Genomic DNA, 56,947 nt, shown 5'->3' on the forward strand with positions numbered 1-56,947 from the left:
CATCAATTGATGTGGCCTTTTTGTATCACCTATTGATCATCTATTAATAGTAATTTAGACTTCTATACATCTATTTGTGCAGTGTCACATATACAAGGTTTTCCATGTTTGACTTACCAAAACTCGATTTAAAAAATAAAGTATCTGAACAAGAATGGCAGCTTCGTGTTGATTTAGCTGCATGTTACCGTTTAGTAGAGCACTTTCGGTGGGGGGATTTAATTTATACCCACCTATCGGCACGCTTACCGGACACAGATCACTATTTAGTTAATGCATTTGGTCTTAGTTTTGATGAAGTGACGGCATCAAACCTTGTAAAGGTCGATTTAGCTGGCAATATTCTTGATGACACGCCATTTAAAATTAATCCGGCTGGTTTCACTATTCACAGCGCTATTCATGAAGTTCGTGATGACGCTCACTGTGTTATTCATTTACACACAAAAGAAACCATTGCCGTTGCAACGCAAGAAAAAGGCCTATTGCCACTTAGCCAATACTCAATGTTCTCATTGCCATCATTGTCTTATCATGGCTACGAAGGGTTAGCGGTAAACAGTGATGAGAAAAAGCGTCTACAAGATGATTTAGGCACCACTAATCACATGTTATTGGTTAATCACGGTGGCTTAACTGTTGGCCCAACGGTGGGGGATGCCTTTATGCGCTTTTATGATTTGCAGCGCGCCTGTGAAATTCAATTGGCTATTCAAGCCAGTGGTCAAACGGCAATCCCGGTACCACAACCTATTATCGATAATATTTATAATCAAGCGAATGTCGTGCATAGCGGCAGCACCGGTGGTCAGTTAGCTTGGCCAGCCATGTTGCGTAAAGCTTATCGTCTTGATCCTAGTTTTGCTCAGTAAGGAGTAACCATGAAAGTTAATCGCGTCGAAGTGTTCGATATTCATTGTCCAGACAGACCTGCTTGGACACCTGTTTTTGTGCGTATTCACACCGATGAAGGTATTAGCGGTGTGGGTGAAGCGGGTCTGGCTTATGATTTAGGTCATAGTGCAGCTGCGGCAATGATCAAAGAAATGGCTGATGCCTTTTTAATTGGTCATGACCCATTTCAAACAGAAAAACTGTGGTCACGAATGCTGCGCGAAAGCTTTTGGGGTTTAGGTGGCGGTCCTGTTGTGTATGCAGCAATGAGCGCCATTGATACTGCACTTTGGGATATTAAAGGTAAAGCATTAGGCTTGCCTGTTTACCAACTATTAGGTGGTAAAGTTAACGATAAGCTACGTACTTATGCATCACAATTACAGTTTGACTGGGACAGCGAATTTAAAGCGCTTGTTCACCCAGAAGAATACGCAGAAGCAGCGCTTAAGGCGATGGCTGAAGGGTATGACGCGGTAAAAGTTGACCCAATCCAGTACGATAAAAACGGCAATACTTATTACGATCGCACTAACATTATTTCTCGTGCAGAAATGAAATTATATCGTGCGCGTATGCAGGCTATTCGTGAAGCAGTCGGTGACGAAGTTGACATTATTTTTGAGTGTCACAGTTTACCAGGCGCAACATCAGCAATTCAAATTGGTGAAATTGCTGAAGAGTTCGATTGTATGTATTACGAAGAGCCTGTGAATTACTTAAATCATTCATTACACGCAAAAGTTGCTGACAAAGTAGCGGTGCCAATTGCAGGTGGTGAACGTTTGTATAACCGCTGGGGGGTGCGTCCATACTTAGAAGATCAAAGTATTGATGTGCTACAGCCAGACTTAGGCCTGTGTGGTGGTTTCACTGAAACTAAGAAAGTGTGTGATTATGCTGATATCTTTGATGTGCGTATTCAAGCTCACGTGTGTGGTGGCCCTGTAGCAACTGCAGCTTCGTTACACTTAGAAACTGCGATTCCTAACTTCTTAATTCACGAACATCACACCTACGCGATTAAGAAATGGAACCGTGAATTGTGTATTCAAGATCCACAACCTAAAAATGGTTTCTTCCAAGTATCAGAAGAGCCAGGTATCGGTATTGAATTAAATGATGAAGTCGTTATGCGATCTCAACGTGTTGAGATTAAGTAATATTCACCAACATATTATAAAAAAGCCCGCAAGGGCTTTTTTTATATCTACTTTTTAGCTTTGAATTAATCAACTGGTTTGCATTTCACCAAAGGAAGAGGCTCGGTCGCTTTACTATCTAAATGGCGCACAAAGCATATTTGGTTTTTAATAAGTAGCTCAAAGCGCTCTGGCATTGACAGTTGCTTGCCCATTATAAGGTTACCTTGCCCATCCATTACATTCATACTGTCAGTGACAAGCACACTGGTATTCATAAAAGCATCATCAGCAACAGCAATTGGCTTGCTGTGCATCAACCTTGCGATGCCTTGCGCTATTAGTTCACTTTGCGGCTCAGTAAGCCGTGCATGTTGCAATTTAGGTGTAGGCTCTTGGCTTTGAGCACTACAGCCTAGTAAGGTCAAAAGCATTAATAAGCTAGCTAATTGAACTCTCATGATTTGCTCCTATTGCTTCAATATTTTACTTTGTTGAAGCAAGGTTGAAGTTCGTATATCACGTACTTGCGGCGTATCGTTATAAGTAGCAGGTGCAAAGCCTTGCTCACTGACTGTTGAAGTAGCTACTGGACAGCGTCCATTCTCTCGATAGCTAAGTGCAGCACTGAGCATTGCTTCATTTTCATCGCCTAGTTGGTGAGTGAAATCATCAGCAATTGCACAGCCTGGGATTTTTACAGGTTGAAATTCACTATCGTTGCTGTTTTGTGGTGAAAAACCATCAGCATACTCACCAAACCCTTTATTATTGACGCCAGTAAATTGAATACTGAAGTATGTGGTATCGCAATTATCAGTTGGATAAAAACCATAGGGTTTACCGCAAGTTGTTTCGCCTATTTGAATTACTTCTATATTAGCGCCCCTAAGGCCATTGATCACAGCTTCACTTGCTGAGCAGGTGCTGTCTGTTGTCAGCACGAAGACTCGCTCTAAATTTAGAGATGGTAACGAAGTACCAGGCGTAATCGCAGGATTGTCTGCAAAACCTAAAAACTCATTAGTAAACTGAACAGGCTCTAAGCGCTCCCCAGTAATAGGGTTAAAAGTTGGGTGTTGATCATTAAAAATAGTCTGTTCAAATATTTTGCCACTGGTATTACTCTCGCCTGCCACCATATAAGCAACCTGACTTGCCATTTGAAGGAATCCGCCTGGGTTGTAACGCATATCAATAATTAAATCTTTTACATTACTTGCTGCTAAGCTGTTAAATGCGTCGTACAGAGGTTTTTCTGCAACTGCATTATGGCGATTAAACTGGAAATAACCCACTTCACCATCCGCAAATGTTTTAACGTTACTAACTGCTTGGCCAGTAATAGTTTGTGCAGTCATGCTCACTTCACGAATTTCACTGGTATTTATATCTCGAAATACAAATGAAGTAACTTTGCCGGACTCAGATGGAAATAGGCCTGCATTCAATATATCAACCTCTGCTTGGGTCGTTGCATTTACAAAGTCGACACCATCCACTTCGATTACTTCTAATCCTCTGCCAAGATTCAAGTTTGATGCAGGAGAGTTTGGCTCAGTATAGGAAATAATGCCTTGGCGGGGGGCGCCCGCACTTATCAATCTAAGTTTGAAACCATAACCAAAAGATTGCCCTGATTGGCTTTGAGCTTGCCATTCAGCTGTGGGTAAACTACTGTGGAAATTATCTTTTTTAGCACCTGAATCTGTAGTGTTTTCAGTTTTTAATAAAGCGAAATAATTTAATACCCCTTCAGTTAGCGCAGGGTCTCGATCAACTATTTCGTCATACCACAGATAAGTTTCATGACTCCAAGCTCGTAACCAATGCTTCTCATTGAGTGCTTGGCATTGTTGATCAAATTTGCTTGATGGCTCAAATACACCTTGAGTCCAAGTGATGTCTTCACTAGCAATTACGTCTGAATCTGAACTGCCGGAACCACCGCAACCAACTAAAATCAGCGAGCAAATAAAGGTACTACTTGCCATAGGTTTTTTTAAAGCATTAAACATAAAACAGAGTTCCAGATAAATTAACTTATTTGAATATAGCTAGTTTTTAAGCAATTAGATAGATTTCGTAGGCGTTTTTATAGCTAAGTTGATGCCATAAACTCGGCAGCGAGCACAGTGAGTGATAGTGTTGCCAGCAGTTTTCGTAACTGGTATTTATTTGGCATACAGGAAAGTTACTGGCAAACATAACGCGATGCTCACCAAAGTACTTAACTAAATTATTAACCAGCCATAGGTGTTTGTTTGTGGCAATTTGTGTGAACTCCAACCCTGAGAACTTTATCGCGATATTATCGCAGCGGCTGAGTTTAATGATTGCTTCAAGCCATCTTTGCTCATCACTAATAAAGCCTAAATGATTAATCACCACTCGTAGTGATGGTAGTGCTGTGCAATACTTAATAAGCTGCTCAGTTATCTGTATGTTTTCAATTTCAAACTGTGCTTCAAAGTGTAAGTTTTCGGCTGCGAGAAAGGCTAGATTATCTAGGCAGTGGGGAGTTAATAAGCGCCTAGCTTCATCACCTTCTGTTATATCGCGAATACCAACTAAAGATGGATGTTCTAACTTATTGAGTGACGCTTCAAATTGCTTGGGAGATACGTCAATCGGGCTGTAGCTGATTGCGCGATACGGAATGTCGTCTAAATGCGTTGCAAGCCAATTGAGCTCATTAATTGGTGCTTGATTATCAAAGCCAGCTTCAATATGCACCAAGGCTTCTAGTTGAAATGGACAAGCAGCTTTAAGTTCAGAAGCGACAATTTGCTTTTTAATTTTATCTAGATTTGGCCAAGCGGGGGGATTACTACCTTGTAGCCAAGTGTATTGACCCTCAGTGAGGTTAAAAAAGTGCACATGAGGGTCAATAATTTTGTCGCTCATTGCGTGGTGTATCCACCATCAATACTTTGTAAGCTGCCAGTGATAAAGCTCGCTTCTGGGCTTATTAAAAAATTAACCAAAGCAGCAATTTCTTCGGGTTGCCCTAAACGGCCTAACGGCTGCAGCGCGGCTTCTTCAGCAACAATCTCTGCTTTATCTGCACCACTGCGCTGACAGTAGGCATCAATCGCATTATGAAACAGTGGTGTTTCTATCGTACCCGGACAAACCGCATTAGCACGAATGTTAAACGCGGCATAATCCAGTGCAGTCGTTTTTGCCATTGAAGCCAGTGCATGCTTGGTCAGGTTATAAGCAAACGAGTTTGGTTTGCCGATAATTGCCTGATCAGAGGCAACCACTACAATACTGCCTCCTTGCTGACTTTTCATGCTAGGTAATACAGCTTGAATTGCGGCATAGGCACCTTTCACATTGAGCGCAAATAGGGCATCAAACGTTGCTTCGTCGGTATTTTCAATGTTGGCACTTAAATGACGACCTGCATTAGAAATTAAAGCATCGACACGACCCTCTTCTGCAACAATATCGGCGATAGTCGACTTCACTTGCTGAGTATTACTGACATCACAGTGGCGATAATTGCCCTCTGATGGGGTAATATCTAAGTTATAAACTGTGTAGGCTTCACGTTCTAAACGCTCGACTATCGCTTTGCCAATACCTTTACTGCCACCGGTGACAATTGCAACGTTTGTCATTATTTACCCTTAGTGGCTGTGGCCACAACCGCCTTCACCGTGCACGTGGCCGTGAGATAATTCTTCAGCTGTCGCTTGGCGAACATTAATTACTTCAACGTCAAATGTCAGCGTTTTACCTGCAAATGGATGGTTTAAGTCACAATCTGCATTGAAACGACCTACTTTAACGATAGTTACTTGGTGACGACCTTGATTTGAATGAACGATAGCAGTCATACCTGGCTTCCACACTTTTGTGTTGCCTTGTAAGTGCTTAAGTGGAATACGTTGAATTAGGTTATCAACGCGTTCGCCGTAAGATTCGCTAGGCTCAAGTGTTACGCTAAAATTATCGCCAGCCGCTTTACCTTCAAGGGCTTTCTCAAGACCAGGAAGCATGCCTTCAGTACCATGGATATATGAAAGTGGCTCGCCATCTTTACTTGATTCGATTTGCTCGCCTGCTTCACTAAGTGTGTAGTGAAACTCAACTGCTGCGTCTTTACTGATCTGCATGTTATTTCTCTTTAGAATTTAAATATAGGCACTGATTTTACGCTAACCACAAGTGCTGAGCAATCAAGGCTTTTTCAATGAGCTTTCAATCCCTGACAGCATGGTTTCACTTGCTGGCACTTGTGGTTCAGTTGGCTTAGCTTGAGGTAAGTGCAATGTTAAAATAGTACCGGGTTTTAAAATGCTGGTAGCGCTGAGCTTATTCCACGTTGCGACGTCTTTATGAGGCACGTCGTATAGCTGACTAATACTCCAAATTGAGTCTCCAGGTTTAACCTGATAGTCGATAGCGATTGTAGAAATGACTTCTTCATGTTGCTCAAGGTAGGGACTGATATTGTAATCAACCAATAATGATTCCGGCATGGTTTGTGGTTGTGATAAGCGCAATTGTTCACCTACCTTAATCAAATTTGTTGTTTTATCGTTGAGAGTTTTTAGATCTTTTACAGACATTTTAAAACGCCTTGAAATACTGTAAAGGGTATCGTCTTTTTGTACTGTGTATTCTCCAGCAAAATTGTTGCGAAACAGTTTGCTTTGTAACAGCGTACGGCGCTCTATTGGCAGAAGTAAAGTATGTGGGCCATTCGGGGAACTTTGGTTTTTTAAATACCCTGGATTTAATTTATGGAGCTGATTATGGCCGATGCCAGATAAATTAGCGATCACTGAAAAATCAAATTGTTGGCCTACATCAAACTCTGTGGTGAGTGCTTTATTCGCTAATTTCGGGCGTTTTAAACCTTTTTCTGGGTGCTTTAGTAAATAGCTAAGCGCCAAAAGTTTAGGAATATATTCAGCGGTTTCTTTTGGTAACGATAACGACCAATAATCAGTTTTCTTGCCAAGCTTTTTATTTTTTTCGATCGCTTTTTTAACGCGTCCTTCACCACTGTTATAGGCGGCAAGGGCATGCAGCCAATCACCATCAAAGCGTTTATGTAAGTAACTTAAATAAGCTAATGCGGCATCGGTTGAAGCAAGTATGTCTTGGCGGCCGTCATACCATTGGTCGCTTTGCACACCAAAATGATAGGCTGTCGCGCCGACTAGCTGCCAAACACCTACCGCTTGCTCTGATGATCGTATTGTTGGTCTAAAATCACTTTCAACAAAGGGTAATAAGGCCAATTCCATCGGTAGCTTTTGTTGTTCGATACGTGTGACGATATGATACAAATAAGGTGCCGCACGTTTATTTACTTTAATTAGGTAATTGGGTTGTTTTAAATACCATTTTACTCGTGCAGATGTATGTTTATTGGTTTGAAATACCAGCGTTAAATTGTTGGCGATATGCTGCCACAGATCTTTCGCGCGAGGCTTTGCTAGTGGAATATTATTGACTGCTATGGGCGCAGCAATAGGGCGAGGTTCGACAGCCGTTGAATCGACAAACTCACTAGGTGCTTGTTGGGTTGTTAAATCGGGCTCGTAATGGCTAAAAATCTCCGGCCTTGCCCGTTGCTGTTCTGTTTCTTGCTGAGTTACTTGGCATCCTTGTAAGCCAATAAACAAGCTCAGCAAAAGTAAATATTTCAAACTTACTTGAGCCATATAATAAAATCCTTTTACTATTTTAGCCCTATTTTGACAATTTGCTTTGTTTAAGTCCAGCTTCTAAAAACATAGAAAACGCTCTTTCACCCACTTCATCTAGCTGGTATTGCTGTTTTATCTCAGTAGGAAAAAGCGGAATTAATTCACTAACGGGCTTATCTGGTGAGGAGTTTGTCATCTCTTGAATGGTTTTTAAAAACCTTAAAGGGAGTGCAAGTTCAGCAGGTGTCAGTGGCTTACCGTGACCCGGTAAAATAGTTGTCAGTGTGGTATTTTTTTGAATATCTTGCAGCGCACTTATCCAGCTAGAAAACGAGCCATGTCCTGGGTAGGGTAAGCTGTCGACTATATCGCCACCCAATAGCACGCGACCTTGATCGGCACTAAGGGTCAGATCACCCTTAGTATGCGCTTGGTAGGGTGTAATAACGATGGGGTAGTTACCAAGGTCTAGCTGTGTTGATTCAGTAATGCTAATAGCTGGTGGGTTCAGGGTGAGCTCTCGCCAGCGAAATAAGCGTTTTTTAGCAAGTTCTAGTTTGTCGCGCCAAACTGCTTGCTGATCTTTAGGTTGATTGGCAAGGCGTTGATAGCTCAGTTCAATGCTTTTTTCATAACCATCTAATTTATCAGTCAATGCTTGCTGCATTGCAGCAAACTCAGTCGCTACTTGCTGATGTACGATGAGCTTAGCTTCAGGGAACTCAGCCTGTAGAACGGCCAAGCCTAGTAGATGATCATCATGATAATGACTCGCCACTAAATAACATAATGGTGTTTTTAAGCGTTTTTTTAGCTGCTCTGCGAGCTTTTCTACTTCGGCAAAGTTACCACTGGCATCAAACATTAAGGCACATTCTTTACCCTCTATCAGCACTTGATTCGAATCGTAAAAACGCAGCTTATTTTGTTGTTGTAGAAATTGGATTTCGGGAGTGATGCTATGCCAGCTAACGCTTGCTTTGGCGCTATAACTTACGAAAAGACAGATTAAAAAAGCACAAAATCGCATGGTGTTTCGCTCGAATAGGTGTCAGTGCTGTTGATTGTAAACAAAAAAAGCGCCAGATGCGCTTTTTTCTAAATACTAAGGTGTTGGCTGAGCTTATCTATTAAGCTGTCATGTTGTTGCTCTTGTTCTGCTTGTTGCGATTTTACTTCAAGCAATTCATGACTTAGATGTAATGCTGCCATCAGCAACGCTTTTTGGTCATTGCGAACCGATGAGCGTTGTTTCATTTGCTCCACTAAGTCATTCAAATTTTGTGCAGCAGCAACTAGGGCATGCTCTTGCCCAGGAGGGCAAGAAAACTCATGTTCTTTACCTAGTAGCTCTACGGTGACCCGCTGACTTTGTGGGCTGCTCATTAGCTAGCCTGTTGAACGCTTTGTAATTTCTCAAGCAGGCCAGTCAATGTGCTGCTTGTATCTTTTTGTTTTTCTTCGTTTTCGAGTACTTCTAGTTGCAGAGTTTCGTTCTCATCTAAAAGCTTAGCGGTTTGTTCTTGTAAGCTTTTAACTTCACTTTCAAGCTCGCTGTTGCGAAGGATTAATTTGTCGATCAGTTGTTCGAGTTGGGAAAGAGTTTCGTTATTCATAAATGCGCTCATAAAACTGTGATTATTGTCATGCAAATGTAAAGGAAAGTGTCTTGATATGCCAGCATTTACGGCCGTTTTAGGGGATTTTTATTTATTATTAAGGTGTAATTCAGCGTAGCGGCTTTTTTATTCATTTATGATTCACCAAAGCGCCAGATGCTAGGATCATTTTCTGTTTATCATGTACAATATGGCAATTCATTTTTAATGCAGTTTTGCATTTGGCGATTTATAAATATGCTTAGTTATCGACACTCCTTTCATGCAGGTAACCCTGCTGATGTACTAAAACATCTTGTTCTAGCTGAAGTTCTTAAGTACCAAACAATTAAGGACAAACCACTTGATTATGTGGACACCCACTCAGGTGCTGGCTTTTTTGAACTTGCAGGCAGTGATGCACAAAAAACACAAGAGTATTTAGATGGGATTGCTAAGCTTTGGCAGCACAACAGTGAGCATGATGCACTTAATGAGTATATTGAGCTGGTTAAATCATTTAATTCAAATGGTAATTTAGATTTTTACCCAGGTTCGCCAAAAATTGCAGAGCACTTTTTACGTCGCCAAGATAACGGTTGGTTCTTTGAGTTGCATCCACGTGACTTACAGTTACTGCAAGACAACATGAAAGGTAAGCGCTCTATCCGCGTACGTGGTGAAAACGGCTTTCAAGGCTTAATAGGTTTATTACCACCAGCATCACGTCGAGCTTGCGTGCTTATTGACCCTCCTTACGAAATAAAAAACGATTACGATACGGTCGTTAATACTCTTGTTAAGGCGCATAAACGCTTTGCTACGGGGACGTACATGATTTGGTATCCGGTTGTAGACCGTGAACGAATTGACAGAATGGAGGCGGGTTTAATCGCATCGGGTATGCGTAACATTCAGCTTTTCGAGCTTGCAACAGAGGCCGATACCGACGTTCATGGTATGACTGCATCGGGTATGATAGTGATCAACCCGCCATGGAAATTAAAGCAAACGATGGATGCTGTATTACCAGAACTTGTTTCCATACTAAGCGATAGCAGTGGTTTTTATCGCAGTGAACAATTAGTTGAAGAGTAATTTCTTCAAAACAAAAACGCCCAGCAATTGCTGGGCGTTGTTAATTTAACTGTTGTTAATTCATATAAGTCGCTGCGAAGGTCGCAAGTGGCTCATCACTATCATCTAACAAGGTTAACTGCTCACCATTGATTGAGTACTTAGCCGTGGCTGCAAGTGCTGCCGACATGGCCGCTTCAATATCCATTTGTGATACACACATTTTTTTGGTGCTTGCTAATGGCTTGAATGTGAGCGCCTGCTCGTTAACCTCGTAACTACCTGAGAAGTTATTACAACCTAAGTGACCATTGGTTGAACCATCGTCTTTAAACTGTACGAAAGGTTCTTTATTTTCAACGGTGATAGCCTCACCACTGATGGTAACTGCTTTCCAATAGGTATTGGTCAAAGTCACGTCTGGCTTTTTCGCTGATACTTTAGTCACCGTTACCTTGTACAGATCGCCAGTGGCATCTTCGGCAAATGGATTATTGTGAGTGGTGCTGATGTAAAGTAATTTACCTTGATTCTCAATGCGTGCACTTACACTGTAGCGGTGACGGTCAGCAATTTTGCTTTCGTCATATTCAAGTGCTACATCATATGGTGGTGCACCATCTAATTGGATTTCTTGTTCGCTAATTACTTCAGCCTTGACATCCATTTTAGAAACATCAGCGAGCTGTACTTTTAATACTGAACCCGGAGGTAGCATACTACGATCTAAATAGGTGATTTGAGTATTCAGGGTTTTCATTGATGATTGCTCAGCTTGTGGTGCACTAGAGTCTTCACCACAGCCTGTTAAAACCAAGCTGCTCCCTAAGATCATTAAACTGCATAGAGAAGCGCGTTTGAAAGATGAAAAGGTATCCGAAGCCATGATTATTTTCCTTGCGTTTAGGGTTATGCATCATATTTAATTGCCTAGCATAAAGTTCGCTGTCTTAATCATAGCTTAATTAACAAAAAATGGGCACTAAGCCCATTTTCGTAATAACGAATCGCTTTAAGAACATAAAGCGCATAAGAATAAACGTTATTTTTTCACGTATTTGGTAAGAATAACAATACGTTGACCATCAACACGGCCTTCAATGTGTTCTGGGTTGCTCGTTAAGCCAATGTTTCTTACTGCTGTGCCACGCTTAGCAACAAGGCTGCTGCCTTTCACATCAAGATCTTTAATAAGTGTCACTGTATCACCCGCCTGCAGCACAACACCATTACTGTCGATGTGTTTAATGTCGTCATCTTCAGCTAGCGCTGTTTGCGCCCATTTTAATGTGTCTTCTTCAAGATAAATCATATCGAGTGCATCTTGTGCCCAGCCGTTATCAGTAGCTAAGCGTTTCAGCATGCGGTAAGCGACAACTTGTACCGCTGGAGTTTGACTCCACATACTGTCATTCAAACAGTGCCAATGGTTTGCAATTAAATCAGCATTGTTTTCGATTTGATCTTTACAAGTTTGGCAGACATAAATGCATTTATCAGAATGAGCCTCTGTAACAGGCGGCACTTCGTATACAGATAGGTTATCTGTAGCGGCACAAAGTTCACATTGGTTATTACTGCGTTCGATTAGGGCTTGTTCAATGCTCATAGGAGGCTCTTTTAAGTTTACAAGGTAAGAAAAACAGCGCGCATTATAGCAAAAGAGGGACTGAAGCGGAATATCCCTAGTTATTATAGGGGTATAGTTTTTGTGTATTTATTGATTATGGCATCTAAGCTGCCAGAATTTTTAAGTTCTTTGATTGCTGCATTTATTTTTGGTAACAATGATTGATGTTCACTGCGCAGGCGAATTTTTAGGTTGCCTAGCGATTGTAATGCGCCAAAACTGATATCAGCATCAAATTGCTCAGCCCAATATAATGCTGGCAGTTTATCTATTATGACGACCTCAATTCGGTGTATTTTTAGTGCCTGAATGAGTTGTTGTTCAGAGTGAAAATCAACCCGTTTAAAGCGGTTATCGTCATAATAGTAATAGCCTAAAACAGTCCCTACGGGTTGATTACGAATACTGTTGAGTTGCTGCCATTGAGCCACCGAGCTTTTTAAACTCACGAGATACTCCTCAACTGCAAACAGGGTGTCTGAGTAACTAAATTTTCGGTTTTGTTTTTCTGTCTGGCTCAGCCACTCGGGGCTTATGACATCAAAATCAATATTCCCTTGGTGAAGGTATTTGACGGTTCGTTTTGCAGGAAGCTCGACATGCTTTACTTGAACATCAGCAAGCTGCATAACTTGCTTGATCAGTTCGGGGAGGATCCCTGGATTGCTTTTGTCATCAATATAATAAGGATAGTAGTTCCCAGAGCCGGTTACATTATATTTCAGTACAGGCTGCTGCTCAGCCAAAACTGCTTGAGTAAGAAAAAGTAACAGTAAGAAAATCGAGTTAGAGAAGCGCAATGGTCTGATTGAATTCGTTTTCATGTACCTAGTTTGGTTGGGTTTTTGTTTTTTAGCAAGGCAAACATCTTTCACTATACTTATAACAATAGTAATGTGGAGTTAGCCACATTTTAGTGAGAAGTTGAATGTCAGAATTAAGTATGGAAGGTAATAAAAGTCAGAGCATGACTCAGTATATAGCCCGGCAGCCAATATTTAATGCTGATAGAAGTTTATATGCTTACGAATTATTGTATAGAGAATCGAGCGATAATGTCTTTCCGGTAGGAACGAGTGATGGCCAAGCAACGGGGCGGCTGTTTTTTAACGCGTTAATGTTGATGGGACTCGAGAAGCTAACAGGTTTTCAACCTGCGTTTATCAATCTATCGACTGACGCTATTTTGGATGACTTTCCTAAGCTGTTGCAGCCACGCAGTGCGGTTATCGAAATAGTGGAGCGGGCTACTAGCATTCCAAAAGTAGTGAACCGCGTTAAACAATTAAAACAAGAAGGCTATTTGTTCGCGCTTGATGATTATGATGGCACAGAGAAATGGCAAGATATTTTGCCTTTGATGGATTTTATTAAGCTTGAAGTTACGCAGCCGATTATCAAAACCAACATGATGATCAAAAAGCTTAAACGCAGCTTCCCAGAAACCACTATCATAGTGGAACGCATTGAAAATTATGAAGACTTTCAACAACTAAAAGCAGCAGGTTGCGACCTGTTTCAGGGCTACTTTTTTGCTAAGCCGGAGCTTTTGAGTTTTGGTAATGTTGAACCATCAAAAATTGCTGTGCTTGAATTACTTAACTGTACTGCGCAAACAGATTTAAATTTTGATGCAATTCAACAACGTGTTGCTAAAGATATTGGCCTTACTGCACGCATTTTAAAATTAGTTAATGCGCGTATAAGTAATAGCCGGCAAACAATTCGTTCGATTTCACAAGCGGTTATTTACCTTGGTGAAGATGCGATTAGACAATTTGTGCGGGTATTAGCGCTAAGCGAATTAGGCAATGACAAACCGCAAGAGCTAACTAAACTTGGTTTAACAAGAGCTAAATTTATTGCTTTGATGCTTGAACCCGGCGGTAAAGACCTAGCTGAACAAGGCTATTTAGTCGGCTTACTCTCTGTTTTAGACGCTATTTTAGATATGGAGCTTAATATCATTGCCAAAGAGTTTTCATTGGGTAGTGAGCTTTCGAGTGCACTGTTAAACTTTAATGGCATGCAAGGGGCGAGCTTACAACTTGCTAAAGCAATGGAAGAAGAGCAGTGGCACACAGCCCTTGAACTACTCAAGATGATCCGCCCAGCCTCAAAAATGGATGTGGTTTTTCAAGCTATGTATGATGCCCGCGCATACGCAGATGAAGTATTCGCAAGCTTATCATCGGTTACAGACTAGGAGCGCAGAGTTCGTTATGATGCAGACTCTGAGTATTAAAAAGGTTTGTAACTAATGCGTGTTGTTTTTCCTATACTGGCTATTTTAATTGCCTTAGTGTTACTTATTCCCGGTGTAACCCAGCCAGTGCTCACCCTTGAAGGAAAAATTGATAAATCTAAGCTTGCCAAAACAGGTATTGAAATGATTGCCGATGAAGGCGATCGCAATACCCGTAGCGTGTTAATGATGGCATCAAGCATGCTGGGGCTTGATAAGCTTGAAGGAGAAATCGATGCCTACAAAAAAACACGCAGCATTTGGGGTACCGTGAATGAGCTTGCTAATAACAAAAACTACCTTGTTGCCGTGCTTGTAGCAGTGTTCTCGATTGTCATTCCCACCTTAAAACTCCTGATGCAATTGCTTTATTGTTTCTTACCAGTGAATAGGTTTAAGTATTTGCTCGGTCAACTCATACAAGGCCTAAGTAAATGGAGCATGGTCGATGTGTTTGTGATTGCATTGATCGTGTCTTATTTAGCAGGTAATGCCGATGGGCAAATGGGCGAGTTGATAAAAATGCATGCTGAATTGGGTGATGGATTTTGGTATTTTACAGGTTATTGCTTGTTTGCTATTGCTGCCAGCAGTAGCATAAAAATAGATAAACCCTTGTCGAGTTCGTAAATTTCGGGCTACAATTTGGGCACTTAATTTTTAAGGTATGATGATGACGCGACTTTCAAGCTACTTATTGATAGCTATGATGCTGCTCACTTTTGTGGGTCAGTCAGTTGCGTCTGTTGCTATGGTATGTGATATGCCACATGCCAGCATGCAAATGGATCATCATGCTAATATGAATGCTGACAGCGACATGAGTGATATGGATTGTTGCCATGAAGACGTAATGGATAACAGCGATTGTGCGTGTCCGTTCAATGCCTGTACAGCTCACTCACTCCTGCCGTTAAATGATTTAGTTGTTAAATCAATTAAGCAATCAGAAAAAGTCACCATGTTAGGCGCCAGCCAGCTTAGTTTTCACGTCAGTTCTTTATATCGTCCACCTATTACTGCTTAAGCAGGATAGGTCTGTCTAAAATTCAGTAAAACGCTGAAATACACCTCATTCTGCACCCAAAATCTATTGTTTTTTAACCGTTTTTAAGATTTTTGGAGCATGTGATGATTCACAGCAAATTGATTAAGTCGCTTTCTCTAGGCGCAGTATTGATAACCTCAAGTTTAGTGAAAGCAGAGCCGTTGGCACTCAATCAGGTGATTGATTATGCATTGACTCACGAGCCTTGGTTACAGGCAAATAAATACCAGCAACAGGCGATAGAAGCGCAAAGCATTGCGGCAGGTACCTTGCCAGACCCTGTGTTAACCGTTGGACTCATGAACTTACCAACCGATGGCTTTGCCTTTGACCAAGAGGGTATGACGCAATTCAAAGTGGGCTTGTCACAACAATTTAGCCGAGGTGATAGTCTTGCCTTACAGCAACAAGCTTTAAAGCAATCGGCTGAGCAATACCCTTGGCTTAGAGCAGACCGCCAAGCACAGGTTAAAGCTATTGTTAGCGAAGCATGGCTAAATGCCTATCGCGCACAAAAAAGCATTCAACTGATCAACCAAGATAAAGCCTTATTTAATCAACTTATTGATATTACAGAAGCAAGCTATGCCAATACACTTGGTGCGACTCGCCAGCAGGATATTATTCGCGCCCAGCTAGAGCTGACTCGGCTTGAAGATAAGCTGGTGATGTTAGAGCAACAGTTTGATAGTGCCAAAAAGCGACTAGCTCAATGGCTACCTATTGAAATGCTAAACGGTGCAGTGAGCGATGAAAATACCAAGGTGGCCGCAGTAATGCCTTATCAAGAGCTTGCACCATCGGGGGTGACTGAAGTGCTGATGAATCATCCGGCAATTATCGCTATTGATCATGCTATGCGTGCCAAAAACACCCAAGTGCAAGTGGCGAAAGAAGCGTATAAGCCGCAATTTGGTATGAACCTAGGCTATGGCTATCGTGATGATACCCCGATGGGTGACTCTCGCGCTGATTTATTCTCTATTGGGGTGAGTATTGATTTACCGCTGTTTACTGATAACCTTCAAGATCAACAAGTTAATGCCGCAATAGCTAATGCCGAGGCGGTAAAAACCAACAAGCTTATTACTCTACAGAAACTGCAAGGTCAGTATTTTAAAGAGCTTAGCCAACTAAGCCGACTTGCTCAGCGCAAAGCACTGTATCAACAGCAGCTATTACCGCAAATGGCAGAGCAAGCTGAGGCGACGTTAAATGCTTACACCAATGATGATGGTGACTTTTCAGAAGTGATGCGTGCTCGCATTAGCGAACTTAACGCAAAAATTGATGCGCTGAATATCGAAATTGATAAACAAATAACCCTCGCTCGCCTTAATTATTACGCAGCAGCAAAAGATAACCAAATAAATGCAGCACAAAGCCAAGGAGCTAGCAATGAATAACACAGTGAAATTAGTTATCGCTTTGGCGGTAGGTGCAGCATTGGCAACGGCTGTAAATAAATTGGCTGAGCCAGAGCATGCACAAATGCCAAGCGTTGAGAAAAAGCCGCTATATTGGGTGGCGCCCATGGACAGTAATTACCGCCGTGATGAACCGGGTTTATCACCAATGGGTATGGAATTAGTGCCCGTTTATGAGGAGCAAAGTAGCGCTGAAGACAGCCCGGGTACTGTGAGGATCTCACCTGCAGTCGTTAATAACTTAGGGGTAAGAACAGCACCCGTAAGGTTTAAATCATTACAAACGACGGTTGATACGGTTGGTTATGTGCAATACGACCAAGACCAACTCGTGCATATTCACCCTCGTGTCGAAGGGTGGATAGAAACCTTATATGTAAAAGCCGCTGGTGACCAAGTGAAGCAAGGCGAGCCACTTTATACCTTATATTCTCCACAGCTAGTGAATGCGCAAGAAGAGCTACTGCTTGCCCTAAAACGTAACAATGCGGTGCTTATACGTGCGGCAAAAGCACGCTTAGCCTCACTGAATGTTTCTGACGATTTTATTGTGCGATTAGAGCAAAGCCAAAAGGTCAGACAGAACATTACCTTTTATGCCAAGCAAAGTGGCGTATTGGATGAGCTAAATATCCGCGAAGGTTTCTTTGTGAAACCAGGCACAACCATGATGAGTATTGCTCACCTAGAAGAGGTTTGGGTTGAGGCTGAAGTTTTTGAGCGCCAAGCAGGGCTTATTCATAAAGGCTTGCCAGTGACGATGAGCTTAGACTACTTACCGGGCAAACGCTGGCAAGGCAATGTCGATTATATTTATCCAACCCTTGATGAGAAAAACCGTACCCTGCGCGTGCGTTTACGCTTTGCTAACCAAGATGGCTTATTAAAACCGAATATGTTTGCTGAAGTGAGCATTACTACTAAGCCAACTGAGCCGCAATTAGTGATAGCCAAAGAAGCGGTGATCCGCACCGGTAGCCAAGACCGTGTCGTGATTGATTTAGGTGAAGGGCGCTTTAAGTCAGTGGCTGTGACGCTAGGCCGTAGTGATAATCATGATGTCGAAATTTTATCAGGCTTATTGAAAGACGATATCGTTGTGGTTTCAGCGCAGTTCTTAATAGATTCCGAATCAAGTAAGAGTTCTGACTTTATGCGTATGCAAGAACCAGATAGCGAGAGCGCAATGGTGAATGGCGTGATCAACAGCATTGATCGCGAAGCCCGTACTGCCGTGATTAGTCGCGAAGCCATCCCTAAGTGGGGGCGCGGGGCTGCAACTATGGAATTTCATTTTTCGCCGCGCATCGATATGTCTAGTTTGCAAAGCGATGATGAAGTGCATTTTACCTTTAAATTGGTGGACGGCGAGTTTGTGATTTTTGACATCATGACCATGAGCCACCCTATGCAAGGAGAAATGCAATGATAGCTGCCGTGATCCGTTGGTCAGTCGGTAATCGCTTCTTTGTATTACTGCTGTCTTTAATGTTGGCAGGTTTTGGGATGTTTTCTTTAAAGAATACCCCAGTTGATGCCTTGCCTGACTTATCTGATATACAGGTTATTGTAAAAACATCTTACCCAGGACAAGCGCCACAAGTGGTGCAAGACCAAGTAACGTTTCCTATCACTACAGCCATGTTGTCGGTGCCGGGTGCTGAAACGGTAAGGGGTTTTTCGTTTTTTGGTGACTCTTATGTATACGTTATTTTTAATGAAGACACCGACCTTTACTGGGCCCGTAGTCGAGTACAAGAATATTTGAGTCAAGTAAGTGCTCGCTTACCGGATTCAGCGAGGCCTGAACTTGGCCCTGATGCAACAGGGGTAGGCTGGATTTACTTGTATGCGCTGGTGGATAAAACCGGTAAGCATGATATTAGCCAGCTACGAAGCCTGCAAGATTGGTTTTTAAAGTTTGAGCTGCAAACGGTGCCGGGCGTATCAGAAGTAGCGTCTGTTGGTGGTATGGTTAAGCAGTATCAGGTTAATGTCGACCCCGATAAATTGCGTGCTTATGGTATTCCGCTAAGTTTAATTCAAACAGCAATTAAGCAAGGTAACCAAGAGCGCGGTGCCTCAGTGGTCGAAATGGCAGAAGCCGAATACATGGTATCAAGCACAGGTTATATTAAAAGTGTCGCCGATTTAGAGGCCATTCCGCTGGGTACTAATGCCAATGGCACGCCACTGCAATTACGTGATGTGGCTGATATAAAACTTGGGCCGCAAATGCGCCGTGGTATTGCCGAACTAAACGGTGAGGGCGAAGTAACTGGTGGTGTAGTGGTGATGCGTTTTGGAGAAAACGCCGAAGCAACCATCAAACTAGTAAAAGAAAAGCTAGAGTCGCTCAAAAAAGGTCTGCCTGAGGGCGTTGAAATCATCCCTGTGTACGACCGTTCAAACCTTATTACCCAAGCGCTTGATAACTTAAGCTCAAAGCTAATTGAAGAATTAATTGTCGTGGCCTTAGTGTGTGTAGTGTTTTTATTCCATATACGCTCATCGATCGTAGCCATTATCACGTTGCCAATGGGTATTTTAACGGCTTTTGTGGTGATGTATTGGCAAGGTATAAACGCCAATATCATGTCGCTTGGCGGGATAGCGATTGCCATTGGTGCAATGACAGATGGCGCTATCGTGATGATAGAAAATATGCATAAGCATATGGAGAAAACCCCACTGACCGATGAAAATCGTTGGCAAGTAGTGATGGACTCAGCCGCAGAAGTCGGGCCCGCGTTATTCTTTAGTTTATTGATTATCACTGTCAGCTTTATGCCGGTGTTTATTCTTGAAGCACAAGAAGGACGCATGTTCTCGCCTCTGGCTTACACAAAGACTTATGCGATGGCAGCTTCGGCTGGTTTAGCGATTACACTTGTGCCGGTATTAATGGGCTACTTTATCCGCGGTAAGGTTATTTCGGAGCAGAAAAACCCTGTAAACCGCTTATTGGTGGCAGCCTATAAACCCTTGTTAAATGCAGTATTAAAAGCGCCGAAAACAACATTGCTACTGGCCTTAGTGTTGGCTGTTATCGGCTTTTATCCGGTTAATAAAATTGGTAGCGAGTTTATTCCTCCTCTTGATGAGGGCGACTTAATGTATATGCCTACTACGTACCCAGGTATTTCAATTGGTAAGGCCCGTGAAATCTTACAACAGACCGATAAGCTAATTGCCAGTGTTCCAGAAGTTGAGTCGGTGTTTGGTAAGGTTGGTCGTGCGGATACTGCCACAGATCCGGCTCCACTCACCATGATCGAAACCTTTATTCAGTTAAAGCCAAAGTCACAGTGGCGCGAGGGCATGACAACCGAGAAACTGAAAAAAGAGCTCGATAACCTGGTTAAGTTCCCAGGGCTTACCAATGCGTGGGTTATGCCGATCAAAACGCGAATCGACATGCTGGCGACTGGTATTAAAACCCCTGTGGGGATTAAAGTAGCAGGGCCAAAGCTGAGTGAAATTCAAAAAATCGGTGAGCAAATTGAAGTCATCTTAAAAGATTTACCGGGCACAGCTTCGGTGTACTCAGAGCGGGTTGCCGGTGGTCGCTACATCAAAGTCGATATCAACCGTGAGAAGGCAGCGCGTTATGGTTTGAACATTGCTGATGTGCAACAGGTAGTTGCCACCGCTATTGGTGGTATGAATGTGACTGAAACGGTTGAAGGGCAAGAGCGGTACCCAGTTAACTTGCGTTACCCGCAAGATTATCGTGACTCGCCAGAAGAGCTTAAGTTGTTACCGATTGTGACGCCAAACGGACAGCGTATCGCATTGGCTGATGTTGCCCATGTCTTCATCGAAGATGGCCCACCGGGTATTAAAAGTGAAAATGCACGTATTAATGGCTGGAGCTTAATCGACATTGAAGGCAGTGATATCGGCAGTTATGTTGAGCGTGCGCAACAAGCGCTGCATGAGCAACTTGAGCTACCTGCCGGTTATTCAATTACGTGGGCGGGGCAATATGAATATATGGAGCGCGCAAAAGCTAAACTCAGTTATGTATTGCCACTCACCTTGGCAATCATTGTGGTGTTGTTATACCTCAATTTTAGAAGCTTTATTGAGGTGGCAATGATCATGCTGACCTTACCGCTTGCAATGATAGGGGGTATTTGGCTGATGTACCTTGAAGGTTTTAACTTCTCGGTTGCTGTTGGGGTTGGTTTTATTGCCTTAGCAGGGGTTGCCGTCGAAATCGGCGTGATCATGCTGGTTTATCTCAATCAAGCGTATCAAGATGCCAAAGCGCAATCATCGCAGTTTACGGTTACAGAGCTGCGCCAAGCAATCATCAATGGTGCTGGCCTTCGGGTTAGGCCTGTAATGATGACAGTTGCCACTATTATCATTGGGTTACTGCCGGTGCTTTATGGCACTGGAACGGGTAGTGAGGTGATGAGCCGAATAGCCGCGCCTATGGTCGGTGGGATGCTCAGTGCCATAGTTTTAACGCTACTTGTGTTACCTGCGCTTTATTTTATATGGCGTAAACGTTACCTATAAATTTTACAGCCAGTGTGTAACTTGTACGCTTTTACTTGCTGCAAGTTACACACTTTATTTTTAAAACACTGAAAATAAAAGGTTTTATTGCTGGTGTGATTTATGCAAAGCCATATTAAATTGATTTTAATAAGGAATGCACATGCAAGTTAAAACAATACAACAAGTTTATGATTGGACCGTGTTATTTCATACTCAAATGGCAGCCAACTTCCACAGTGTTAAAGACTTATTGGACGAGCATAATCAAATGCTGGTGGATTATTACCTGCAATATGAGAAGAAACTAGCAGAAGATCTCGTTGGCTTTAAAGCCATTACAGAAATAAACACGCTTGATACCTATTGCTATGAGTATTTTTCTGAAAACCCAGAGCTAATTACTTTTAACGATATCAGCACTGATCAGCGCATTGATGAAAAGGCGATTCAGGTTTACTTAACCACGCAACACCAAAAAGTAATCGACTTATATGAATACTTGGTATCGCGAGCTGATACAGAGCAAAGTAAAGAAAAGCTCGAACGTTTACTTGAGCTTGAACATCAAGGCCTTAAGCAAATGATGCAAAGCTCAAACCGCCATATGGATATGTAATCGATTAATCTAATAATCTATTAATCAGCTTAATGAAAATCGAGTAAGAAACCGACCTTTTTAAGGTATTTTTGCTCTTGCTGTAAGTCAGCTAAAAGCAAGGTATGTTCTTTAAGCCACTTATTGTGAAACTTTAAGAACATACTATTTTGCTTGGCTGTTACCTCAAGTTTAAAACCTTGATCGGTAATACGTTTTTGGTTCAGAAGTACCGCTAAGCGCAAAATCACAATAAGCTGCAATATTTCATAATGCTGCATGGTGTGCAGCGCCGGAAACTCTTCTAAACGAATTTTTTTACGATAAAAACGGATCATGCAACTAAGCAAGATTTGTTGTTGCTGCGTAAAGCCAGGCAACTGACTATTCGCAACGATATACGCACTGTGCTTATGTATCCCTGATGAATTAACCCCTAAGCCAATTTCATGCAGCTGCGCGGCCCAATCTAGCAAGTTGATATAGTCAGGATCGGTAAGTTGCCATGCCTCTTTTACTTGTTCAAACAGCCACTTTGCAGTTGTCGAGACGCGGTTAGCATGCTCTTTATCTATGGCGTTACGTTCAGATAAATTCTCTATGGTATTTGTGCGAATATCCTTATGGGCGAGCTTTTGCTGCATTTCATGAAGCAGGCCTTCACGCAGTGAAAAGTCGCTGTACTGCATCGCTTCGATTTTAAATAGCCTAAATACCGCGATTAAAATGGCTAAACCACCACAAATACTCACTTGCCGCTCAGGCGTAAGACCTTCAATTTGCAGCGCTTGTATTTTTTTAGCTGCAATAAACTGGGTTTTTAGTTCTAATAACCGCTCTAAAGTAATTAGCTCTTGCTCTGCATCGTTTGCATTGATCATGGCAAGGATAGATTTAATTGTGCCAGATGTTCCCACCACAGATTGCCAGCCAGCCGATAAGTAATTGGCAAAAATCACTTCGAGTTCTTGCTCTGCGCGAACTTCGGCTTTGGCAAAGCGCTTAGCAGTGATTTGTCCATCTGCAAAAAACTGCTTGGTATAGCTAACACAGCCCATGTTGCGACTAGCAAGTAACTTGTGTTTAAAGTGTTTACCAATGATGAGTTCGGTACTGCCGCCGCCGATATCAATGACTAAGCGATTTTCATCGTGATGAATATAATGGGCAACACCTTGGTAAATTAAACGCGCTTCCTCTTGCCCCGATATTACTTCAATTGGGTAAGGAAACACTTTACTTGCTTGGGTTAAGAACGAATGAATGTTTTTCGCGCGGCGTAATGTGTAAGTGGCGGCCACTTTAACATTTTCAAGGGGAAAGTCCTGCAGGGTAGTGGCAAATTGCTTCAAAATCGCCAACGCGCGTTCGATTGCTTCTTGGCTTAAATGATTTTTATCATCTAAGCCATCAGCTAAATAAACGCGCTGCTTTTCTTTGTGTAAGATTTGCAAAGAGCCATCGACCTCTCTTGCCACCACTAAATGAAAACTGTTTGAGCCTAAATCAACGGCAGCAATTGAGGGATAATCATTCATTATTATAGTTACTTTCCCATTTTTTAAGGTGGTCATAAATGGCAATTTGTGAGCGAATTTTTTTACGATTGCCACGGCGCACATAGCTGTTTTTTTGTTCGCTATCGATTATGCGCGCTTTTGATCTATCTTTAAACTGTAGCTCAAGAATATCAATAATCAGTTGTTTTAGTTTTTCATCATAAATCGGAGTGGCGACTTCAACACGGTGATCAAGATTTCGAGTCATCCAGTCTGCCGATGAAATATAAACCTTTTCGTCGCCATTATTATGAAACACCATCACCCGAGGGTGCTCTAAAAAGCGGTCAACGATACTAATAATACGAATATTTTCGTTAACGGCAGAGGGCACTAACGAGCACATGCCTCGCACAATAATGCGAATTTTCACACCGCGTCTTGCGGCAAAGTAGAGGTGATCAACCAGCTCTTTATCAACAAGGTTGTTTATTTTTAGCGTAATTCGGCCAGCCTTACCATGTTCTACATTGGTTATTTCAGCATCAATTAGCGACATAATAGTTTGTCTTGCGTTGACTGGCGAAATCATCAAATGATCAAATTGAAATGGTTTATAGCTGCTTTCGATAAACTTAAACACACTATCGCACTCTTCACTAATGCCCTCAAACTTGGTGAATAAGCTAAAGTCAGTGTAGATTTTGGCGGTTTTTTCGTGGAAGTTACCCGTGCCTATATGGGCATATTTCACTATGTTGTTCTTTTCTTTACGGTGAATAACGCATAACTTACTGTGTACTTTCAACGCAGGAATACCAAAGATCACTTTAACGCCTGCATTGCTTAGGGTTTTTGCCCATTCAATATTGTTTTGTTCATCAAAGCGCGCTTTCAGCTCAACCATAACGGTGACGTGTTTGCCATTTTTTGCTGCATTAATAAGCGTAGAGACAAGTCGAGACTGACTCGCAACGCGATAAATATTGACCTTAATTTGGGTTACATCTGGGTCAAAAGCAGCTTGGCGTACAAATTCAAGTAAATGGTTAAAGGTGTGGTAGGGGTAATACAGTAAAATATCTTGCTCTGAAATGGCATCAAACACACTTGAATGATTGTTAAAAGCCGTGCTTTGTAATGCAGGCAGTGGTTTGTTTTCTAAATATTGACGGCCAACATTCGGAAACGCAATAAAATCGCGGAAATTACGGTAACGACCGCCGGGGATCAACGCATCATGTTGGCTTATATTAAGGCGCTTTTTCATCACTTTAAGCATCTCAGCTGGCATGCTCTCGTCATAAACAAGGCGCACAGGCTCTGCAGAAATACGTTGTTTTAGACCTTTTGACATTTTATCGAGCAAGCCTTCTTCAAGCTCGTCATCTAAATTGTATTCGGCATCACGGGTCAATTTGATGGCATAACATTGAATATCATCAAAACTAAAAAAGCTGCTAAACACATCGCGAATAAAGTAGGCGATGATGTCATCTAGCATCACAATGGTTTTGTGACGGCGCGTTTTCTCTGGTGGCAAAATAACAAATCGAGATACGCGGTCGGTTGGTACTTCCATCATGGCATAATGACTTTTTTGGTTAGTCATCTCGACAAACAAGTAGGTCATGGTGTCGTTGATTTGATCTGAGTAGTCTTTCTTTTCAGAGAGTAAAATCGGTAATATGTGTTGTAGTACATTGTCATGGAAGAATTTTTTAAGCCAACTCAAGTGAAATTCAGATAACTCCTCAGGTAACTCAACGTGAATATTGTGCTCGTTTAAGTCATTTAAAATGTCTTTATGAATTTGGTTAAACTTTTTACCAAGTTGGAGCACTTTACTTTGGATCTGATGAAGTAATATTTCGTCTTCTTCAAAGTTCGCATCAGGAATTTTATTAAGTAATATGCGGCGTTTTACATCGGCAACACGAACACGAAAAAACTCATCCATGTTGTTTGAGTAAATACCTAAAAAGCGCATGCGCTCAATAATCGGGTTCGATTTATCTTTAGCTTCTTGCAGCACGCGTTCATTAAAAGACAGCCAACTTAGCTCTTTGGCAAAGTAGTTAACGGCTTGAGAAGAAGAATGTGATGCGTTCATCTGGTTTTCCAACGTTTATAGCTAGTTAGAATATAGAGGATGCAGATGACGTTTATGTGACGTATTTATCACTTTTATGACATACATGTCAGTTATGTGACATGTATGTCATTAATTTAAAGCTTAGTTTAAGTTTAAATATCCCTATAAACTTGCTTGTTATGCGTCCTCAATATCAACAATTAAGTCTGTGGTAATAGACTCGAGTGCCGTGATTACTTCGTCCTTGTTCATGCCTATTGGCAAAGCGACGGTGGCAACAGCACTAAAAATTGGCACGCCCCAGTTAGGTGCACTTTGTTGTTTTGAATTTAGGTGAGTGATATTCGCTCCTTTGTGACGAATAACGCTGGCTAGCTCTTGTACAATGCCTGGTCTGTCATTACCAGTAATCACGAAGTTAATTTCCTCAGACGGAACATCAGGCAAGGTATCAGTTCCACGTTCAATTCGAACTTCAAGATAAGGTAAGCTGTGAAGAGCATCTTGTAATTCTTGCAAATGCTCTTCAGGTACTGCGGCTTCGATAATTCCGGCAAAATGACCTGCAAGGTGGCTCAAATTACTTGTCAGCCAGTTACCATGATGGTTTAAAATTGTGGCAGAAATATCTTCAACTAGGCCGGGTTTGTCTGGCCCTAAAATAGTAATTACTAACTGCTTCATACTTAAATCTCTATAAAAAAGCCTCAGAAAAATGCAATAAAAGGGAGGAGGCGTTGGTTAAAAATGATTCTTATTGTTGAAAAAAATAAGTCTCATTGAGTATTGATGCTGTTTTAATGTTTGTCCAATTTTTTCACTGTAGTTATAAAAAATTAGTTATAACAATTTGTTAGCTTGATTGTGGTACTGTAATAAAAGTGCTCCACAATGACTTATTTTGGTCATTCTTTAACTTTAAAATACGTCCCTGAAATACTCGCTTTATTACACTGAATTATGACGTTTGTAACATTACTGTCATCTTGGTGAAATATAATTCGCGCAACGTTAAGTTTTAAGGGTGTTTTGATGACTTCCAATCCGAATAAACCTACCTTTCATACGGATAGAAGCCGTCTATTTAAAGACAGGTTTGCCAAGTGGGGTATTTCCGCGGGTGGCGTAATGGTGCTTGTAGCACTGCTACTCATATTCTTTTACCTTCTTTATGTTGTTCAACCTATTTTTGAATCAGCAAAAGTAGAAACACGTAATAGTGTAAAACTACAAAATGCGTCAGAAGTTGTTGGCCTTGGCATTGAAGAGCAAACAGAAGTTGCCTTTTTACTCGGTGAAAAAGGTAATGTGGACTTTTACAATGTTGAAAAAGAGCAATTTGGTAAAAAGATCACCACTCTTAATACAGAATTACCAAGCGATGTAAGCAGCTTTGCAAGCTCTGCACCGTTTCAGGGGCAATACGCATACGGCCTAGAGAATGGCTCTGTTGTTGTGGTTGCGCCAAAATTCTTAGTGACATTCCCGAACAACCAACGCCAATTAACACCACGTTTAGATTACCCGCTCGGTGATATGGCGCTTGAGGTTGACGATCAAGGTGCGGCAATCACTAAATTTGCATTTAGCCACTACGAAGATAAAACAGCTGTTGTTGCTTTAACCGCTGACAAGCGCGTTTTATTTAGCAGCTTTGTGGGTGAAGAAAACATGTTCACCGGCGAAGTTGAGTGGGTTGTTGAGCGCACAGAACTTGATATCGAAGGTCGTGTTGATGAGCTATTAATTTCACCTGATACAACACGTACATTCGTGCGTTCAGCGAATCAAATTTACGTATATGATACCCGTTACCCTTCTGAAGTTGAGCAAATCCAACTGCTTGCAGCTAACGAAGAAAACGCGAACCTAGTTTCAACTCAGCTATTAGCGGGTGCCAACTCACTGATGCTTGCTAACGATAATGGCGAAGTATCACAGTGGTTTGAAGTAAACACTGAAAATGGCCGTGAGTTCCAAAAGATTCGTGCATTTGAAACCAGCAAGCAATCGAAACTAAATATTTTTACTGAGTTCTATCGTCGTACCTTCTTCACAGCGGGTGCTAACGGTGAGCTTGGTATTTATTACACAACCAGTGATGCAAAACTATGGCAAGGTAAAGTAAGCGACGGTCCAATTCAAAACTTTGCTATTTCACCACGTTCAAATGCGGCACTGATTCTTGCTGATGACGCGTTAAAAGTGATTGAAATCCATAACGAGCACCCAGAAGTAACCTGGTCTGCATTATGGCAAGAAGTGTGGTACGAAGGCTATCCAGAGCCGGGTTATATTTGGCAATCAACCTCTGCAAGTGATGACTTTGAATCTAAGTTCTCGTTAGTGCCAATTTCATTCGGTACGATTAAAGCTGCAATGTACGCAATGTTATTTGCGGTACCCATTGCGCTTTCAGCGGCAATTTACACGGCGTACTTTATGTCGAGTGAATTACGTAAAGTGGTTAAGCCGACTGTAGAAATTATGGAAGCATTACCAACGGTAATCTTAGGTTTCTTAGCAGGTCTTTGGTTAGCACCATTAATTGAAGAACATTTACCAGCGATTGTCGGATTATTGGTGTTGCTGCCAATTGGTATCTTATTAACTGCATTCGGCTGGAACAAACTACCGGCGTCAATTCGTCACCGTATTCCTGAAGGTTCGCATTCAATTTTACTTATCCCAGTGGTTATCTTTATTGGCTGGTTATCGTTTGCGATGAGTAACTCAATTGAGCTTTGGATGTTTGACGGTAATGTGCGTCAGTACCTAACCAATGAATTAGGTATGACATTCGACCAACGTAACTCACTAGTTGTTGGTATTGCGATGGGCTTTGCTGTTATCCCAACTATCTTCTCAATTGCTGAAGATGCGGTATTCAGTGTTCCTAAGCACTTATCAAACGGTTCATTAGCACTTGGTGCAACGCAATGGCAAACATTGGTTCGCGTAGTACTACTAACAGCAAGCCCAGGTATCTTCTCAGCAGTAATGATGGGCCTAGGCCGTGCGGTAGGTGAAACAATGATTGTACTAATGGCAACAGGTAATACACCTATTATGGACTGGAGTATCTTCCAGGGTATGAGAACACTTGCAGCGAATATCGCGGTAGAAATGCCAGAGTCTGAGGTAGGTAGCTCGCATTATCGCATCCTATTCTTAGCAGCATTTGTATTATTCATATTCACATTCGTTTTCAACACAGTGGCTGAGTTTGTTCGTCAGCAACTGCGTGAAAAATACAGTTCAATGTAGGTGGAGAGACACGACATGGTAAAGCAGTGGTTTAAGTCTGGTTCTCCTTGGATTTGGATGACCGGCGGTGCGGTAAGCATCAGTTTAATCTCGGTTCTTGGCTTACTAGCCATGATTGCTTGGAAAGGTTTAAGCTTTTTCTGGCCATCAGAAGTAGTGCAATTTGAGCTGCAAGGTTCAGTTGCAAAACAAACAGTGATCGGTGAAATTTATGACCGTGAACTAGTTGCAAAATCACGTATTGAGGCGACGGGCGTTGATTTATCTCATTACGACAAAGAGCAGCTAGAGCGCTTATTAATCAAAACCGGTAACCGTGAGTATGTTGATCTCGATTTCCGCTGGGTACTAGAGACAGACATTACATCGCGTACTGCGCCAGCAGAGCTTGCAGTATTCGAACGTAGCAAAAACGGTAACTTTTACGGTTATGTTGAGCAGGTTATTAAAGACGGTGAAGTTATCACAGATAACAAAATCGATGTGCTTTATGATCTTGTAGAGCGTGCTGTTGACCTAAATGACCAAGCGTTAGACTTACAAAATGGTGATATTGGTCATATTAACTATGAACTTGAGCGTTTACGCTTAAAAGAAAAAGCATACCAGCTTGATAACGAACTAACCGATGAGCGTGTTGCTGAGCTTGCACAAACTCGTGCTGAGTTACGTGCTGAATACACAGTGTTAGAAAAGCAGTTATTTGCACTTCGTAAAGAAGCAAAGCGTGACCAAGTAACTGTGAGAGACATGCGCGGTGAAGTGGTTACTTTACCTCTGTATCAAGTTCTTGATGTGTGGTTCCCTAATGACATGGGCTTCTTTGCTAAGCTTGGTCATTACTTTGTACAACTTGGTAAGTTTGTAGCAGATGACCCACGTGAAGCAAACACTGAAGGTGGTGTATTCCCGGCAATTTTCGGTACCGTGTTCATGGTATTACTAATGGCAGTGATTGTGACGCCGTTTGGTGTTGTTGCAGCGATTTACTTACATGAATACGCAGCAAAAAATGCCGTAACTAAGATGATCCGTATCGCGGTAATCAACCTTGCAGGTGTACCTTCGATTGTATACGGTGTATTTGGTCTAGGTTTCTTTGTATACATGCTAGGTGGCAGTATTGACCAATTGTTCTACCCTGAGTCGTCGCCAAGCCCAGTATTTGGTACGCCAGGTGTGATTTGGTCTGCTTTAACGCTCGCAATTTTAACGCTGCCTGTTGTTATTGTTTCGACAGAAGAAGGTTTATCACGTATACCAAGTACGGTTCGTCATGGTTCATTAGCACTTGGCGCAACAAAAGCAGAAACGCTATGGCGCATCATCATTCCGATGGCAAGCCCTGCGATTATGACAGGTTTAATCTTAGCGGTTGCACGTGCAGCCGGTGAAGTAGCACCACTCATGCTTGTTGGTGTTGTTAAGATGGCACCAACACTGCCTCTTGACGGTAACTTCCCATACATACATTTAGATAGAAAATTTATGCACTTAGGTTTCCACATTTACGATGTTGGTTTCCAAAGCCCTAACGTAGAAGCGGCTCGTCCGCTGGTATATGCCACGGCATTCTTACTGGTATCAGTAATTATCGCCCTGAATATCACCGCGATTGGTATTCGTAACCACTTACGCGAAAAGTTTAGAGCTCTTGAGCATTAATACAGAATTTTTATAGGTAGACAGAGATGATTACAGTTGCACCACAAGTAAACCAAGCGAAAAGCGCGGCAAAGCTAGATTTAGATAACCTAACTGCAGAGCAAACAGCGTTAGAGATTAAAAACTTAGATCTATACTACGGTGATAAACAAGCGCTTAGCGGCGTAAATATGAACATCCCGAAAGGTCAGGTAACAGCATTTATCGGTCCATCGGGTTGTGGTAAATCAACACTTTTACGTTGTATCAACCGTATGAACGACCTTGTTGATAGTTGTCGTATTGATGGTGAGATCTTACTACATGGTCACAATATCTATGATAAGAATGTAGATGTTGCTGCACTACGAAGAAATGTCGGGATGGTATTCCAACGTCCTAATCCATTTCCAAAATCAATCTACGAAAATGTCGTTTATGGCCTACGCTTACAAGGTATTAAAGAAAAGCGTAAACTAGACGAAGTGGTTGAACAATCTTTACGTGGCGCGGCGTTATGGGATGAAGTTAAAGACCGTTTACACGATAGTGCATTTGGCCTATCGGGTGGTCAGCAACAGCGTCTTGTAATTGCTCGCTCAATTGCTATCGAGCCTGAAGTACTACTTCTGGATGAGCCTACATCGGCACTAGATCCAATTTCTACTTTAGTTATCGAAGAGCTAATTAACGACTTAAAGAATAAGTTTACCGTGGTAATCGTTACTCACAACATGCAACAGGCTGCTCGTGTATCAGACCAAACTGCGTTTATGTACATGGGTGAGTTGATTGAGTATTCAGATACCAATACGTTATTTACAACACCAAGCAAGAAGAAGACAGAAGACTACATTACAGGCCGTTACGGTTAGTTAATAAAGTTACTTGGTACCGTAAACGAAATTTATAGAGGTAGACAATGGAACATAATATCAATAAACACATTTCGGGCCGCTTTAATGAAGAGCTTGAAAATGTGCGTAACCATGTATTAAACATGGGTGGTTTAGTTGAACAACAACTAAACAGTGCACTGGATGCTGTTAGCAATGGTGATGCAGATCTTGCACAGAAAGTTCGTGAAAACGACTATAAAGTAAATGCAATGGAAGTGAATATTGACGAAGAATGTACACGCATTATTGCTCGTCGTCAGCCGGCAGCGAGTGACTTACGTCTTGTCATTGCCATTGCAAAAACAATTGCCGATTTAGAGCGTATTGGTGATGAAGCTGAGCGTATTGCTAAAGTTGCGCTAGACTCATTCACTAAAGATCAGCAAGACTTACTGGTAAACATTGAAAACATGGGGCGTCTAGTATCAAAAATGCTTCATGATGTACTTGATGCATTTGCACGTATGGATGTGCAATGTGCGTTTGAAGTACATAAAGAAGACGCTAAAGTTGATCGTGAATATGAAGCAATTACTCGTCAAATCATGACATATATGATGGAAGATCCACGCTCAATCCCGAAAATTATGGATTTAGTGTGGTCAGTACGTTCATTAGAGCGTATTGGCGACCGTTGCCAGAATATTGCTGAATACATCATCTATTTTGTTAACGGTAAAGATATTCGTCATACATCTCAAGCAGATATAGAAAAGTCGCTGTAATTAAGCCGCTACTTTTCATTATTAAATCGAGCGGCCCTAGGGCCGCTTTGTGTTTTATTGCTGATGTAAGGCAGAAAAAGCGTTCACAATCGAACACAATGCTGTAAAATTCGCAGCTGCCAAAGCATACTAATTTATAAAGGGTCAGTTATGCCTACAAATGCATTTTTAGGGGTTTTTGCTAAATCACCTATTAAGCCTATGGAAGATCACATTAAGAAAGTACATCAAGCAAGTAAAGCATTGATCCCTTTCTTTAATCACGTGTTTAAAGAAGAATGGCAAGAAGCGGAAGAAATCCGTTTAAACATTCGTAATTTAGAGCGTGAAGCTGATGAAATGAAACGTAACATCCGCCTTCAACTACCTCGTGGCTTATTTATGCCAGTTGAGCGTACCGATTTGCTAGAGCTTGTTACTCAACAAGACAAAATTGCTAACAAAGCAAAAGATATCGCAGGTCGTGTAGTTGGTCGTGAGATGATCATACCTACCGAAATCCAAACAGATTTCCTTGCTTATGTAACTCGTTGTGTTGATGCGACTAAACAAGCGTCAAAAGCAATCAATGAGCTAGATGAGCTGCTTGAAACGGGCTTCAAAGGTCGCGAAGTGACTTTAGTTGAAAAAATGCTCGTTGAATTGGACGCTATTGAACAAGACACGGATGACATGCAGATCAAAATTCGCCGTCAATTGCGCGCCATCGAAAATGAACTTAACCCAGTCGACGTGATGTTCTTATACAAGATCATTGAGTGGGTGGGCGAGCTTGCAGATATTGCAGAGCGCGTAGGTTCTCGTCTTGAGCTGATGTTAGCTCGTTAATTAAAAATCAGTTCAAACACGAAAAAAATTAAAGGTTCACACAATGGATATCATTGCAAATTACGGCACGTTATTGGTTTTAACTGCCGCCGCAGTCGGTTTCTTTATGGCTTATGGTATTGGTGCAAATGACGTTGCCAATGCAATGGGTACATCAGTAGGCTCAAAAGCACTTACAATTAAACAAGCAATCATCATCGCGATGGTGTTTGAATTCGCTGGCGCATACCTTGCCGGTGGTGAGGTTACATCTACAATCCGTAAAGGGATTATCGATGCCACGCCATTTATGGACATACCTGAGTTAATGATACTCGGTATGATTGCCGCATTATTCGCTGCAGGTAGCTGGTTATTAATTGCCTCTTTCTTAGGCTGGCCAGTATCTACGACTCACTCAATCATTGGTGCCATCATTGGTTTCGCATTGGTTGCAGTAGGTAGTGAAGCAATCCAATGGAACAAGGTAATGGGTATCGTAGGTAGCTGGATTGTTACCCCTGCTATCTCTGGTTTTATTGCTTATTTGATTTTCATGAGTGCGCAAAAGCTAATTTTTGACACTGATGCACCACTTAAAAATGCTAAGCGTTACGTGCCTATCTATATGGGTCTAGCGGGCTTCATCATGTCACTTGTAACAATCAAGAAAGGCTTGAAGCATATCGGTATTAACTTAGGTGCTGTTGAAGGTTATGCGCTTTCTATCGCGATTGCTGTTGTAGTTGCTATCATCGGTAAGATTGCGATTGCTCGCCTTAAAATCGATCCTAAAGCTGATAAGAAAATGCAGTTCAACAACGTTGAGAAAGTGTTCGCAGTACTTATGGTACTAACAGCATGTTGTATGGCATTCGCACACGGTTCAAACGACGTTGCTAACGCGATTGGTCCATTAGCTGCTGTTGTAAACATTGTTGAGCACAACGGTGAAATCGCTAAGAAAGCGGCTATCGCATGGTGGATTTTACCACTAGGTGGTTTAGGTATTGTTGCTGGTCTTGCTATCTTAGGTAAGAAGGTAATTAAGACCATCGGTGAAGGCATCACGCACTTAACACCAAGCCGTGGTTTTGCTGCTGAACTTGCTGCTGCTTCAACAGTTGTTATCGCATCAGGTACTGGTTTACCTATTTCTACTACGCAAACACTTGTAGGTGCGGTACTAGGTGTTGGTATGGCACGCGGTATTGCGGCTCTTAACATGGGTGTTGTAAGAAACATTGTAGTTTCTTGGGTAATTACATTGCCAGTTGGCGCAGCCCTTGCTATTGTTATTTTCTATGTACTGAGAACTGCCTTCGGGGTATAAAAAGTACTAAAAGACTTTTAGCTTGAAAAGATCTCAATGCCTTAGGTATTGGGGTCTTTTTATTTGCAGGTAGAGAATGAATAACTTACCAAGTATTAAACAACTACAGTATTTATTAGCAGTCCACCAACACCAACACTTTGGCCGCGCAGCAAGCGCCTGTTTTATTGGTCAATCAACCTTAAGTAGTGCAATTCAAAACTTAGAAGAAACCTTAGGTTGCCAACTTATAGAGCGTGAAAACCGCAGCTTAATGTTTACCGCAATTGGTGAAGAGGTCGTCGAAAAAGCACGTAAGATTATTGACGACACCCTTAGCCTTAAAGAGCTGACAAAGAGTTTTTTAACGCCTTTGAGTGGCACTCTCACGCTTGGTGTGATCCCGACGATTGCCAGCTTTATTGCTGCACCTTTATATCATTTCTGCAAACAGACCTTTACCGAGTTAGAGCTAGTGCTAGTTGAAGACACCAGTGACAAACTGCTCGACAAACTTGAACATGGGCAAATTGATATGGCATTGCTGGCTTTACCGTATGACACTGAAAAGTTTCATACACAAGTACTTGCTAAAGATCACTTCAGCCTAGTGCATCATAAAGATTATACTCCAGCAGATGGTGTGGAAGATTTTAATCTTTTACCGGATGCGAGTGTGTTCTTACTAGAACGTGAGCACTGCATGACTGGCCATGCACTAAGTGCTTGCCACTTGAATCGCTCAAGTTGTATTAACCCATTTGAAGCGGCAAGCTTACATACGCTATTAAGTATGGTTGAACACCAGCTTGGTGTTACTTTTTTACCACAAATGGCTATCAATGCAGGCATTTTAGATAAAAAAGAGATGGTCGCAACACCATCGCAAAATGATGCATACCGAGATATTGGTATCGTGTGGCGTAAAACCACGGGCCGGATCAGAGACTTTAGGCTATTTAGCCAGCAGCTAGAGCTGTTTCTCAATAAGCAATGTAGCTTAGACGGTCAATGAACAAAAAACCCCAAATAAAAAATATTTGGGGTTTTTTATTATTTAAGCAAACTATTTTTTTCCTTCCCTCGACTAACATAATAACAAAACCATTAAAGGCAGATCAGATGACGAGGCTAGTTTGTTTTTTCAATCACTTGAAACACTAATTACTAAAGCGCAACAGGGTAATAAACGGGCGTGGTTGAAATTAGTCAAGCAGCACGAAACACAGGTATATAACTATTGCCTAAGGATGTTAAGTCACCCTGATGATGCAATGGATTTAATGCAAGAAGTGTTTATTTCTGTTTATAAAAGCTTACCGAGCTTTCGTGGTGAATCGAGTTTCAATACTTGGCTCTATCAAATTGTGCATAGGCGTAGTGTTGAATATTACCGCCGCCGTAAGCTGCATCAAGGTTTAGACGATATACCAGAAGAAACCTGCGAGCATAGTGAGTTAGAAACCAATCAACTGCAATCTGAGCAGCATCATGAACTCAAAGTAATGATGAACAATTTACCCTGGGAGCAACGCTTGGTGGTGGAGTTAAAGTTTTTTCAGCACTGTACATTTGAAGAAATCGCTGAGCAATTAGGTATTTCGACCAATACAGCTAAATCAAGACTATACAGTGCTCTAGGCAAGTTAAAAGTGCATTTGGAGGCCGTAGATGGCTAATTTAGATTCATTATTTACCGCATGGTTAGAAGGCGAAAGCCTCACTGAAGAGCAAATTGCGTTGCTACAAGCCAATGCTGAGTATGCATCAATGATGAACAATGCAATGCAGTGGCAACAACAAAGTCAACAGTATGAAACGGTACCCGTACCAAATTGGGATAGAGAGTCTACGATGCCCAAAGTACAAAAACAAAGTCTGTTTTTTGGTGCTGGGGTGTGGGCAGTGGCTGCGTCAATAGTATTTTGCGCGTGGGTTTTTGTTAGTAATCCACAGCAAGGAAACCAGCAGTTACTAGAGCAAGTGGCCAAGCAAACCAATTTATTAGAGTCACAACAAAAGCAAATTGATCAGTTACAAAATATCATTACTGCGCAAAACGAAGTGCAGCAACAGCAGATGTACCAACTGGCCAAAGAAGCGATTAGAACCGGGCGAGTAGAGCGCCAAGAAGATATTGCCAGCGTGCTGGCTTATATCAAAACACAGCGTGCCCAAGACCAAGCGTACTTACGTATGCAGTTAAATGATTTAGCAGAGCAAGTGGAAGGCGGACCATTGCCAACCGTTGCCAACAATTTGGAGTATTAAGATGTCAAAATACAAATCAACTACGGCTGCATTATTGCTTTTCGCAGCAGTAAGTGTGCAAGCACAAGCAAATGATGAATTGGATAAAATTCAGCGTGAAGTCGGGATTATGGAAAAGATTCTCTCAGCGGCGTTAAAACAAGATACTGATAACAAGGTAAGGAATGTCTCTTCGAGTTATTTGCAGCATCAAGGCGTGGTGTTTAGTTTTGATGTACGAGGCAGTTCACGCTGGTCTACAGTGTTTGCCTCTGTGCCCGATGCGCCGTTGCCACCAATGCCTGATATTGATTTTGAAGAACTCACTGAAATAGAAGTACTAGGCGAGCATGTGCAAGTGATCAGCGATGCGGTGGTAGTGAAAACGCAAGAAGCCTACCAACAAGCTATGGAAGTGATGCGCGAAAGTGCAGAACGAGTGCGTGAAGTTGCCGAGCAAGAGCGCGATGTGAGCCGTGAAATCCGTGATCTTGAACGTGAAAAGCGCGACCTTGAATTTGATCGTCGCCACGATAAAGATGCCAAAGAGCAAGAGCTCGAAAAACGTAAACAAGCATTACAAGCATCGATTAAAGAGCTTGAAAAGCAACAGCTAAAGTTATCACAAAAGCAGCAGCAAATGCGCAAAGAGTTAGCTGAGAAAAAACAAGCCCGCGTAAAAGAGCAAAAGCAACAGCTAGCAGCCCTAGCACAGCAAGTAGATAAAAGCTTATCTCTGACTCTATGTGATTATGGTAGCGGTTTAAGAAGCCTGCCTAACGATGAACATGTGAGCTTTATCATCCGTGGTGTTAGCGAAGGTAAAACTGAACAAGTAAAAGTGTTTAAAAAGTCAGACATTAAAAAGTGTGTGGTTGGCGATATAAAAGCCGCGCAATTACTCGAAAAAGCATCAAGTTATAGTTTTTAAATTCTCCCAACTAAAAAAGCAGCCTAAAGTGGCTGCTTTTCATTCATTGAAAATGGTTTTAAGTCGGGTAAAAACAACAAGTAAACCCACACGACTAAGTTAAAGTAAGGTACTAAACCTAACCCTGTAAAGGTTTTTACCGGATACCCTTTTAAGCTCGCATTACGGTAACATTGATACGCTATCCCTAGATTTACAATCAGCAACAAAACGATTAGTTGTGTCATCACTTTTCTCCATTATACCGCCAATACATGGACTTAACGATGTTAAGTTATGCTTAGTATGTTTAATATAATAAGTAATGTCATGTTTATTATGGATAATCACCATAAAAACACGACATTTAACCTTGCTGTGGATTTAAGTATAGATGAGTATTGTCAGTATGGAAGCAAAATTTCTTAGAAAAAATGTTTAAAAATGTATCAAGCTTTGCTCTAAATAGGCTAGATAATTGTTAGTTAAACAGATTATTTTCAGATATTTTTTTAAGTTCAGCCGTTATTTTTTCAACAGGCATCGGGCGAGCAATGAAGTAACCTTGCCCATAATCTACGCCGATATCTTTTAGCGCTAAAAATATCTCTTGATTTTCAACATATTCAGCAACAGAGCGTTTATCAAGGGAACGGCTAATATCATTAATTGCTTTTACCAGCGCTAAATCGATTGGGTCGTTCAGCATGTCGCGAACAAATGAACCATCAATTTTTACATGTTGAGCCGGTAATTGTTTAAGGTAGTTGAAGGTACTAAAGCCTGTACCAAAGTCATCAATTGAGAAGTGACACCCTAAGCCGTTCAAACGCTCGATCATGGCACGGGTTGCAACGAGGTTATTAATACTCGCAGACTCTGTGATCTCAAAAATGATACGTGTTGGTTCAACAGCATATTCTTTTAAGCTCGACTCTATATGAGGCAGTAAGCGTTCATCTAAAAACGACTGTGCTGATAAGTTAATTGCTATTTGATTGAGCTCCGGGTACTCGGCAACACTCTTAATTGCATTACGAATAACACATTGATCCATTAAAAATGTATCGTTTAGAAGTTCAAGAGCTGGGATAAATTGATTTGGGTAAACAATTTCATCGTTTAATTTTAAGCGTAATAGCGCTTCAAAATAGGCAACATGGCCGCGCTTAAAGTCCCAAATAGGCTGATAGTGAAGCTCGATAGCATCGTGCTGTAATGCCTGACGAATACTGTGCCCCCACTCTAAACCCGCTTGTAAGCTATTGTGGCTGGAGTCTTCTTTAGAGTAGCAATGAACGAGGTTACGTCCTAAGCTTTTTGCTACATAAAGAGCGATATCAGCTTGTTTTAAGCATTCACTTGGATCGTTATTTTGCTCAGTGATTTGTGTTAAACCAATTGAACAGCTAATTGAGTACTCTTGGCCTTCTGAATGAAAACGGTGTTTTTCAATCGCCATGCAAATGCTTTCTGCAACCAAGTGTGCATCGAGTAGGTTCGTATTTTTTAAGATCACGGCGAATTCATCACCACCGATGCGGCACACTAAGTGCTCATCACTGATATTCGCCGTAAATAACTGAGCAACTTCTTTTAGAACGATGTCGCCTTGTTGGTGACCTTTACTGTCGTTGATGATTTTAAAGTGATCTAAGTCGATATAAATCAGCGCATGCTCGGTATCGTTACTGGTGTACTTGGCCTTACAAATACGTTGTAATTGTTGGTCAAAGTAATAACGGTTATGCAGCTCTGTGAGCGTATCGTGCAAGGCTAAATGACGAAGTTGTAGCTCTGCCTGTTTACGCTCATGAATGTTATCGATAGTGGCGGTAATAGTCGCTGAGTTTTGGCTATTTTTTATTAGTTGTAAGCGACATTCAACCCAAATGGCATTACCATTTTTATGTTTTAGCTGGATCTCGACCTGTTGCTGTTGCTCACCACCAAGCAAAATACGCTGAATGGTATCTTGTAGCTTTGTTTTGCACTCCGGTAAGCAAAAGTCTGTTAGTGACTTTGCTAAACTAGATTTAATGCCATAGCCCGTTAAATGCTCCCAAGCTGGGTTAATAAAGCGAATATTACCCTCTTGGTTAAACTCAAGTACCACCGTATTTAGGTGTAATAAAATACGTTGGTGGGCAGAAAACAGCTCTTTATAACGGCTTTGACTTTGGCTTAGTTGTTCTACTTTTTGTGCAAACTCTGCGTAGCTCACCATGAAATCTTCACGACGAGCAGCGTGGTCACACACTTTGCTTAATAAAGAGTGATCGTAAGGGGCGCGAATAAAATCAGTAACGCCAGAAAGTAACAACTGCTCCGCGTAATCTGCATCATTGTTATCAATGATGGTTACAATCGCTTGTTTTGGGTTGTGTTGTAATATTTCGCTAATTAACCCAGCTGCGGTATCAGAATGAGACTCGGTGGCGTCAATCAATACAATGGCAAATTTTTGTTGTAAAAAAGTAGCTAGCGTCGCTTTTGTAGACGTGGTGTGAGTAATAGCAAAACTGAGTTTAAGCTGCTCGCTAATATCTTTTGCTTTGCGACTATCGGTTTCAAGTAGCAATAAATTAAGGCGACTACTTTTCTCAAGATGGGTTGATAACACGTTGGCTAACATTTGCGGCAGCATATCTTGGCGTTCAAATGGCAATACGGCATCAATGCCATAGCTGCGAGCCGTGGTTTCGGCTATACGTTCACAATAAATTGGTGGAGTAAGTAAAATAGGTGTGTTTTTTGGTGTTTTTAATAACCCTGAACGGATCATGCGCGAAAAACGCCAACCATCAATCTTACCAACCTCAAGACCGGTAATGATAATATCCACTGGATGGCTTTTAAGAATTTTTAGCGCATCTTGAGAGTCACTGGCTTCGATAAACGTGAAGACATTAAGTTTGTTTAATGTGGTCTTAATTGTTTCACGCTCAGCAACGCTTGCGTTTAAAATTAGCAGTTTCAACTGCTTTGCCATGGCGCTACTACCTCTTACCTAACCCATGTTTATTGAATAGGCTAGAATAATGACATTTTGCCTAATCTACAAGCAAACTTTACCTAAAAGCGGTTAATAAGCACTTAAGTGTGTAAACCTGTAAACGGCCATTCACTTGGTCTAGGGCTTTGCTTGAGGTAGTAGGCGTATCAGAGTAAACTTGACGCGTTTTTATTAATGAGAGATATGCTCTATGCGCGTAGCTGATTTTAGCTTTGACCTTCCTGATGAATTAATTGCTCGTTTTCCGAAAGCAGATCGAACTAGCAGTCGTTTACTGACGCTTGATGGCCCATCAGGGCAAGTTGAGCATAAAGTATTTAGTGATATTTTATCGCTCGTTAATGAAAATGACTTATTAGTTTTTAATAACACCAAAGTGATCCCTGCTCGCATGTTTGGGCAAAAAGAATCAGGCGGTAAGCTTGAGGTGTTAGTAGAGCGTGTACTTGACGAACACCGTGTGCTTGCGCATGTACGAGCTAGTAAATCGCCAAAACCAGGCTCAAAAATCATTCTAGAAGGTAAAGCAGAAGCAACCATGGTTGCGCGTCATGGCGAGCTTTTTGAGCTTGAATTTGCCAAAGACGAAAATGTACTCGATATCCTAAACGACATCGGTCATATGCCATTACCACCTTATATTGACCGCCCTGATAATGAGTCAGATCGTGAGCGTTATCAAACTGTTTATGGTGAAAAGCCAGGTGCCGTAGCCGCGCCAACAGCTGGCCTGCATTTTGATGATAAATTAATGGCAGCCTTAAAAGACAAGGGCATTAACATGGCCTTTGTGACCTTGCACGTGGGCGCTGGTACATTCCAGCCTGTACGCGTTGACTCAGTTGATGAGCATGTTATGCACTCAGAGTACATCGAAGTACCAGATGAAGTGGTTAAAGCGGTAGCCGAAACGAAAGCAAAAGGTGGTCGTGTAATCGCTGTAGGGACTACATCAGTCCGCTCATTAGAGTCAGCAGCTAAAGTGCACGGCGGCAAACTAGATACTTACTTTGGCGATACCGATATCTTTATTTATCCGGGTTATCAGTTCAATGTGGTTGATGCCATGGTGACAAACTTCCATTTACCTGAATCAACGTTAATCATGTTAGTAAGTGCCTTTGCAGGCCAAGAGAACATAATGGGTGCTTACCATACGGCTATTGAGCAGAAGTATCGCTTCTTTAGTTATGGTGATGCGATGTTCTTAACGCGCAAATAACGTTAAAAAGCCCAGTTTTTGAACTGGGCTTTTTATTTTCGAATTTAGCTCAATTAATAGTAATAAACCTGCAAACAGGGTAGAATCGAGCGGTTAAATTATAGCTTGTTGGACTGTTTTTCCGACACTGAGGATAATATGAAATTTGAATTAGACCGCACTGACGGTAAAGCGCGCCGCGGCCGCTTGATTTTTGAACGTGGTGTTGTAGAAACGCCAGCATTTATGCCGGTAGGTACTTACGGTACTGTAAAAGGTATGACGCCTGACGAAGTGAAAGATACTGGTGCACAAATTTGCCTAGGTAACACTTTCCACTTAATGCTGCGTCCTGGTACAGAAATCATTAAGCAGCACGGTGACTTACACGACTTTATGAATTGGGATCGTCCAATCCTAACTGATTCAGGCGGTTTCCAAGTATTCAGCTTAGGCGCAATGCGTAAAATCACAGAAGAAGGCGTGATGTTCAGCTCACCCGTTAATGGTGAAAAAATCATGCTTTCGCCAGAAAAAGCGATGCAAGTTCAGCGTGATCTAGGCTCTGACATCGTGATGATCTTTGACGAATGTACGCCATACCCTGCGACTGAAAAAGAAGCGAAAGATTCTATGGAGTTGTCACTTCGTTGGGCTAAACGCTCAAAAGAAGGTCATGGTGATAACCCAGCTGCGCTGTTTGGTATTATCCAAGGTGGTATGTACCCTGAGCTTCGTGCACAATCGCAAAAAGGCCTAGAAGAAATCGGCTTTGATGGTTATGCATTAGGTGGTTTATCGGTCGGTGAGCCGAAAAACGAGATGATCAACATTCTTGACCACTGTGCTTACAAAATGCCTGAAGACAAGCCTCGTTACTTAATGGGCGTTGGTAAACCAGAAGACTTAGTTGAAGCGGTTCGCCGTGGTATCGATATGTTTGACTGTGTAATGCCTACGCGTAACGCACGTAACGGTCATTTATTCGTAACTGGCGGCATTGTGAAAATTCGTAATGCAGTACATAAAACAGACACCGGTCCATTGGATCCTGAGTGTGATTGTCATACGTGTAAAAACTATTCACGTGCATACTTGCATCATCTTGATAAATGTAATGAAATCTTAGGCGCGCGTCTAAACACGATTCACAACTTACGTTATTATCAACGCGTGATGGAAGGCTTACGTAATGCCATCAGTAATGGCAAACTAGACGAATTTGTTGCAGATTTTTATGCACGCCGCGGCCAAGAAGTGCCAGAGCTTGCAGATACATCAGATTAAATTTTTAGAAAAATTAAAGAGGAAGTGAAATGAGTTTATTCATCTCAAACGCCCACGCAAGTGCGGCAGGTGCAGCACCAGCAGGTGGTGGCATGGAAATGCTAATCATGTTGGGTATTTTCGGTCTGGTATTTTATTTCTTAATCTACCGTCCACAAGCTAAGCGTGTAAAAGAGCATAAAGCCCTAATGAGCGCAATGGCGAAAGGCGACGAAGTACTAACGCAAGGTGGTTTAGTAGGTAAGATTGCTAAAATCGCTGATGACAAAGACTTCATCGTGATTTCATTAAACGACCAAGCAGAAGTAACAGTACAAAAATCAGCTGTTTCTGCAGTATTGCCAAAAGGCACTATGAAGTCGCTATAACAATAAAAATAAGGACTCACACGTGTTAAACAAGTTTCCATTATGGAAGTATTTACTTGTTCTTGTAGTGTTAGTCGTTGGTATTTTATATGCCTCTCCTAACTTGTATGGCCGAGACCCAGCCATACAAGTATCGGGCACTAAAGGTACTGATGCTGACCTCAGCGTACTCGATAAAGTAAATGCGACTCTCAAAGAACATAACGTTACTGTTAAATCAAGCAAACTTGAAGATGGACAAATCCTCGTTCGTTTTAAGAATGTTGAAGACCAACTAAAAGTGCAAGATCTACTGCGTGATTCCCTTAGTGAAGATTATATCTCTGCAATCAATATGGCACCTGCTCAACCAGAGTGGTTAAAGTCACTGGGTGGTAACCCAATGAAACTAGGCCTAGATTTAAGCGGTGGTGTTCACTTTACTATGGAAATCGACATGGCGACGGCGGTTGATACTCAGCTTGAGCAAATGGAACAAGATTTCAAAAGTGACTTACGTGAAGAAAAACTACGTTATCGCACTATTCGCCGTGTAGCGAACAGCGAGCGATTACGTGTTGAAATGCGTAACGAAGAAGATAAAGACGCAGCAGAACGTTTCTTATCAACACGTTACCCATTAAACGTTTACGTTGATGATAGCAGCAGCGACAATGCTTTTTACGTGAGCATGAGCGAGCAAAAGCTAAAAGAAATTCGTGACTACGCTATCAAACAAAATGAAACAATTATCCGTAACCGTATTAACCAAATCGGTGTTGCAGAGCCTAACGTACAGCGCCAAGGTGCTGAGCGTATCATCGTGCAACTTCCGGGTGTACAAGATACAGCGCGTGCTAAAGAGATTCTAGGTGCAACAGCAACTCTAGAGTTCCGTGAAGTTGACGAAAACGCAGATGCAAGTGCAGCGCTTCAAGGCCGTTTACCGCCTGGTACAGAAATGATCATGGCGCGTGAAGGTTACCCAGTGGTTCTTAAGCAGCGCATCATTCTTGAAGGTAGCCACATCACTGGCGCGCAATCAGGTATGGATGAGTATCAACGTCCACAAGTTAGTATTACGCTAGATAGCAAAGGTGGCGCAAAAATGAATGCGTTCACTAAGCGTGCTATCGGTAAACGCATGGCTACAGTATTTATCGAATACAAGCCATCAGGTAAAACAGATGAAAACGGTAAAGCACTTCCGCCAATTAAAGTTGAAGAAGTGATTAACGTGGCGACCATTCAAGCGCGTCTTGACCGTTCATTCCGTATTACAGGCATCGATAACCCAGCTGAAGCACACAACCTTAGCCTATTACTTCGTGCTGGTGCACTGGTTGCGCCAATTCAAATCGTTGAAGAGCGCACGGTAGGTCCAAGCCTAGGTCAAGAGAACATCGAAGCGGGTATGACTGCCGTTGTGCTTGGTTTCGTGTTTGTACTGGTATTTATGCTTATTTACTACAAAGGTTTCGGCATGGTGGCGAATATCGCTCTGGGTGCCAACCTAGTATTAATTGTTGGTGTGATGTCGCTTATTCCGGGTGCTGCGTTAACGTTACCGGGTATTGCAGGTATCGTATTAACCGTCGGTATGGCGGTTGATGCCAATGTACTTATCTTCGAACGCATTCGTGAAGAACTTGCTGATGGCCGTAGTCCACAACAAGCCGTTCATTTTGGTTACGACAGCGCGTTTAGCACCATTTTAGATGCTAACATCACAACGCTTATCGCAGCAGTGATTCTATTTGCAGTGGGTACAGGTCCTATTGCTGGTTTCGCAGTAACGCTAGCGATTGGTATTATCACCTCTATGTTTACAGCCATTGTTGGTACCCGTGCGGTAATCAACTTGTTCATTGGCGGTAAGCGTATTGATAAGTTGTCGATTTAGGAGTCAGCATGCAAATTTTAAAACTCGGTGGTAAAACACTCCCGTTTATGAAGTTAAGAAAGTTTGCCATGACATTATCAACTTTGTTGATTTTGGCTTCTTTCGTGTCGTTTTTTACTAAAGGCTTAAATTTTGGTCTCGACTTCACTGGCGGTACCGCTGTTGAGGTAGGCTTTACACAAGCACCTGATCTTAAAGAAGTACGTGATGCAATCACTGAAAGTGGCTTTGAAGATTTCTCAGTGCAACTGTTTGGCTCAAGTAAAGAAATTCTAGTGCGTCTTGCTCCGCAAGGTGCTGGCGTAAAAGCAGAAGTAATTGGCAACCAAATCATTACGGCATTACAAAAAGTTGAGTCGACAGTAGAAATGCGTCGTATCGAATTTGTTGGCCCAAGTGTTGGTGAAGATCTAAAAGAGCAGGGTGGCCTTGCCATGTTAACTGCGCTTATCTGTATCTTGATCTACGTGGCGTTTCGTTTTGAATGGCGTTTTGCGGTAGGTGCTGTATCAGCACTATTACACGACGTTATCATCACACTAGGCTTATTCTCAGTACTAGGCCTAGAGTTTGACTTAACGATTCTTGCGGCGATTTTGGCGGTAATAGGTTACTCACTCAACGATACCATCGTTGTATCTGACCGTATCCGTGAAAACTTCCGTAAAGTGCGCATTGATGACACGATTGAAATTATCGATATTTCATTAACGCAAACGTTAAACCGTACCCTAGTAACATCAATCACCACTATCCTAGTATTGATTGCGTTATTTGGCTGGGGTGGTCAAACGATCCACGGTTTCGCAACCGCATTACTATTTGGTGTGTTCATCGGTACTTATTCATCTGTTTATGTTGCTTCAGCTGTAGCAATTGCAATGGGTGTAAGTAAAGAAGACTTAATTCCTGAAGTAATTGAAAAAGAAGGCGCGGATCTCGATCCTATGCCTTAATCAGTGATACAAAAAGAAACCGCCCTAGGGCGGTTTTTTTTATTTTTAAACTTACTCTGCCTGATACTACTTGGCCTTATAACTACTTAACACCGCCTCCATAATCTGCTCAATTGCCACTCCCGCATAGAGTTGGCTGATGTAATATTTATATTCATTACAAAATGACTCGTTCTCAATAATTGAGCCGAAAATGCTCGGTTGCTCAAGAAAAGCAAGTGGTGAAATGCGTGATGCATGAGCAGCCTGCTGTAATGTTTCAGCCATATCATCGATAACCTCTAAAGGCTGACCTTGTTGAGACGAATGCGTGTCGCTGTATAAGCACCAAGCTGCAATTACTAAATTAGCAATCGCACCATTCCCACCAATTTTAAGGTTCTCTACTATCGTAGGTACTAAAAAGGTGGAGACTTTACTTGCGCTTTGAGAGCAAATTCGTGCAAGGCTATCCTTGATGTTAGGGTTTGCAAATCGAGTTATCAGTGTTCGCTTATAATCACTTAGATCAATACCAGGCACGTCATCTAAAATCGGTGTTACTTCGTTATCCATGAAGTTGCTTACCACTGTAGCAAATAAGGGATCTGAAATTGTTTGCTCTATGGTTTGATAGCCACGCAAAGATCCGAGTATTCCCATAACAGTATGGCTTGCATTTAATAAGCGAATTTTCATGGTTTCATAAGGCGTTACATCATTGACTATTTGCGCACCTACTTTCTCCCAAGCTGGGCGTTGTTGACAAAATTTATCCTCGATGACCCATTGGTGAAAAGGCTCACACGTGACAGGCCATGAATCAATCACTCCCAGCTGTTCTGCTAGAGCCATATCTTTATCTGTGGTTGCAGGCGTAATACGGTCGACCATTGCATTAGGGAAGCTAACTTGATTTGCGACCCAATCAGCAAGCTCTGAGTCATATGAACTAATGTAAGTAACTAACATTTTTCGTATGACATCACCGTTGTGTTGAACATTATCACAAGACTGAACTGTAAACGGTTTTTGACCACTCTTTCTGCGGCGATCTAAAGCAGCAGCAAGGTAGCCAAAAATCAGCTTTGGCTTGTTTGGGTTTGCTAAGTCATGTTGTATATCGGGGTTTGAAAAATCGAACTCGCCGGTTGATGGATCATAGTTATAACCCCCTTCGGTTATTGTTAATGAAACAATCTGGGTTTCCTCAGCGGCCATTTTATTTATAACAGCTTCTGGATCATCTGGCGCTAAGAGAAAATCGGTTAAACAGCCAATTATTTGCGTATCAGTTTTGCCATTTGGGTGCTTTACCAATAGTGAGTACAGATAATCTTGTGCTTCTAAAGATTGCTTAATAGCCCGATCAGCCTCGCGTAAGCCTATACCGCAAATGCCCCAACTTAGATCGCCAGTATGGTTGATGTAGTTATCAGTATAGAAAGCTTGATGAGAGCGGTGAAACCCGCCCACACCAACATGGACAATCCCAGCTTTTAGTGATTGTCGGTTATAACGCGGCACTGATATAGATGTAGGAAAAGAGCTCAGTGTTGAGTTATTTAAAGAAAGTGCGCTCATGTTTTGCCCCCGAGCAGTTAAACGGCTGAAAATTGTTTTTTACGCTGCATAGCCCAATACGCACTCGCGAAGTAAATGATGGTACAAGCGAATCCACTATTGAAAAATAACGTTCTATTGTGTTCATAGGAAGCAACATCTGGTGAGTTGAACATGGCATTTGCTGCTAGCACCACAGTAACACCTAGACTTAACCAAGCAACCGCAGTGAGTACTTTGGTTAACAGGCGCTGATCAAGAATAAATCCTGGCTCATTGGCTGCTTGTTCGGCGTGAAATCTTTCTACTTTTTTATCAAAATTAGCTAGCTCTGCTTCTTCTTCAGGATACTTCTGCGCAGCGCCATTGCGTTTTGCTAATAAAATATATACGACAATACTGAATACCCAAGTTGGTAAGAAAAGGTAGTAGAATGGGATTATATTGATCGCGTTTAGTGTAAATCCGAACACTAGGCCAAGTGCCCACGCAATAACAGCCGCAGAGCTATGCTCAAGCTTTTTGTAGGTGACCCAATAACGAGTTAGACCTATCTTTGGAAATAAAAAATGTTCAGCAAAAACGATAGCGCCAACAGGTACGACTAAAAGTCCTGCGTATGTAAGAAGTGGCAGTAGCTTAGTAAATACAAATGGAAAGCAAGCAATTAAAACAGTAACAATGCCCACTAAAAATGTCGTTCTGGTACGCGAAAGGTTACTAAATATAGCTTGTGCAGCAAGACCAGCTCGGTATAAGTTTGCATTTGCTGTAGTCCAACCTGCAACAATAACAATAACTAACCCAGATAACCCAAGTGCATGGAACGCAACATCGCCAGGATCTAGCTCAGTAATCGACTTTTTCACCAAAACTGCTGTACCCGCACCCATAATGCCTGCAGAGATCCAAGCGATATAGTGACCAAATAACATACCGGCTGATGTGCATAAGCCATAGCTTTTTTTCTTCGCGTAACGCAGCAGAGCCATGTCTATTAAACCAAAGTGAGTGATGGTGTTTGCTGCCCAAGAGAAACCAATGACTTCTAATAGTCCTATGCCTGGCTCACCATTGGCATCTAACCCAGTCCATACAGAGACACTGCCAATGTGCATGAAGTCTCCCCAACTCGAGACAGAGGTTTCACCAATGACCGAATTGGCAAGTTCAGGCATGAGTACTAATGGACCGCTGATGAACATAACAAATAACCACGGAGCACAAATACCTGAGAATTGCGATACAGCGTTAAAACCATACATAGCAACCAATACAACGATAATGCCTACGGCAAGAACGACCATGACAAACCATGCGTTTGTTGGATACCAATTTAATTGCGCGGGAATATCAAGTGCAAAGCGAACAGCCGTTGCAGAAACGGTGATCATAGCAGCAGAAATAACCGTAAAGATTATGACGTTCGCCCAGTTATATAACCGGGTCATTGAGTTTCCTGCTATTTTTTGAAGGTAAGTATATAGACTCAGGCGTGTTTCAACAGCAATTGGGGTGGTGATTAGTGTCCAGCTTAGCACGGCGAGAATATTACCAATTAGCAAGCCAAGCAGAATATCCGTCATGGTTGCGCCAAGTGCGACAAAGGTTGCGCCAAATACAAATTCAGTAGCAGCAACATGCTCTCCTGCGTATAAACCTAAAAAATGTCTCCATCCTTTGAGCTTATGTTTTGCAATAGGTAATTGCTCTTCTTCTATATGGTTTAGGTCTTTATGATTAGTATTCATAAGTAACGATCCCAGTACTTTTTAGGCATGCTGATTTGTAAGCAAATAGCTTAACTGCATCTTTATTTGTGTGTTCATTGTTTAACACTAAACTTTTTATTAGATAAATAGAAAATTTCAAAAATCAACACGCCCATGATTGTTGTCATTGAGTATTTACATAAAGTAAATCTTCCTGTTTGGGCAAATGGGTTGCACGCGAGCATAATCCTATTTTGGTTGCTGTTTGTCAATGTTAATGAATCAGTCTATTTAATCGGCTGATTGTCATTAATAAGTCGAAGTAATTGCTCTTGTTCTGAAATTAAAACTTCATTAAATCAATCTTGGTAAAGTTGTTATTTTTTAATTGGTTATAGGGTGTGGTTAATTTTTACTGAAATGGTGTTCGCATGAAAGAGGATTAGTTTTATCCATTTTAATTTCTCTTTCACAGATTCTAATTTCTTTTAATTAGAATTTGAGCTCTATTTTTTGATGTTGACAAATATATTTTGCGTTAGGAATATGCTCATATTTATGTCATTTGCTCTTTCTTGGGCGTTGAATACTAAGATGTTGATCAGCTAGGGCAAATTAAAATGGAGAACACGCATATGAACACAAATCAACAACCAAAGTTTTGTCGTACATGGAAAGGGGAAAGTGAACGCTATTTAAACGTCGCTCGGCTTAAATCTATCGCAGCCATTATGTTGCTGTACTCTCAGTCAGGTTATGCAGATGAAAGTTTTGATGTTCACAGCCATCTAAGTGGCGGTTGGTTAGGGGCAAGAGATAAGCTAGCAGAGCAAGGTGTGGATGTTCGCTTAGGCTACTTCAGTCAAGCAGCTCACAACTTAAAAGGGGGAGAAAGTACAGAAACGGCTTATGCCGATCAGTTTTTTGCCGGTGGCTACTTTAATTTAGAAAAATTGCTTAATTGGTCGGGTGCCGAATTTAAGGTGGAGCTTACCAACCGTAATGGCGAGCTTATTAATGAAAAAGCAAACCTGCCAGTTTTGCTGCAGTCGCAACAAATTTATGGTCGTGGCAATGTAACGCGTTTAACTCAATTCTCTCTAACTCAGCATTTATTTGAAGATCAACTTAGCATTAAAGTGGGTCGAATTTACCCAAGTGCTGATTTTTTTGCCATGAGTTGTGCCTTTCAGCACCTAACATTTTGCAGTGGTGGCTCATCCAATTATTTGAGTAGTAGTTGGTATGGTGACCCCCTCAGTGCATTAGGCGTGCAACTAACATACAAAGTCACTGATAATTTGCTTTTTAAACTAGGCAGTTATGATGCAAATCCTGCAACCATGTCATTAAATCAAGGGTTAAAATTAACAACATCAGGAGAGGTTAACGGCACGACCTTGGTAGGTGAGTTGGAATATAAACGCCAATACAAGAATGGGTTAGATGGAGATTATCGATTTGGCGTTGTCCGCAGCAGTTTAGATAAAACTAAATTAGTCAATAATGCGGGTTACCCTGATGGCACGACAAGTGATATGGTCGCTATAGAAGATACTGATAATGCATTTTATTTTAATATTGAACAACAGCTAACTCGAAATAGTTCAGGAGGTGGCTTACGTATCTTTGCGAGTATGATTCACGCAGATCAAAGTGTCAGCGCTATAGGCGAAGTTTTGGCTTTTGGCGGATATATTGATGCACCTTTAGTTAGTAGACCACACGACCGTATTGGTTTTGCAGTGGGCCTAAACAGTGTGAGTAATGAGCTTAATGATGCTCAGCGCTTTTATAACGCGAATTTTTCAGATGATGAAGTAATCGTAAGAGACCATGAGTACCCGATTGAGTTAAATTATAACTATGTTGTTACCCCAGCAATACAGTTAATGCCTAGTATTCAGTATATCATCGACCCTAATGGTGATAATGATGCTGAGAATGCAATGATTGCAGGTTTGCAGCTAAGTTTTAATTTTTAGTTAAAGCTTAAACCGACGTTATTTGGCAGCGAGTGCACGACTTTTGTTGTGCAGTTGCGAAGGGCTTGCGGTTATTGTCTCTTTGTGAAATACATAGGCACCTCACTAATATTTAACAAAATTTAGTAAGGTGTCTTGTTAGTTTAGAGTGTGAACCCTAAAATTGTTATTCATGACAGATTATGTATAGAATAGCCGCTGAATAGCTGATTTTTCTAATCATTTACCTCATTTATTGTTCAAACAGGCGTATAAAATGGCTTCAATTCCTAGCAATGATAATCAAAAATTAGAGGAAGCAGCGAGGGCTGGCTGGCTCTACTATGTTGCTGGTAAAACACAAGATGAAATAGCTAAGCAACTTAATACGTCTCGCCAATCTGCGCAAAGGCTTGTTGCTTTAGCAGTATCTCAAGGGTTAATAAAAGTACGATTAGAACATCCAATTCGACGCTGTATGGAGCTTGCTGATGCGCTACAAAATCGATACGGTTTGCTTAGTTGTGAAGTGGTGCCTAGCGAGAGTAACGATATTAATTCTACCATTGGCTTGGCTCAAGCGGGTGCCGCAGAAATTGAAAGACAACTAAAGCAGCGCCATGCAAAAATCATTGCGTTTGGTACTGGAAGAGTGTTGCGCGCATGCGCAGAAGAGCTACCTACGATGCAATGCCCACACCATCGTATTGTATCTTTAGTTGGAAATATTGCTCAGGATGGCTCAGCAAGTCGCTATGAAGTAGCTATTCATGTTGCAGAAAGGGTTGGTGCGCAACATTTCCCTATGCCAGTTCCAGTTATAGCAGAATCTGAAGCTGATAAAGCAGGTTGGCAGCAATTAACGCATGTTAAAAATGTACATCAACTGGCATCACAAGCGGATGTTTCATTTGTTGGTGTTGGAGATTTAGGAATAAATTCTCCCCTTCATTTAGACGGCTTTGTTACTCGGCATGAACTAGCTGCGCTTGACGCTATTGGTGCAACAGGTGAAGTAATTAGCTGGATTTTCGATAGTGAAGGTCATCTCGTCGAATCAGAAATAAATAATCGCGTGACGAGTGCGGTACTTTCTCCATCAAATGATAAACGTGTTATTGGGATTGCTGCGGGTGACAGTAAAGTGCCAGCCATTGCAGGAGCGATCGAATCAGGAATGATCAATAGTCTCATTACAAATGAACTAACAGCAGAAGCACTGTTGCTGAGGTAAGTCTTGGTATGACTAAACTGACTAAATTGGTAACAAGTGACAGTTTTACAGCTGTTTATGATTTTTAAAAACGAGTCTAACTATACTCTCGGAGACATTATGAAACACCTGATGTTTAGCGTGTTTATACTTTTAATGCTCAGTGCTTGTGAAGATAAGCCAGAGCCAAAACAGACAGAAGTACAGCAAACACCTGAGGTAACACTTCAGCAGCAGTTCGACAGCTACCAAGGTTTAGCTTGGCAAGTTGTAGAGGCACTACAAAACCAATCAGCTGCTCAGCAATTACAAGACCTGACGTTCAAGTTAATTACTTCATCAACAGGTTTGTTTTTAAACCTAAAAGCACAATTGCCAGAGTGTGAGGCAAGTTTGCATGCGCTGGCAGACGCAACAGAGTTTCAACAACAAAGTGATGACGCAGATGCATTGCAGAATGAAATGACAATTAATGTAGAGCCAGAACTACCTGAGTTTGCTGCACCAAGCTGTTATCACGCACAAAAGTTATTACTTAATCCACTTGCAGTTTATAAATTAGCGCAACAAGCTGATTTAGCTACGAGTGATTACCAAAATGCTAAATTAAAAATGACTGATAGTTTTGCCCGCATTAAGCAACTTGAGCTCATCACCGCTATTGAGTAGTCTGCACTCGTCATAGCCTTGCCATAAAATTGTCATACAAGGTTGATAATTTACCCACCTATTTGTATTACTAACGCTAGGTGTAAGGTGAACGCACAACTACAGCAGATCTTAGATAACAGTGCAATTGAGACCTTGTTTCAACCTATCTTTGATATTTCTAATCAACATATTTTGGGCTATGAGGCATTAAGCCGCGGCCCAAAAGGGTCTGAATTAGAAATGCCGAGTGCATTATTCAGCGCAGCAATTGCTTGCCATAAGATCTCTGAATTGGAGCTACTTTGCCGCAGTAGAGCAATTGAGAACTTTGTGAAACTCAATTTACAAGGCAAGTTATTCTTAAATGTAAGCCCTAAAACCTTACTCGACCCTTGCCATCCTAAAGGTGAAACATTACACCTAGTTGAACACTTTGGCCTTGCAACTAACCGGGTAGTAATTGAAGTTACAGAGCAAGAAAAAGTCGATGATGGCTTTTTATTGTTAAAAACCATTGCTCATTATCGTGAGTTAGGTTTTTCGATTGCCATTGATGACTTAGGGGCTGGCTATTCGGGCTTAAAGCAGTGGTCTGAGCTATGCCCTGAGTTTGTAAAAATAGACCGCTACTTTATCGACCACTGCGATCAGAGTGTGGTTAAAAAAGAGTTTTTAAAGTCAATTATAGAGCTTGCAAAAGCCACCAATACGCAAGTTATCGCAGAAGGCATAGAACGGGCAGAGGAGCTTCGTTTACTCGAAAGCTTAGGTGTGCAACATGCACAAGGCTTTTTACTTGAAAGGCCGAGCTTACAGCCAAGTTACGAAATAAATATTCACTGCTTAAAGCACTTAGAGTCATCAGATAATAGCAATACTTTTGAGCAGTCTATGGCGATTGGTTGGTTGGCGGTCGAGCACGCCAGCATAGAAGCAACAACCCGCTGTAAAGATGCCCACAGTATCTTTGAGCAAGATAAAACGCTAACTAGTCTTGCCGTATTAGAGCACAATATTCCTGTTGGTTTATTACACCGAGATCAACTCACTGAAGTGTTTGCTGCTCCCTATGGCCATGCACTTTATGATAAGCAGCCAGTTACTTCTTTAATGGATAAACAGCCGTTAATCGTTGACGAAAACGAGTTACTCGATACGGTGAGTCAGCAAATTACCGAGTTTGAGTTTGATATTCGACGCCATATTGTGATCACTCGAAATGGTGAATACTTAGGTTTGGCGCCATTGCGTAATATCTTAAAACACATTACCGAAGAAAAAATCCGCCATGCACAACATGCCAACCCGCTGACTATGCTGCCGGGTAATGTCGCGATTAACGAAGCAATTGAGCTGAGACTTCGTAATAATTATCCGTTCTCACTCGCATACGTTGATTTAAACCACTTCAAACAATTCAATGACCTGTACGGTTATGCCAGTGGTGACAGCGTTATAAAATTACTTGCTGAAGTCATCGTCGAGGCCTGTAGTACTAGCAAAGGGTTTGTCGGGCACATTGGCGGTGATGACTTTATGGTGGTGTTTGACAAAAATGATGCAGAGCAAGTTTGCCATAACATTATTAGTAAGTTTGAGCTGCAGTCTCGGGCCTTTTTCACACCAGAACATATTGAGCAAGGGGGTTATTGGGCAAGCAATCGAGAAGGTAAAAAGCAGTTTGTGCCACTGCTTACATTATCAATCGGTTTAGTTAAGCCTGATTTAGAGCTATGTATTAACAGCCACCAAGTCGCAGCGCTGGCAACTGATGCGAAAAAAGAGGCCAAACGTTATCAGAGTAGCCACTTGTTTGTATGTAAACGTAGCCGACCAGCCCCCGCAGTGGTACGTTTAAGCAGCCATAAAGATGAAGCGATATCTGCCCGCTCATGAAGAAATTTTAAGTTTGCTTAATTTTACTTGTGTCCCTGTTTAACTGGGTGTAGCTTAAAAAAAACACAATAAACAAAATAACAATGAAGCGACTATGTAGTGCAATCCTAGTATTGCTAAGCCTAGGATACAGCCTTACCACAGAAGCTAAAAATGTGGTCAATTTAGCGATTGAACAACGCCCACTTTATAAACGCGATTATTACCTTCATGAATTGCTGGCAGCGGCTTTACGCGCCAGTAATTATCAAGCAGAAATCAACGAAGTTCTGGTTCACCCTCATCAACAGCGCACTTTGCTGATGCTCGATGAAAAGCAGGCCGATGTGTTTTGGAGTATGACAAGCCCCGAGCGAGAACACCTTGCAATAGCAGTCAAAGTACCTCTGTTTAAAGGCTACATTGGTAAACGCGCATTACTCACTAAACGAGCGTTTCTACCGCGTTTTAAAGATGTAAAAACGAAACAAGATTTAGCGCAGTTTAGTGCCATTCAAGGCCATGATTGGCCTGATACAAAAATCCTTGCGCAAAACGGCTTAACAGTCAGGCCACTGGCAAATTATCAAGCGATGTTTAACTTAGTGATTAGAGGGCGAGTAGATTATTTTCCACGTTCGTTTATTGAAGTCATGTCTGAAATGGAACAAATCAAAAGTGACGAGCTGGTTATAGTGCCTAACCTTTATATTAGTTATCCAACAGCATTTTACTTTTTTGTCAGTAACCACAAGCCTGAACTAGCTGAGGTATTATTAAAAGGGCTCAACATGATGAAAAGCTCGGGCGAATTTGAGCAATTATTTGCCAGTTACTTTGCTGAAGACTTAGCTAAGTTGCCATTTAAAGAAGGTGAAGTCATAGAGATAAAACTCGACAATGATTATTTTCAGCCACAAAAAAAGGAGCCTTAGCTCCTTTTTTGCATTTTTACATTACAACCGCTATTAGCGAAGTAGTGACTCAGTTAACACTGGGCGAATTTCACGAATGATCGCTTGAGTTAACTTAGGTGCACCACAAATGATGTTGCCGCTTTGGTTATAGTTAATACCACCTGCGAAATCAACAACCATACCGCCAGCTTCTTTAACTAAAAGCTCGCCTGCTGCTGTGTCCCATGGCTTAAGGCCAATTTCAAAGAAACCATCAACACGACCCGCTGCAACATAAGCCATATCTAATGCAGCAGAACCTGCACGGCGGATATCAGCAGTGTGCACGAAAAGTGCTTTAAACGCTTCAGAGTATGCGTCTAAGTGGTGCTTTTGTTTGAATGGGAAACCAGTTGCAAGTACAGAACCTGCTAACTCGTTAGTTTTAGTTACGCGTAAACGCTTGCTGTTAAGCTGTGCGCCTTGACCACGAGAAGCCGTGAATAATTCACCGCGGATTGGATCATAGATAACAGCTTGATCTAAACGACCTTTAACTTTAAGTGCAATAGATACTGCGAAATGAGGGATACCCTTGATGAAGTTAGTTGTGCCATCAAGTGGGTCTACAATCCATTGGTAATCTGCATCTTTACCTTTATGCTCACCAAGCTCTTCACCTACGATAGTGTGATCTGGGTAAGATTTTAAAATAGTGTCACGAATTGCGGCTTCAGCTTCTTTGTCGATGTTAGTCACTAAGTCGTTAGTGCCTTTTTGTTGTACATCAACTTTTGATAAGTCTTCACTTGCGCGAAGTAAAATTTTGCCTGCGTTACGCGCAGCGCGAACCGCAATGTTTAACATTGGATGCATAGCATTACCTTTGGGTTGTAAAAGAACGAATATATTTAAGCCGGCGTATTCTAGCGATTTCTAGCGTAAAGTAAACAATAAACTCGAATAAATTAGGTTGTTTTTTGTACGATTCTGATTTTGTTATTGATTTAATTTCAGAAGAAGGGGTTAGTGGTCAGAGGAAGTGGTTAGTCGTCAGAAGTTAGATATCGTTGAGCCGTCAGCCGTCAGCCGTCAGCCGTCAGCCGTCAGCCGTCAGTTTGAAATTTGCATTCTGA

Annotated in this window: 50 protein-coding genes; 30 read left to right on the forward strand and 20 right to left on the reverse strand. The window is 41.7% G+C overall.

The window, feature by feature from the left end:
* The first annotated feature begins 104 nt into the window (after positions 1-104).
* Both CWC02_RS05065 and CWC02_RS05070 read left to right on the forward strand, forming a co-directional pair.
* Positions 105-872: a class II aldolase/adducin family protein gene (locus CWC02_RS05065; protein WP_138616824.1), complete on the forward strand. Its 768-nt coding sequence runs from the start codon at positions 105-107 to the stop codon at positions 870-872.
* 9 nt (positions 873-881) lie between these two features.
* Complete coding sequence (locus CWC02_RS05070) at positions 882-2,057, forward strand: mandelate racemase/muconate lactonizing enzyme family protein (protein ID WP_054552450.1); 1,176 nt, start codon at positions 882-884, stop codon at positions 2,055-2,057.
* Between the two features lie 65 nt (positions 2,058-2,122).
* On the opposite strand, the gene CWC02_RS05075 is transcribed toward CWC02_RS05070, so the two are convergent.
* The 9 genes from CWC02_RS05075 to CWC02_RS05115 form a co-directional block, all read right to left on the reverse strand.
* A complete protein-coding gene (locus tag CWC02_RS05075) occupies positions 2,123-2,497 on the reverse strand; it encodes a hypothetical protein (protein WP_054552451.1) in 375 nt (124 codons plus the stop codon).
* A gap of 9 nt (positions 2,498-2,506) precedes the next feature.
* A complete protein-coding gene (locus CWC02_RS05080; protein WP_054552452.1) occupies positions 2,507-4,054 on the reverse strand; it encodes a S41 family peptidase in 1,548 nt (515 codons plus the stop codon).
* 46 nt (positions 4,055-4,100) lie between these two features.
* On the reverse strand, positions 4,101-4,943 hold the full coding sequence (locus CWC02_RS05085) for an amidohydrolase family protein (RefSeq protein ID WP_138616826.1): 843 nt from the start codon (positions 4,941-4,943) through the stop codon (positions 4,101-4,103).
* The gene (locus CWC02_RS05090) at positions 4,940-5,665 is read right to left on the reverse strand and encodes an SDR family NAD(P)-dependent oxidoreductase (protein ID WP_054552454.1); all 726 of its coding nucleotides are present in this window, start codon (positions 5,663-5,665) and stop codon (positions 4,940-4,942) included. Before CWC02_RS05090 ends, CWC02_RS05085 begins: the two co-directional genes overlap by 4 nt.
* A 9-nt stretch (positions 5,666-5,674) precedes the next feature.
* Positions 5,675-6,163 carry an FKBP-type peptidyl-prolyl cis-trans isomerase gene (locus CWC02_RS05095; protein WP_054552455.1) on the reverse strand — a complete coding sequence of 163 codons (489 nt, stop codon included), beginning with the start codon at positions 6,161-6,163 and terminating at the stop codon, positions 5,675-5,677.
* Between the two features lie 63 nt (positions 6,164-6,226).
* Entirely contained in the window at positions 6,227-7,723 is a 1,497-nt protein-coding gene (locus CWC02_RS05100; protein ID WP_138616828.1) for a transglycosylase SLT domain-containing protein, read from the reverse strand.
* 28 nt (positions 7,724-7,751) lie between these two features.
* Positions 7,752-8,738: an MBL fold metallo-hydrolase gene (locus CWC02_RS05105; protein ID WP_138616830.1), complete on the reverse strand. Its 987-nt coding sequence runs from the start codon at positions 8,736-8,738 to the stop codon at positions 7,752-7,754.
* 68 nt (positions 8,739-8,806) lie between these two features.
* Positions 8,807-9,094 (reverse strand): cell division protein ZapA, encoded by a 288-nt coding sequence (locus CWC02_RS05110; RefSeq protein ID WP_054552457.1) that lies wholly within the window; start codon positions 9,092-9,094, stop codon positions 8,807-8,809.
* Positions 9,094-9,324 carry a hypothetical protein gene (locus CWC02_RS05115; protein ID WP_054552458.1) on the reverse strand — a complete coding sequence of 77 codons (231 nt, stop codon included), beginning with the start codon at positions 9,322-9,324 and terminating at the stop codon, positions 9,094-9,096. The genes CWC02_RS05110 and CWC02_RS05115 overlap by 1 nt, the downstream gene beginning before the upstream one ends.
* 240 nt (positions 9,325-9,564) lie before the next feature.
* On the opposite strand from CWC02_RS05115, the gene CWC02_RS05120 reads away from it, so the two are divergent.
* Complete coding sequence (locus CWC02_RS05120; RefSeq protein ID WP_138616832.1) at positions 9,565-10,404, forward strand: 23S rRNA (adenine(2030)-N(6))-methyltransferase RlmJ; 840 nt, start codon at positions 9,565-9,567, stop codon at positions 10,402-10,404.
* Between the two features lie 55 nt (positions 10,405-10,459).
* On the opposite strand, the gene CWC02_RS05125 is transcribed toward CWC02_RS05120, so the two are convergent.
* The 3 genes from CWC02_RS05125 to CWC02_RS05135 all read right to left on the reverse strand — a co-directional run bounded on the left by CWC02_RS05125 (position 10,460) and on the right by CWC02_RS05135 (position 12,837).
* Positions 10,460-11,269 carry an META domain-containing protein gene (locus CWC02_RS05125; protein ID WP_138616834.1) on the reverse strand — a complete coding sequence of 270 codons (810 nt, stop codon included), beginning with the start codon at positions 11,267-11,269 and terminating at the stop codon, positions 10,460-10,462.
* A gap of 156 nt (positions 11,270-11,425) precedes the next feature.
* A complete protein-coding gene (locus CWC02_RS05130) occupies positions 11,426-11,992 on the reverse strand; it encodes a PhnA domain-containing protein (RefSeq protein WP_138616836.1) in 567 nt (188 codons plus the stop codon).
* A gap of 83 nt (positions 11,993-12,075) precedes the next feature.
* A complete protein-coding gene (locus CWC02_RS05135; RefSeq protein WP_138616838.1) occupies positions 12,076-12,837 on the reverse strand; it encodes a substrate-binding periplasmic protein in 762 nt (253 codons plus the stop codon).
* Positions 12,838-12,941: 104 nt separating this feature from the next.
* Here CWC02_RS05135 and CWC02_RS05140 point away from each other — a divergent pair, with 104 nt between their 5' ends.
* The 7 genes from CWC02_RS05140 to CWC02_RS05170 all read left to right on the forward strand — a co-directional run bounded on the left by CWC02_RS05140 (position 12,942) and on the right by CWC02_RS05170 (position 21,861).
* Complete coding sequence (locus CWC02_RS05140; protein ID WP_228290600.1) at positions 12,942-14,219, forward strand: EAL and HDOD domain-containing protein; 1,278 nt, start codon at positions 12,942-12,944, stop codon at positions 14,217-14,219.
* 54 nt (positions 14,220-14,273) lie between these two features.
* Positions 14,274-14,888: a paraquat-inducible protein A gene (locus CWC02_RS05145; RefSeq protein ID WP_138616841.1), complete on the forward strand. Its 615-nt coding sequence runs from the start codon at positions 14,274-14,276 to the stop codon at positions 14,886-14,888.
* A 43-nt stretch (positions 14,889-14,931) separates the two neighbouring features.
* Positions 14,932-15,285 (forward strand): hypothetical protein, encoded by a 354-nt coding sequence (locus CWC02_RS05150; protein ID WP_054552465.1) that lies wholly within the window; start codon positions 14,932-14,934, stop codon positions 15,283-15,285.
* Between the two features lie 104 nt (positions 15,286-15,389).
* Positions 15,390-16,712: a TolC family protein gene (locus CWC02_RS05155; protein ID WP_138616843.1), complete on the forward strand. Its 1,323-nt coding sequence runs from the start codon at positions 15,390-15,392 to the stop codon at positions 16,710-16,712.
* A complete protein-coding gene (locus CWC02_RS05160) occupies positions 16,705-18,162 on the forward strand; it encodes an efflux RND transporter periplasmic adaptor subunit (protein ID WP_138616845.1) in 1,458 nt (485 codons plus the stop codon). Before CWC02_RS05155 ends, CWC02_RS05160 begins: the two co-directional genes overlap by 8 nt.
* Positions 18,159-21,263 carry an efflux RND transporter permease subunit gene (locus CWC02_RS05165; RefSeq protein ID WP_138616847.1) on the forward strand — a complete coding sequence of 1,035 codons (3,105 nt, stop codon included), beginning with the start codon at positions 18,159-18,161 and terminating at the stop codon, positions 21,261-21,263. Before CWC02_RS05160 ends, CWC02_RS05165 begins: the two co-directional genes overlap by 4 nt.
* A gap of 142 nt (positions 21,264-21,405) precedes the next feature.
* Positions 21,406-21,861 carry a hypothetical protein gene (locus CWC02_RS05170; protein WP_138616849.1) on the forward strand — a complete coding sequence of 152 codons (456 nt, stop codon included), beginning with the start codon at positions 21,406-21,408 and terminating at the stop codon, positions 21,859-21,861.
* Positions 21,862-21,890: 29 nt separating this feature from the next.
* Here the strand turns inward: CWC02_RS05170 and ppx are convergent, their stop codons facing one another.
* From ppx to CWC02_RS05185, 3 genes are all read right to left on the reverse strand, one after another.
* The gene (ppx, locus tag CWC02_RS05175; protein WP_138616851.1) at positions 21,891-23,378 is read right to left on the reverse strand and encodes an exopolyphosphatase; all 1,488 of its coding nucleotides are present in this window, start codon (positions 23,376-23,378) and stop codon (positions 21,891-21,893) included.
* Positions 23,371-25,452, reverse strand: coding sequence for a polyphosphate kinase 1 (gene ppk1 / locus CWC02_RS05180; RefSeq protein ID WP_055198967.1), 2,082 nt, complete (start codon positions 25,450-25,452; stop codon positions 23,371-23,373). The genes ppx and ppk1 overlap by 8 nt, the downstream gene beginning before the upstream one ends.
* A 159-nt stretch (positions 25,453-25,611) precedes the next feature.
* Positions 25,612-26,118 (reverse strand): glycine cleavage system transcriptional repressor, encoded by a 507-nt coding sequence (locus CWC02_RS05185; RefSeq protein ID WP_138616853.1) that lies wholly within the window; start codon positions 26,116-26,118, stop codon positions 25,612-25,614.
* A 348-nt stretch (positions 26,119-26,466) separates the two neighbouring features.
* On the opposite strand from CWC02_RS05185, the gene CWC02_RS05190 reads away from it, so the two are divergent.
* The 10 genes from CWC02_RS05190 (at position 26,467) to CWC02_RS05235 (ending at position 37,269) form a co-directional block, all read left to right on the forward strand.
* Entirely contained in the window at positions 26,467-28,701 is a 2,235-nt protein-coding gene (locus CWC02_RS05190; protein WP_138600186.1) for an ABC transporter permease subunit, read from the forward strand.
* 15 nt (positions 28,702-28,716) lie between these two features.
* On the forward strand, positions 28,717-30,366 hold the full coding sequence (pstA, locus tag CWC02_RS05195) for a phosphate ABC transporter permease PstA (protein WP_054552474.1): 1,650 nt from the start codon (positions 28,717-28,719) through the stop codon (positions 30,364-30,366).
* A 26-nt stretch (positions 30,367-30,392) separates the two neighbouring features.
* A complete protein-coding gene (pstB, locus tag CWC02_RS05200) occupies positions 30,393-31,220 on the forward strand; it encodes a phosphate ABC transporter ATP-binding protein PstB (RefSeq protein ID WP_054552475.1) in 828 nt (275 codons plus the stop codon).
* 47 nt (positions 31,221-31,267) lie between these two features.
* Positions 31,268-31,969, forward strand: coding sequence for a phosphate signaling complex protein PhoU (gene phoU, locus CWC02_RS05205; protein ID WP_138616855.1), 702 nt, complete (start codon positions 31,268-31,270; stop codon positions 31,967-31,969).
* 150 nt (positions 31,970-32,119) lie between these two features.
* Positions 32,120-32,797, forward strand: a complete 678-nt coding sequence (locus CWC02_RS05210) for a TIGR00153 family protein (RefSeq protein ID WP_054552477.1) — start codon at positions 32,120-32,122, stop codon at positions 32,795-32,797.
* A gap of 43 nt (positions 32,798-32,840) precedes the next feature.
* Complete coding sequence (locus CWC02_RS05215) at positions 32,841-34,109, forward strand: inorganic phosphate transporter (protein ID WP_054552478.1); 1,269 nt, start codon at positions 32,841-32,843, stop codon at positions 34,107-34,109.
* A gap of 76 nt (positions 34,110-34,185) precedes the next feature.
* Positions 34,186-35,103, forward strand: a complete 918-nt coding sequence (locus CWC02_RS05220; protein WP_054552479.1) for a hydrogen peroxide-inducible genes activator — start codon at positions 34,186-34,188, stop codon at positions 35,101-35,103.
* A 121-nt stretch (positions 35,104-35,224) separates the two neighbouring features.
* Positions 35,225-35,767, forward strand: coding sequence for an RNA polymerase sigma factor (locus CWC02_RS05225; RefSeq protein ID WP_138616857.1), 543 nt, complete (start codon positions 35,225-35,227; stop codon positions 35,765-35,767).
* Entirely contained in the window at positions 35,760-36,359 is a 600-nt protein-coding gene (locus tag CWC02_RS05230; protein WP_138616859.1) for a PilN family protein, read from the forward strand. Before CWC02_RS05225 ends, CWC02_RS05230 begins: the two co-directional genes overlap by 8 nt.
* A 1-nt stretch (position 36,360) precedes the next feature.
* Positions 36,361-37,269: a hypothetical protein gene (locus CWC02_RS05235; RefSeq protein ID WP_138616862.1), complete on the forward strand. Its 909-nt coding sequence runs from the start codon at positions 36,361-36,363 to the stop codon at positions 37,267-37,269.
* A gap of 23 nt (positions 37,270-37,292) precedes the next feature.
* Here the strand turns inward: CWC02_RS05235 and CWC02_RS05240 are convergent, their stop codons facing one another.
* Both CWC02_RS05240 and CWC02_RS05245 read right to left on the reverse strand, forming a co-directional pair.
* Positions 37,293-37,496 carry a hypothetical protein gene (locus CWC02_RS05240; protein ID WP_054552483.1) on the reverse strand — a complete coding sequence of 68 codons (204 nt, stop codon included), beginning with the start codon at positions 37,494-37,496 and terminating at the stop codon, positions 37,293-37,295.
* A gap of 233 nt (positions 37,497-37,729) precedes the next feature.
* Positions 37,730-40,240, reverse strand: coding sequence for a two-component system response regulator (locus CWC02_RS05245; protein ID WP_054552484.1), 2,511 nt, complete (start codon positions 40,238-40,240; stop codon positions 37,730-37,732).
* A 214-nt stretch (positions 40,241-40,454) separates the two neighbouring features.
* Between CWC02_RS05245 and queA the strand changes: the two genes are divergently transcribed.
* The 5 genes from queA (at position 40,455) to secF (ending at position 45,958) form a co-directional block, all read left to right on the forward strand.
* A complete protein-coding gene (gene queA / locus CWC02_RS05250; protein WP_054552485.1) occupies positions 40,455-41,486 on the forward strand; it encodes a tRNA preQ1(34) S-adenosylmethionine ribosyltransferase-isomerase QueA in 1,032 nt (343 codons plus the stop codon).
* Between the two features lie 138 nt (positions 41,487-41,624).
* Positions 41,625-42,752 (forward strand): tRNA guanosine(34) transglycosylase Tgt, encoded by a 1,128-nt coding sequence (gene tgt / locus CWC02_RS05255; protein ID WP_058583935.1) that lies wholly within the window; start codon positions 41,625-41,627, stop codon positions 42,750-42,752.
* A 29-nt stretch (positions 42,753-42,781) separates the two neighbouring features.
* Positions 42,782-43,120, forward strand: a complete 339-nt coding sequence (yajC, locus tag CWC02_RS05260) for a preprotein translocase subunit YajC (protein ID WP_036973302.1) — start codon at positions 42,782-42,784, stop codon at positions 43,118-43,120.
* A 22-nt stretch (positions 43,121-43,142) separates the two neighbouring features.
* A complete protein-coding gene (gene secD, locus CWC02_RS05265; protein ID WP_138616864.1) occupies positions 43,143-45,002 on the forward strand; it encodes a protein translocase subunit SecD in 1,860 nt (619 codons plus the stop codon).
* Positions 45,003-45,010: 8 nt separating this feature from the next.
* Positions 45,011-45,958, forward strand: coding sequence for a protein translocase subunit SecF (gene secF, locus CWC02_RS05270; RefSeq protein ID WP_054552488.1), 948 nt, complete (start codon positions 45,011-45,013; stop codon positions 45,956-45,958).
* A 66-nt stretch (positions 45,959-46,024) separates the two neighbouring features.
* Here the strand turns inward: secF and CWC02_RS05275 are convergent, their stop codons facing one another.
* Positions 46,025-47,521 (reverse strand): mannitol dehydrogenase family protein, encoded by a 1,497-nt coding sequence (locus CWC02_RS05275; protein ID WP_138616866.1) that lies wholly within the window; start codon positions 47,519-47,521, stop codon positions 46,025-46,027.
* Positions 47,522-47,538: 17 nt separating this feature from the next.
* Positions 47,539-49,251, reverse strand: a complete 1,713-nt coding sequence (locus CWC02_RS05280; protein ID WP_138616868.1) for a purine-cytosine permease family protein — start codon at positions 49,249-49,251, stop codon at positions 47,539-47,541.
* A gap of 596 nt (positions 49,252-49,847) precedes the next feature.
* Between CWC02_RS05280 and CWC02_RS05285 the strand changes: the two genes are divergently transcribed.
* From CWC02_RS05285 to CWC02_RS05305, 5 genes are all read left to right on the forward strand, one after another.
* Positions 49,848-51,197, forward strand: a complete 1,350-nt coding sequence (locus CWC02_RS05285) for a carbohydrate porin (protein WP_171043818.1) — start codon at positions 49,848-49,850, stop codon at positions 51,195-51,197.
* 256 nt (positions 51,198-51,453) lie between these two features.
* Positions 51,454-52,410 (forward strand): sugar-binding transcriptional regulator, encoded by a 957-nt coding sequence (locus CWC02_RS05290; protein ID WP_138616872.1) that lies wholly within the window; start codon positions 51,454-51,456, stop codon positions 52,408-52,410.
* Positions 52,411-52,509: 99 nt separating this feature from the next.
* Positions 52,510-53,058 (forward strand): hypothetical protein, encoded by a 549-nt coding sequence (locus tag CWC02_RS05295; protein WP_054552493.1) that lies wholly within the window; start codon positions 52,510-52,512, stop codon positions 53,056-53,058.
* Positions 53,059-53,145: 87 nt separating this feature from the next.
* Positions 53,146-54,936, forward strand: coding sequence for a GGDEF domain-containing protein (locus tag CWC02_RS05300; RefSeq protein ID WP_054552494.1), 1,791 nt, complete (start codon positions 53,146-53,148; stop codon positions 54,934-54,936).
* An 83-nt stretch (positions 54,937-55,019) separates the two neighbouring features.
* Entirely contained in the window at positions 55,020-55,850 is an 831-nt protein-coding gene (locus CWC02_RS05305) for a substrate-binding periplasmic protein (protein ID WP_138616874.1), read from the forward strand.
* A gap of 33 nt (positions 55,851-55,883) precedes the next feature.
* Here CWC02_RS05305 and suhB read toward each other — a convergent pair whose 3' ends face one another.
* Positions 55,884-56,687: an inositol-1-monophosphatase gene (suhB, locus tag CWC02_RS05310; protein ID WP_054552496.1), complete on the reverse strand. Its 804-nt coding sequence runs from the start codon at positions 56,685-56,687 to the stop codon at positions 55,884-55,886.
* Between the last annotated feature and the right edge of the window lie 260 nt (positions 56,688-56,947).

Source organism: Pseudoalteromonas sp. S2721, assembly GCF_005887425.1.
In the GTDB taxonomy this organism is placed as follows: Bacteria; Pseudomonadota; Gammaproteobacteria; order Enterobacterales; family Alteromonadaceae; genus Pseudoalteromonas; species Pseudoalteromonas simplex.

What these genes read in the sequence shown, in the direction of transcription:
- CWC02_RS05190 (WP_138600186.1), top strand. Translation starts at nt 26,467, where the DNA reads ATGACTTCCAATCCGAATAAACCTACCTTTCATACGGATAGAAGCCGT.
- CWC02_RS05105 (WP_138616830.1), bottom strand. Translation starts at nt 8,738, where the DNA reads ATGCGATTTTGTGCTTTTTTAATCTGTCTTTTCGTAAGTTATAGCGCC.
- CWC02_RS05095 (WP_054552455.1), bottom strand. Translation starts at nt 6,163, where the DNA reads ATGCAGATCAGTAAAGACGCAGCAGTTGAGTTTCACTACACACTTAGT.
- CWC02_RS05275 (WP_138616866.1), bottom strand. Translation starts at nt 47,521, where the DNA reads ATGAGCGCACTTTCTTTAAATAACTCAACACTGAGCTCTTTTCCTACA.
- CWC02_RS05290 (WP_138616872.1), top strand. Translation starts at nt 51,454, where the DNA reads ATGGCTTCAATTCCTAGCAATGATAATCAAAAATTAGAGGAAGCAGCG.
- CWC02_RS05140 (WP_228290600.1), top strand. Translation starts at nt 12,942, where the DNA reads ATGTCAGAATTAAGTATGGAAGGTAATAAAAGTCAGAGCATGACTCAG.
- phoU (WP_138616855.1), top strand. Translation starts at nt 31,268, where the DNA reads ATGGAACATAATATCAATAAACACATTTCGGGCCGCTTTAATGAAGAG.
- CWC02_RS05080 (WP_054552452.1), bottom strand. Translation starts at nt 4,054, where the DNA reads ATGTTTAATGCTTTAAAAAAACCTATGGCAAGTAGTACCTTTATTTGC.
- pstA (WP_054552474.1), top strand. Translation starts at nt 28,717, where the DNA reads ATGGTAAAGCAGTGGTTTAAGTCTGGTTCTCCTTGGATTTGGATGACC.
- CWC02_RS05185 (WP_138616853.1), bottom strand. Translation starts at nt 26,118, where the DNA reads ATGAAGCAGTTAGTAATTACTATTTTAGGGCCAGACAAACCCGGCCTA.
- CWC02_RS05100 (WP_138616828.1), bottom strand. Translation starts at nt 7,723, where the DNA reads ATGGCTCAAGTAAGTTTGAAATATTTACTTTTGCTGAGCTTGTTTATT.
- pstB (WP_054552475.1), top strand. Translation starts at nt 30,393, where the DNA reads ATGATTACAGTTGCACCACAAGTAAACCAAGCGAAAAGCGCGGCAAAG.
- CWC02_RS05230 (WP_138616859.1), top strand. Translation starts at nt 35,760, where the DNA reads ATGGCTAATTTAGATTCATTATTTACCGCATGGTTAGAAGGCGAAAGC.
- CWC02_RS05165 (WP_138616847.1), top strand. Translation starts at nt 18,159, where the DNA reads ATGATAGCTGCCGTGATCCGTTGGTCAGTCGGTAATCGCTTCTTTGTA.
- tgt (WP_058583935.1), top strand. Translation starts at nt 41,625, where the DNA reads ATGAAATTTGAATTAGACCGCACTGACGGTAAAGCGCGCCGCGGCCGC.
- queA (WP_054552485.1), top strand. Translation starts at nt 40,455, where the DNA reads ATGCGCGTAGCTGATTTTAGCTTTGACCTTCCTGATGAATTAATTGCT.
- CWC02_RS05115 (WP_054552458.1), bottom strand. Translation starts at nt 9,324, where the DNA reads ATGAATAACGAAACTCTTTCCCAACTCGAACAACTGATCGACAAATTA.
- CWC02_RS05150 (WP_054552465.1), top strand. Translation starts at nt 14,932, where the DNA reads ATGACGCGACTTTCAAGCTACTTATTGATAGCTATGATGCTGCTCACT.
- secF (WP_054552488.1), top strand. Translation starts at nt 45,011, where the DNA reads ATGCAAATTTTAAAACTCGGTGGTAAAACACTCCCGTTTATGAAGTTA.
- CWC02_RS05135 (WP_138616838.1), bottom strand. Translation starts at nt 12,837, where the DNA reads ATGAAAACGAATTCAATCAGACCATTGCGCTTCTCTAACTCGATTTTC.
- CWC02_RS05070 (WP_054552450.1), top strand. Translation starts at nt 882, where the DNA reads ATGAAAGTTAATCGCGTCGAAGTGTTCGATATTCATTGTCCAGACAGA.
- CWC02_RS05075 (WP_054552451.1), bottom strand. Translation starts at nt 2,497, where the DNA reads ATGAGAGTTCAATTAGCTAGCTTATTAATGCTTTTGACCTTACTAGGC.
- CWC02_RS05120 (WP_138616832.1), top strand. Translation starts at nt 9,565, where the DNA reads ATGCTTAGTTATCGACACTCCTTTCATGCAGGTAACCCTGCTGATGTA.
- CWC02_RS05220 (WP_054552479.1), top strand. Translation starts at nt 34,186, where the DNA reads ATGAATAACTTACCAAGTATTAAACAACTACAGTATTTATTAGCAGTC.
- ppx (WP_138616851.1), bottom strand. Translation starts at nt 23,378, where the DNA reads ATGAATGATTATCCCTCAATTGCTGCCGTTGATTTAGGCTCAAACAGT.
- CWC02_RS05130 (WP_138616836.1), bottom strand. Translation starts at nt 11,992, where the DNA reads ATGAGCATTGAACAAGCCCTAATCGAACGCAGTAATAACCAATGTGAA.
- CWC02_RS05295 (WP_054552493.1), top strand. Translation starts at nt 52,510, where the DNA reads ATGAAACACCTGATGTTTAGCGTGTTTATACTTTTAATGCTCAGTGCT.
- CWC02_RS05110 (WP_054552457.1), bottom strand. Translation starts at nt 9,094, where the DNA reads ATGAGCAGCCCACAAAGTCAGCGGGTCACCGTAGAGCTACTAGGTAAA.
- CWC02_RS05155 (WP_138616843.1), top strand. Translation starts at nt 15,390, where the DNA reads ATGATTCACAGCAAATTGATTAAGTCGCTTTCTCTAGGCGCAGTATTG.
- CWC02_RS05210 (WP_054552477.1), top strand. Translation starts at nt 32,120, where the DNA reads ATGCCTACAAATGCATTTTTAGGGGTTTTTGCTAAATCACCTATTAAG.
- CWC02_RS05235 (WP_138616862.1), top strand. Translation starts at nt 36,361, where the DNA reads ATGTCAAAATACAAATCAACTACGGCTGCATTATTGCTTTTCGCAGCA.
- CWC02_RS05280 (WP_138616868.1), bottom strand. Translation starts at nt 49,251, where the DNA reads ATGAATACTAATCATAAAGACCTAAACCATATAGAAGAAGAGCAATTA.
- CWC02_RS05245 (WP_054552484.1), bottom strand. Translation starts at nt 40,240, where the DNA reads ATGGCAAAGCAGTTGAAACTGCTAATTTTAAACGCAAGCGTTGCTGAG.
- CWC02_RS05285 (WP_171043818.1), top strand. Translation starts at nt 49,848, where the DNA reads ATGAACACAAATCAACAACCAAAGTTTTGTCGTACATGGAAAGGGGAA.
- CWC02_RS05085 (WP_138616826.1), bottom strand. Translation starts at nt 4,943, where the DNA reads ATGAGCGACAAAATTATTGACCCTCATGTGCACTTTTTTAACCTCACT.
- CWC02_RS05170 (WP_138616849.1), top strand. Translation starts at nt 21,406, where the DNA reads ATGCAAGTTAAAACAATACAACAAGTTTATGATTGGACCGTGTTATTT.
- CWC02_RS05090 (WP_054552454.1), bottom strand. Translation starts at nt 5,665, where the DNA reads ATGACAAACGTTGCAATTGTCACCGGTGGCAGTAAAGGTATTGGCAAA.
- CWC02_RS05065 (WP_138616824.1), top strand. Translation starts at nt 105, where the DNA reads ATGTTTGACTTACCAAAACTCGATTTAAAAAATAAAGTATCTGAACAA.
- ppk1 (WP_055198967.1), bottom strand. Translation starts at nt 25,452, where the DNA reads ATGAACGCATCACATTCTTCTTCTCAAGCCGTTAACTACTTTGCCAAA.
- CWC02_RS05215 (WP_054552478.1), top strand. Translation starts at nt 32,841, where the DNA reads ATGGATATCATTGCAAATTACGGCACGTTATTGGTTTTAACTGCCGCC.
- yajC (WP_036973302.1), top strand. Translation starts at nt 42,782, where the DNA reads ATGAGTTTATTCATCTCAAACGCCCACGCAAGTGCGGCAGGTGCAGCA.
- CWC02_RS05125 (WP_138616834.1), bottom strand. Translation starts at nt 11,269, where the DNA reads ATGGCTTCGGATACCTTTTCATCTTTCAAACGCGCTTCTCTATGCAGT.
- CWC02_RS05240 (WP_054552483.1), bottom strand. Translation starts at nt 37,496, where the DNA reads ATGACACAACTAATCGTTTTGTTGCTGATTGTAAATCTAGGGATAGCG.
- CWC02_RS05160 (WP_138616845.1), top strand. Translation starts at nt 16,705, where the DNA reads ATGAATAACACAGTGAAATTAGTTATCGCTTTGGCGGTAGGTGCAGCA.
- suhB (WP_054552496.1), bottom strand. Translation starts at nt 56,687, where the DNA reads ATGCATCCAATGTTAAACATTGCGGTTCGCGCTGCGCGTAACGCAGGC.
- CWC02_RS05145 (WP_138616841.1), top strand. Translation starts at nt 14,274, where the DNA reads ATGCGTGTTGTTTTTCCTATACTGGCTATTTTAATTGCCTTAGTGTTA.
- CWC02_RS05305 (WP_138616874.1), top strand. Translation starts at nt 55,020, where the DNA reads ATGAAGCGACTATGTAGTGCAATCCTAGTATTGCTAAGCCTAGGATAC.